This is a genomic window from Agathobaculum desmolans ATCC 43058, from assembly GCF_000701665.1.
Lineage (GTDB): Bacteria > Bacillota > Clostridia > Oscillospirales > Butyricicoccaceae > Agathobaculum > Agathobaculum desmolans.
Window position 1 is genome coordinate 1 of record NZ_JNJN01000024.1, and the last position, 44,409, is coordinate 44,409.

The 44,409-nt window shown below is 58.2% G+C and carries 34 protein-coding genes and 1 pseudogene; 31 read left to right on the forward strand and 4 right to left on the reverse strand.

Annotated features, from left to right (window positions below; genetic code table 11):
- Positions 1-186 (forward strand): annotated as a pseudogene (locus tag T363_RS16260) (hypothetical protein); the annotation flags it as partial.
- A 111-nt stretch (positions 187-297) separates the two neighbouring features.
- On the opposite strand, the gene T363_RS0107480 reads toward T363_RS16260, so the two are convergent.
- Together T363_RS0107480 and T363_RS0107485 are read right to left on the reverse strand one after the other, a co-directional pair.
- Positions 298-1,209, reverse strand: a complete 912-nt coding sequence (locus T363_RS0107480) for a bacteriohemerythrin (protein WP_031474730.1) — start codon at positions 1,207-1,209, stop codon at positions 298-300.
- A gap of 103 nt (positions 1,210-1,312) precedes the next feature.
- Entirely contained in the window at positions 1,313-2,491 is a 1,179-nt protein-coding gene (locus tag T363_RS0107485; RefSeq protein ID WP_031474732.1) for an iron-containing alcohol dehydrogenase, read from the reverse strand.
- Between the two features lie 182 nt (positions 2,492-2,673).
- Here T363_RS0107485 and T363_RS15115 point away from each other — a divergent pair, with 182 nt between their 5' ends.
- The 6 genes from T363_RS15115 (at position 2,674) to T363_RS16565 (ending at position 12,258) form a co-directional block, all read left to right on the forward strand.
- Positions 2,674-3,690: a putative ABC transporter permease gene (locus tag T363_RS15115; RefSeq protein WP_051643166.1), complete on the forward strand. Its 1,017-nt coding sequence runs from the start codon at positions 2,674-2,676 to the stop codon at positions 3,688-3,690.
- 183 nt (positions 3,691-3,873) lie between these two features.
- Positions 3,874-5,109: a cysteine desulfurase family protein gene (locus T363_RS0107495; RefSeq protein WP_034971972.1), complete on the forward strand. Its 1,236-nt coding sequence runs from the start codon at positions 3,874-3,876 to the stop codon at positions 5,107-5,109.
- A 55-nt stretch (positions 5,110-5,164) separates the two neighbouring features.
- Positions 5,165-5,614: a Fe-S cluster assembly scaffold protein NifU gene (gene nifU, locus T363_RS0107500; RefSeq protein ID WP_031474737.1), complete on the forward strand. Its 450-nt coding sequence runs from the start codon at positions 5,165-5,167 to the stop codon at positions 5,612-5,614.
- 140 nt (positions 5,615-5,754) lie between these two features.
- Positions 5,755-9,231 carry a transcription-repair coupling factor gene (mfd, locus tag T363_RS0107505; RefSeq protein WP_031474739.1) on the forward strand — a complete coding sequence of 1,159 codons (3,477 nt, stop codon included), beginning with the start codon at positions 5,755-5,757 and terminating at the stop codon, positions 9,229-9,231.
- A 292-nt stretch (positions 9,232-9,523) separates the two neighbouring features.
- Positions 9,524-10,939, forward strand: coding sequence for a cysteine--tRNA ligase (gene cysS, locus T363_RS0107510; RefSeq protein ID WP_031474741.1), 1,416 nt, complete (start codon positions 9,524-9,526; stop codon positions 10,937-10,939).
- A gap of 401 nt (positions 10,940-11,340) precedes the next feature.
- Positions 11,341-12,258: a LysO family transporter gene (locus tag T363_RS16565; RefSeq protein ID WP_242840248.1), complete on the forward strand. Its 918-nt coding sequence runs from the start codon at positions 11,341-11,343 to the stop codon at positions 12,256-12,258.
- 283 nt (positions 12,259-12,541) lie between these two features.
- On the opposite strand, the gene T363_RS0107520 is transcribed toward T363_RS16565, so the two are convergent.
- Positions 12,542-13,822, reverse strand: coding sequence for an adenylosuccinate synthase (locus T363_RS0107520; RefSeq protein WP_031474745.1), 1,281 nt, complete (start codon positions 13,820-13,822; stop codon positions 12,542-12,544).
- A 191-nt stretch (positions 13,823-14,013) separates the two neighbouring features.
- Here T363_RS0107520 and T363_RS0107525 point away from each other — a divergent pair, with 191 nt between their 5' ends.
- The 11 genes from T363_RS0107525 (at position 14,014) to T363_RS0107580 (ending at position 28,647) form a co-directional block, all read left to right on the forward strand.
- Complete coding sequence (locus T363_RS0107525; RefSeq protein WP_031474747.1) at positions 14,014-15,141, forward strand: cysteine desulfurase family protein; 1,128 nt, start codon at positions 14,014-14,016, stop codon at positions 15,139-15,141.
- 152 nt (positions 15,142-15,293) lie between these two features.
- Positions 15,294-16,463 (forward strand): tRNA uracil 4-sulfurtransferase ThiI, encoded by a 1,170-nt coding sequence (thiI, locus tag T363_RS0107530; RefSeq protein ID WP_031474749.1) that lies wholly within the window; start codon positions 15,294-15,296, stop codon positions 16,461-16,463.
- A gap of 307 nt (positions 16,464-16,770) precedes the next feature.
- Positions 16,771-18,000 carry a competence/damage-inducible protein A gene (locus T363_RS0107540; protein WP_031474751.1) on the forward strand — a complete coding sequence of 410 codons (1,230 nt, stop codon included), beginning with the start codon at positions 16,771-16,773 and terminating at the stop codon, positions 17,998-18,000.
- Between the two features lie 245 nt (positions 18,001-18,245).
- On the forward strand, positions 18,246-20,438 hold the full coding sequence (gene glgB, locus T363_RS0107545) for a 1,4-alpha-glucan branching protein GlgB (protein WP_078096962.1): 2,193 nt from the start codon (positions 18,246-18,248) through the stop codon (positions 20,436-20,438).
- A gap of 73 nt (positions 20,439-20,511) precedes the next feature.
- Complete coding sequence (locus T363_RS0107550) at positions 20,512-21,723, forward strand: glucose-1-phosphate adenylyltransferase (RefSeq protein WP_031474753.1); 1,212 nt, start codon at positions 20,512-20,514, stop codon at positions 21,721-21,723.
- 10 nt (positions 21,724-21,733) lie between these two features.
- Positions 21,734-22,864: a glucose-1-phosphate adenylyltransferase subunit GlgD gene (gene glgD / locus T363_RS0107555; RefSeq protein ID WP_031474755.1), complete on the forward strand. Its 1,131-nt coding sequence runs from the start codon at positions 21,734-21,736 to the stop codon at positions 22,862-22,864.
- A 170-nt stretch (positions 22,865-23,034) separates the two neighbouring features.
- Positions 23,035-24,471, forward strand: a complete 1,437-nt coding sequence (gene glgA / locus T363_RS0107560; protein ID WP_031474757.1) for a glycogen synthase GlgA — start codon at positions 23,035-23,037, stop codon at positions 24,469-24,471.
- Positions 24,472-24,512: 41 nt separating this feature from the next.
- A complete protein-coding gene (locus tag T363_RS0107565) occupies positions 24,513-26,960 on the forward strand; it encodes a glycogen/starch/alpha-glucan phosphorylase (RefSeq protein WP_031474759.1) in 2,448 nt (815 codons plus the stop codon).
- A 101-nt stretch (positions 26,961-27,061) separates the two neighbouring features.
- The gene (locus T363_RS0107570) at positions 27,062-27,487 is read left to right on the forward strand and encodes a hypothetical protein (protein WP_031474761.1); all 426 of its coding nucleotides are present in this window, start codon (positions 27,062-27,064) and stop codon (positions 27,485-27,487) included.
- Positions 27,488-27,489: 2 nt separating this feature from the next.
- A complete protein-coding gene (locus T363_RS0107575; protein ID WP_034971975.1) occupies positions 27,490-28,041 on the forward strand; it encodes a GNAT family N-acetyltransferase in 552 nt (183 codons plus the stop codon).
- A gap of 105 nt (positions 28,042-28,146) precedes the next feature.
- Complete coding sequence (locus tag T363_RS0107580) at positions 28,147-28,647, forward strand: CarD family transcriptional regulator (RefSeq protein ID WP_031474764.1); 501 nt, start codon at positions 28,147-28,149, stop codon at positions 28,645-28,647.
- A 110-nt stretch (positions 28,648-28,757) separates the two neighbouring features.
- Here T363_RS0107580 and T363_RS0107585 read toward each other — a convergent pair whose 3' ends face one another.
- Positions 28,758-30,089, reverse strand: a complete 1,332-nt coding sequence (locus T363_RS0107585) for an MATE family efflux transporter (RefSeq protein WP_031474766.1) — start codon at positions 30,087-30,089, stop codon at positions 28,758-28,760.
- Positions 30,090-30,302: 213 nt separating this feature from the next.
- Here T363_RS0107585 and T363_RS0107590 point away from each other — a divergent pair, with 213 nt between their 5' ends.
- The 13 genes from T363_RS0107590 to T363_RS0107655 all read left to right on the forward strand — a co-directional run.
- Positions 30,303-32,207, forward strand: a complete 1,905-nt coding sequence (locus T363_RS0107590; RefSeq protein ID WP_161645953.1) for an alpha-amylase family glycosyl hydrolase — start codon at positions 30,303-30,305, stop codon at positions 32,205-32,207.
- A 29-nt stretch (positions 32,208-32,236) separates the two neighbouring features.
- On the forward strand, positions 32,237-32,785 hold the full coding sequence (locus tag T363_RS0107595; protein ID WP_031474769.1) for an NUDIX domain-containing protein: 549 nt from the start codon (positions 32,237-32,239) through the stop codon (positions 32,783-32,785).
- A gap of 115 nt (positions 32,786-32,900) precedes the next feature.
- Positions 32,901-33,596 carry a response regulator gene (locus T363_RS0107600; protein ID WP_031474771.1) on the forward strand — a complete coding sequence of 232 codons (696 nt, stop codon included), beginning with the start codon at positions 32,901-32,903 and terminating at the stop codon, positions 33,594-33,596.
- 188 nt (positions 33,597-33,784) lie between these two features.
- Entirely contained in the window at positions 33,785-35,563 is a 1,779-nt protein-coding gene (locus tag T363_RS0107610) for a HAMP domain-containing histidine kinase (protein ID WP_031474773.1), read from the forward strand.
- Positions 35,560-36,879, forward strand: a complete 1,320-nt coding sequence (locus T363_RS0107615; protein WP_031474775.1) for a hypothetical protein — start codon at positions 35,560-35,562, stop codon at positions 36,877-36,879. The genes T363_RS0107610 and T363_RS0107615 overlap by 4 nt, the downstream gene beginning before the upstream one ends.
- Positions 36,880-36,918: 39 nt before the next feature.
- Positions 36,919-37,743 carry a two-component system regulatory protein YycI gene (locus T363_RS0107620; protein ID WP_031474776.1) on the forward strand — a complete coding sequence of 275 codons (825 nt, stop codon included), beginning with the start codon at positions 36,919-36,921 and terminating at the stop codon, positions 37,741-37,743.
- A gap of 151 nt (positions 37,744-37,894) precedes the next feature.
- Positions 37,895-39,190 (forward strand): UDP-N-acetylglucosamine 1-carboxyvinyltransferase, encoded by a 1,296-nt coding sequence (locus T363_RS0107625; RefSeq protein WP_034971978.1) that lies wholly within the window; start codon positions 37,895-37,897, stop codon positions 39,188-39,190.
- Between the two features lie 259 nt (positions 39,191-39,449).
- Positions 39,450-40,259 carry an MBL fold metallo-hydrolase gene (locus T363_RS0107630; protein ID WP_034971979.1) on the forward strand — a complete coding sequence of 270 codons (810 nt, stop codon included), beginning with the start codon at positions 39,450-39,452 and terminating at the stop codon, positions 40,257-40,259.
- Complete coding sequence (gene rlmH / locus T363_RS0107635) at positions 40,241-40,723, forward strand: 23S rRNA (pseudouridine(1915)-N(3))-methyltransferase RlmH (RefSeq protein WP_031474781.1); 483 nt, start codon at positions 40,241-40,243, stop codon at positions 40,721-40,723. The genes T363_RS0107630 and rlmH overlap by 19 nt, the downstream gene beginning before the upstream one ends.
- 7 nt (positions 40,724-40,730) lie before the next feature.
- A complete protein-coding gene (locus T363_RS16265; protein ID WP_031474783.1) occupies positions 40,731-41,516 on the forward strand; it encodes a lipase family alpha/beta hydrolase in 786 nt (261 codons plus the stop codon).
- A 106-nt stretch (positions 41,517-41,622) separates the two neighbouring features.
- Positions 41,623-42,564, forward strand: a complete 942-nt coding sequence (locus T363_RS0107645; RefSeq protein WP_031474785.1) for a 1-phosphofructokinase family hexose kinase — start codon at positions 41,623-41,625, stop codon at positions 42,562-42,564.
- A gap of 228 nt (positions 42,565-42,792) precedes the next feature.
- Positions 42,793-43,908 (forward strand): anaerobic sulfatase maturase, encoded by a 1,116-nt coding sequence (locus T363_RS0107650; protein WP_278247002.1) that lies wholly within the window; start codon positions 42,793-42,795, stop codon positions 43,906-43,908.
- Between the two features lie 255 nt (positions 43,909-44,163).
- The coding region (locus T363_RS0107655; RefSeq protein ID WP_031474787.1) for a helix-turn-helix domain-containing protein at positions 44,164-44,409 on the forward strand (246 nt) is incomplete at its 3' end.

Here is a 44,409-nt window from a genome sequence, read left to right on the forward strand (position 1 = left end):
CTCCTTGTTAAGGAAGTGATGGTATTCCCGAATGGTCATGCCTATTATGTCTGCCCCAGATGTGGCATAACGCTGGAACGCGAGTTCGTGGCCTACTGTGACCGCTGCGGCCAGCACTTAGGTTGGAGAGGTTACAAGAAAGCCAAAGTCGTTTATCCTGACAGCCGTAAAAAAGTACATACCTGAAACAGCACACAAGGGTGGAGGCAAAACTCCACCCTTGTGCTTTTCTGAATTTCTATTTGACGCTTACGTATGGTTGGATACAGAGCCATCCCTACGGAAAGATAAGCATAGTCAGTTGGCCGTCATGTTGAGAAAATACGGATTTGTGGTTGAAACTGAAAACTTACCCACGTCCGAGGGAAAAAGAATGGATATAGCAGGCTTCATTGTTTTGACTAAATCGGATACGTCATCTCCTGACAGAAGTTTGCTCTCCTTTACATGTATTCCAGCTTCGTCACCGGTCAGCATGCGATGCAGCGAAATCCAGAACTGTGCGCCAAATGCCTCTACGGTGTGCAAAACCACGGCTGAATCGTCCTTCATCCGTTCACCGAACAGCATGTTGGCAACGGCAGCAACAAAAGAACGCTCTATTCCTGCAATCAGTGTGTTTGTTGCGCCTTCCCTTTCGCAAACCATCATTTGATACAGGACATTTCCATATGGAGAACCGCAGTACGTTTGATCAACGACATGTGTGTTGGTTTTGACATTAAGAGTAGCCGCAAACAGGGAGTCCAAGGTTTGTTCCAGAACGGAGATGTTTACATCCGGCTTTACAGGTGCTGCATGAACCCCCTTGCCGACGATTAGCATATCCGCTGTTGCAATGTGTTCAAGCAGCCAACCAATCCCATTGCCCAAGAAATCCCAAATATCATCCATGCTGCATGATCCGCTGTTCAGCATCTTTTGGTACTTTCCCATCTGAACGGATTGGAAGTCATCATGCTGCATCTCATGCAGCTCGTAGCCCTTAAACCCAATTTTTTTCATGTATGCTTCTTCTCGGGCAGCATGATAGTCAAAGTAACCATTTAAATAGTGCAGGCCTTCGCGCAGCACAAATATCTGTATTTTTTCATCATGTCCGCGAGAGCGCACCTTGTCATAAATCTGTGCGGCCACTGCGAAAAGTTTCTTGTGCTCTTCGTCAATTTCAGTTATGCCCGTGATATAGTTATCACTCCATCGAATCATTTTTTTAGTTCTCCTCGAAATAATTTTGAAGTTTATAGTTATCGAAAATCATGGTTCGCTCATGCGCTTCCATGTGCACAAGGTGTTTTCGCGGGCCGCAGCCTCACTCTGCCAGACGGTAGATCTCGAGGATCGCTTCGCGGTCCAGCGGGGTGTAGCTTTTGACCGGGCCGTTGACCGTGCGCAGGGTATTGTCCGCCAGTGCCTCGTAATCCGACGGGTGCAGCCCGAGCTGCTCCATGTGCACCGGCATGCCGATCTCTTCAAAAAAGCGCTTCATGGTCAGGATGCCTTCGCGGGCTGTCCGTTCGGGATGGGCAAAGTCCATTTCCACACCGAATACACGGTTGGCCAGCTGTGCAAAGCGCGGAATATCCTGCCGGTATTCATACAGCGCCCAAGCAGGGAACAGCACGGACAGACCCGCACCGTGGGCGATCGCATCGCGGTAAGCGGACAGCTCATGCTCGAGTTTATGCACCGGGAACAGGCGGCCGCGTCCGCAGCCGGTGTAATCGTTATGCGATACACTGCCCGCCCACATGAGCGAGGCGCGCGCCTCATAGTCATTCGGGTCGGCAATGGCGCGGCGGCCTGCATCGCGCACGGCGATCAGCAGCCCCTCGGCCAGACGGTCGGTGATATCGGTTTCGCCGCCCTGCGGGGTCAGGTAGCGCTCAAGGGTGTGCATCATAATATCCACGATGCCGCAGCCGGTTTGGAATTTGGAGACCGAAAAGGTGTTTTCCGGATTGAGGAAGCTGATGCGCGGCCGGTTGAGCTGGCTGGTGATGCCGCGTTTTTCGTGGGTGTCCTCATTGGTCAGCACGCAGGAGTTGCTGGTTTCCGAGCCGGAGGCAGCCAGCGTCAGCACGGTGGCAATCGGCAGAACACAGTCCGGAACGGCAGCGCCGCTGGCGAAATCCCATGGATCGCGGCCGGTGGCAGCGCCAAGGGCGATCGCCTTGGCGGAATCGATAACCGAGCCGCCGCCCACGGCCAGAATGCAGTCGATGCCCTCGCGGCGGCACAGCTCGATGCCGCGGCGCGCCATGGCAACCTTGGGGTTTGGCTCTACGCCGCCCAGTTCAACAAAGGTAAGGCCGGCAGCCGACAGACTGCTTTCCACCCGGTCGAGCAGGCCGGATGCACGGGCACTGGCACCGCCGAAATGCACCAGTACGCGGTGCGCGCCCAGTTCTGTCAGTTTTGAACCGATTTGTTCTTCAATATTGCGGCCGAAAACAACTTCGGTCGAGGTATGGATGGAAAAGTTCAGCATAGTGGTGAACGCCTGCCCTTCTTCAGTAATCGTATGGTGGGATAGCTGTCTGTTACCGGCCAAAAACCGCCGGTTTGCATAATATAACTATATTATACCTGTGCCCTTGCCAAAAGTCAAAAACTTCGGTAAAATAGAAACCACAGGGATGCAATGATGTAGGACAGAGGGGTTTTACTGCAATGTATTATGCGTATTCCGTCTGGCAGTGGGTGTTGGTTTTTTACCTGTACTGCTTTTTGGGCTGGTGCTTTGAATCCACGGTGGTTTCGGTCAGCCAGCGCCGGTGGGTTAACCGCGGTTTTCTGCGCGGGCCGATGCTGCCGATCTACGGCTTTGGCGCAACGATTTTACTGCACATTGCCCTGCCGCTGCGAGCGCATCCGGTGGCATTGTTTTTGGCCAGTATGGCTGCGGCAACGGTGTTCGAGTATCTGGTCGGTGTGTTGATGGAGACCCTGTTCAAGGTGAAATACTGGGATTATTCCACCCATCGGTTTCAGTTTCAAGGGCGCATCTGCCTGCAATCCTCCTTGTGCTGGGGGGCAATGGGTCTGCTGCTGACGCATTTTCTGCATCCGCCGCTGGAAAAGCTGGTGGTTGGGCTGCCGTTCTGGCTGCTGCTGGCGTTGGATGTGCTGCTGTCTGCCGCCTTCCTCAGCGATGTGGCGGTATCCGTGCGCACCGCACTTGATCTGGCGCGCGTGCTGGAAGAGCTGGATAAGCTGCGGGAGCAGGGCGCTGCGCTGCGGCAGCAGCTTTCCGAAACGGCAATGGTGCAGCTGACCAATCTGTCCTATCGGGTGGATGAGGCGCGCGGCGAATGGTCTGAACGGGTGGACGAGGCGCGCGGGCAGCTTGCCGGCCGTATGGAGGAAGCCCGCGAAGAATTGGCTGACCGCTGGGACGATGCATCCGAGCGCACCAAGGTGCAGCTGACCAATCTGTCCTATCGGGTGGATGAGGCGCGCAGTGAATGGACTGAACGCATGGATCATGCCTACGATCAGGTCACGGCAACCAAGGAGCAGCTTCTCGACCGTTTGGATGAGCTGCAGCGCCGCTTTGACGAGCGCGCGGACAGCCTGAGCCGCAGCCGCAAAAGCATGCTGCGCGGCAATCCGAGCGCACGCTCCAAACAGTATGATGATGTGCTGCAACGCCTGAAAAAGCATATGGATGCGCATAAGCGCGGCTGAAACTGCGCAAAATGCACAAAATGATGCAAAATGCCCGCGATATCCGCGTGCGTTTCGTCGGTTTTTTGCTTGCTAAAATGCGCGGTTTAGGTGTATATTAGTATTGTTCCCCAAAGCCCATCGGATGACTGGAATTTGGGTGCAGGATACAAGCAACCTTTTGAAGAGAAAGGCAGATATAAAATGAAAAGATTTGTTTATGCGGACAATGCGGCAACCACTCCGCTTTCCGAAACGGCGTTTGAGGCGATGAAGCCGTGGATGACCGAATATTTCGGCAACCCGTCTTCGCTGTACCGCATCGGCCGGGAGGCTAAAATGGCGCTGAATGAGGCGCGCACCACGGTCGGCAAGTGCCTGCATGCGGCAATGCCGGTTAACGAGGCGAATGATTACGCGCCGGGTGAGATCATCTTTACCGGCGGCGGTTCGCAGGCGGATAACCTTGCGATCCGCGGCTTTATGCACGGCCCCACGGCGCGCGGCCGCAAGCACCTGATTACCTCGAAAATCGAGCACCATGCGGTGCTGTATACCTGCGAGGCGCTGGAGAAGGAAGGTTTCCGCGTTACCTATCTGGATGTGGACGAGTACGGCCGCGTCGATCTGGAGCAGCTTAAGCGTGAACTGAGCGAGGATACCGCGCTTGTTTCCATCATGGCAGCCAACAACGAGATCGGCACGATCCAGCCGCTGCGTGAGATCGCTGCGCTGGCGCACGCGGTGGGCGCAAAGTTCCACACGGATGCGGTGCAGGCGGTCGGCCATATGCACATTGACGTACAGGAAATGGGAATTGACATGCTGTCGCTTTCCGCACATAAGTTCCGCGGCCCGCGCGGCACCGGTGTGCTGTATTTGAAAAAGGGCATCGCGCTCGAGCCGCTGGTATACGGCGGCGGACAGGAGCGCGGCCTGTGCTCGGGTACGGAGAATACCGCGGGCTGCATTGGTCTGGCAGCGGCGATGAAGGATGCCGTAGAAGGGCTGGACGAAAAGATGGGCTACGTGAAAAAGCTGACCGACCGTCTGGTTGCCGGCATCATGGAGCGTATCCCCTATACGCATTACACCGGCGATCCGGTGAACCGCCTGCCGGGTACGGCCTCGTTTGTATTCGAAGCGATCGAAGGTGAGGGTTTGATCCTGATGCTGGATAACATGGGCGTGTGCGGCTCGACCGGCTCGGCCTGCTCGACCGGCTCGCTCGATCCCTCGCACGTGCTGATGGCAATCGGTCTGCCGCACGAGATCGCGCACGGTTCTCTGCGCCTGACGCTGGGCGAGCAGAATACCGAGGAGGATGTGGATTATCTGATCGAAACCGTGGCTGATGTGGTTGCCACGCTGCGTTCGATGAGCCCGGTGTGGGAGAACGGCAAGCCCAACCTGACGGCGGCCTCCAACCTGCACGCATAAAGCCGGATTTTCCGTTTTCTATTTTTGATCTATACAGAGTAAGGAGCTTTTTATTATGCAATACAGTGAAAAGGTGCTTGACCACTTCACCCATCCGCGCAATGTTGGCGAGATTGAAAATGCCAACGGCGTGGGCGAGGTCGGCAACGCTAAGTGCGGCGATATCATGAAGATCTACCTCAAGGTGTCGGATGACGGTGTGATCGAGGATGTCAAGTTCAAAACCTTCGGCTGCGGCGCGGCGATTGCGACCAGCTCGATGGCGACCGAAATGGTCAAGGGCAAAACGCTTGAAGAGGCGCTCAAGCTGACCAACAAGGCGGTTGCAGAAGCATTGGACGGCCTGCCGCCGGTTAAGATGCACTGCTCGGTGCTGGCGGAAGAGGCGCTCCGCTCGGCGATCGCAGATTACTACAAGCGTCTGGGCAAGGACCCCACCGCGATCCTCGGCTGCGACATGGACTGCGCCGCCTGCCATCACGAGCACGACGGGCACGCGCATTAAGCGCCGTGCCATATGCATATCATATAGGGCAGATGAAAATCTGCCCTATTGGTATCTGTGTATCAAAATAATTGGAGGGCAGATCCTGTTCTGCCCCTTTTGGCATTGTATCATCCGCTGGAGCGGTGGGAAGGTAAACCATGACCGAAATAACTAAAAGTATAACTTATCTAAAAGAATACAAACGGTTGAAACAAGCGCTCGAGCAGGGCAAAACGCCTGTGCTGGCGGTGGGTCTGTCGGCCATCCACAAGGCGCATCTGGCGGCGGCGCTTGGGCTGGATACCGGCCGCCCTGTGCTGGTGCTGACCGATGACGACGCGGCGGCGGTGCGCTTTTCAGCCGATCTGCACGCCTTTGCGGAAAAAGAGGTGCTGACACTGCCGGCGCGCGAACTGGTTATGGCGGATGTGACCGGAGTGTCACGCGGTTATGAGCAGCGGCGGCTGGCGGCGCTCGAAGCCCTGCCTCGTATGCGGTTTGCGGTGGCATCCGTGCAGGCGGCGGCGCAGCGTACGCTGCCGCCCGAGGCATTGGCTGCGTCGGTGGTCACCCTTTCTGCCGGAGACACGGCGCCGCTGGAAGAGCTGACGCAAAAGCTGGTGCGCGCCGGATACGAGCGCTGCATTCAGGTGGAGGGCACGGGGCAGTTTTCCGTGCGCGGCGGCATTCTGGATGTATTCCCGCCGCAGGCGGCGCACCCGTACCGTATCGAGTTCTGGGATGACGAGATCGACTCGATCGCGTCGTTCGACGTTGGCAGCCAGCGGCGGTTGGAAAATACCGAAACGCTGCGCTGCCTGCCGTGCATGGAAACCCTGCCCCATCTGGCGCCGGGCGGCGCAAAGGGGTTGGCGAAAACCGTGCGCGGCCTGCTGAGTACCCGAAAAAAGAAGCATGCCGACCTTGCCGCGCATATCGAACGCGACGCAGAACGGCTGGAAGAGACCGGCACACTGCCTGCGGCGGATAAATACCTGCCGCTGGTTTATCCGAAGGCGGCGACCGCACTCGACTATCTGCCGGCGGATGCACTGGTGCTGATCGAGGACACGCCCCGTCTGCGGGATGCGGCGCGCGATTTCCACAGCCGGATCGCGGACGATGTGACCGCATTGCTCGAGCGCGGCGAAATGCCGCCCGGGCTGGAGGGCTATGCGCTGGATTTTGCCGGTTTGTGCCGCCTTCCGCAGCCCATTGTGCGGCTGGACAGCTTTTTGAACAATGTTCCCGAGCTGGCGCCCGCGCATCTGGAAAACTTTGCGGCAAACCAGATGAACGCTTACGGCGGCAATCTGGATATGGCGGCGGTGGATATTCGCGGCTACACCCAGCAGGGACGGGCGGTGGCCGTGGTGTGCGGCAGTGCGCTGCGCTGCCGGAATATGCTGGACGCGCTGACCGATGCCGGTCTGCACGCGGAGATCAGCGATCTGCTGCCGCGCGGCGGGCAGGTTTCCGTGCTGGAAGGTACACTGTCCGCGGGGTTTGAGTATCCCGATCTCGGTCTGGTCGTCATCACGGAGGGACAGGTGCTGGCGCGCCGCAAAAAGGTGCAGCCGAAAAAATCCAGCCGTGACCGTGTCAAGTCCTATACCGATCTGACCCCCGGCGATCTGGTGGTGCATGAGCACCACGGCATCGGCCGGTTTATCGGCATGGAGCGCATGACGGTGGACGGCGCGGAGCGTGATTTTGTCAAAATCGCGTTTGCGGGAACGGATTTTCTGTATGTTCCTGCGACCTCGCTCGATCTGATCTCCAAATACATCGGCGGGGGAGAACCCGAAAAGGTGCGGCTGAACAAGCTCGGCGGCGCGGACTGGTCGCGCTCCAAGCAGCGGGCCAAGGCGGCCGCCAAGGAGCTGGCCGAGGGTCTCATCAAGCTGTATGCCGAGCGGGCCAAGGTAAAGGGGTACGCTTTCCCTGCGGATGATGCGTGGCAGCGTGAGTTTGAGGATGCCTTCCCCTATGAGGAGACCGACGACCAGCTGCGCTGCATCGCGGAGATCAAAATGGATATGGAGTCTGACCGGCCGATGGACCGCCTGCTGTGCGGCGATGTGGGCTTCGGCAAAACCGAGGTTGCGCTGCGCGCCGTGATGAAGTGTGTGCTGGCGGGCAAGCAGGCGGCGATTTTGGTGCCGACCACCGTGCTGGCGCGGCAGCATTACCTGACCGCTTTGCAGCGGTTTCAGGGGCATCCGCTCAATATCGAGCTGCTGACCCGCTATAAAACCGGCTCGGAGCAGACCAAGATCCTGCAAAAGCTGGAGGCCGGTTCGGTCGATCTGGTGATCGGCACCCATAAGCTGTTTAATAAAAAAATCAAGTTTAAGGATCTCGGCCTGCTGGTGGTGGATGAGGAGCAGCGCTTCGGCGTTTCGCATAAGGAGACACTCAAGGAGTTAAGCAAGACTGTGGATGTGCTGACGCTGTCGGCAACCCCCATCCCGCGCACGCTGAATATGGCGCTGTCCGGTATTCGGGATATGTCCTCGATCGAGGAGCCGCCGCTCGACCGCCATCCGGTGCAGACCTTCGTGCTCGAACAGAACGACGGCGTGCTGCTCGACGCGATCCGGCGCGAGCTGGCGCGCGGCGGGCAGGTGTATTATCTGCACAACCGGGTGGAGAGCATTGAGCGCTGCGCCGCTCTGTGGCAGCAGCGCCTGCCTGACGCCCGTCTCGGCATTGTACACGGCAAAATGACGCAGAAGGAGATCGCCGCCGCCATGAACGCCATGGCTGAGGGCGAAATTGATATCCTGTTCTGCACGACCATCATCGAAACCGGCATTGACATCCCGAACGCCAATACCCTCATCATCGAGAATGCGGACCACATGGGTCTGGCGCAGCTGCACCAGATCCGCGGACGCGTAGGGCGTTCGTCGCGCCATGCGTTTGCCTACCTGTGCTACCGGCGCGGCAAGGCGCTTTCCGAGATCGCGCAGAAGCGCCTGTCCGCCATCCGTGAATTTGCCGCATTTGGTTCGGGCTTTAAGATCGCCATGCGCGATCTGGAGATCCGCGGCGCGGGCAATGTGCTGGGGCCCGAGCAGTCCGGACATATGATGAGCGTGGGGTATGACCTGTATCTCAAGCTGCTCGAAGAGGCCGTGCAGGAGGAAAAGGGCGAAACACCCAAGCCGCGCGTGGACTGCGCGGCCGAGCTGCTGCTCTCTGCCAACCTGCCGTCCGCTTATGTGCCGGATGCAGGCCAGCGGGTCGATCTGTACCGCCGCATCGCGCTCATCCGCACGGAAGAACAGAAGAGCGATATGCTCGACGAGCTGATCGACCGCTTCGGCGAGCCGCCCGCAGAGGCGGTAGCGCTGCTCGACATTGCGCTGCTGCGCAGTCAGGCAAGCGAACAGGGCATTTCGGAAATCAAGGAGAAGGATGGCCGTCTGCTGCTGACCTTTGCGCAGACCGACTTTGCCCGCCTGTCCGCCCTGTGCGGGGACGAGGCTTTCCGCGGGCGGCTGCTGCTGAACGCAGGCTCAACACCTTACCTGTCGCTGCGGCTGAACCGGGACGAAACGCCGCTCAACATGGCGGAAACGCTGGTCGGCAAGTACGCGCAGACCGCAAAAACTGTGCCGGTCGCTTGACTTTCCTTCATACTGCTGATATACTGGCAATGTAATATGGAAAGTATGCGAGGAAGCGGAAAGAGTAACCGTATCCCGCGCGGACAAGAGAGGTGCCCCATCGGCTGCAAGGGCGCTGCGCGCGGCGCGGTGAAGGTGCGTCCGCCGAGCATCGGGGTCAAACGCCCCGCGGGACACGCCCGTTACCGCGTATCCGAGTGATAAACAGGAGTGGAACCGCGACATTACGCCGCCTCTTTGGATAAAAGAGGCGGCTTTTTCATAAAATCAATCCAGTAAAGGAGTTTATCGTATGAAACTGTATAATACCCTGACCCGTCAGAAGGATGAGTTCGTGCCCATCACCCCGGGTGAAGTGAAAATGTATTCCTGCGGGCCGACCGTGTACAATTATTTCCACATCGGCAACGCGCGCCCGTTCATCATGTTCGATCTGCTGCGCCGTTACTTTGAGTACCGCGGCTATAAGGTGACGTTTGTGCAGAACTTCACCGATATCGACGATAAGGTCATTAACAAGGCCAATGAAGAAGGCGTGGATTTCAACGAGATCGCCGAGCGCTATATCAAGGAATACTACGTGGATGCAGAGGGGCTTGGCGTCGGCCGTGCGACGGTACACCCCCGTGCGACCGAAACGATGGACGCGATCATCAGCATCGTGCAGAAGCTGCTGGACAACGGCCATGCATATCTGGCGGAAAATGGCGATGTGTATTTCCGCACTAAGTCTTTCCCGGAGTACGGCAAGCTGTGCCATATGCCGATGGAAGAGCTGCAGGCCGGCGCGCGCATCTCGGTGGGCGAGGTCAAGGAAGACCCGATGGATTTTGCCGTTTGGAAAGCGGCAAAGCCCGGCGAGCCGGCTTGGGATACGCCGTGGGGCTCGAAGGGCCGTCCGGGTTGGCATATCGAATGCTCGGCGATGGCGTGCAAGTACCTCGGGGAAACGATCGACATCCACTCCGGCGGTCTGGATCTGATCTTCCCGCATCACGAAAACGAGATCGCCCAGTCCGAATCGGCAAACGGCAAGCCCTTTGCGCATTACTGGGTGCATAACGGATTTTTGACCATCGACAACGAGAAAATGTCCAAATCCAAGGGCAATTTCTTTATGGTGCGCGAGGCGGCGAAGGAGTTCGGTTATGAAACCATCCGCATGTTTATGCTGTCGGCGCATTACCGTTCCCCGCTCAACTACTCGGCGGAGAGTTTGGAGATGAACAAGGCGTCGCTGGCCCGCCTGTATGAGAGCCGCAATAACATGGAGTTCCGCATCGAAAAGGCGCAGGGCGACGCGATGACCGCAGAGGAAGCCGAAAAGCTCGAGGCGCTGACCGCGTACAAGCAGAAGTTCATCGACGCGATGGACGATGATATGAACACGGCGGACGCACTTTCCGCTATTTTCGAGCTGACGCGCGAGATCAACGGCTGGATGACCGCGCACGACGATGCGACGAAGGCCTTCCTGACCGCAGCGCACGACTTGTTCATGGAGCTGACCGGCGTGCTCAATATTGTGCAGAAGCGCGAGGATGCCAAGGATCCGGACGCAGATAAGATCGAAGCCCTGATCGCGCAGCGCGCGGCAGCGAAGAAGGAAAAGAATTTTGCGGAGGCTGACCGCATCCGCGGTGTGCTGGCGGATATGGGCGTCACGATCAAGGACACCCGTCAGGGCACGCAGTGGAGCCGCGCCTGATCGCCTGACGGCGGCAGTGCACATGGGAATGTTTTTTTCGTTTGTGTTTGGCGCAGTTCCAACACAGAGCGTTGGAAAGAACATGTTTTTGACAGCAGAAAGGACCGGCCGCTGGGCCGGTCTTAGCTTGTCGAAAGAGTCTTCGCGCGAGCAGCGCATATCTAATAGAAAATTGCAGCAAGCTGCAATTTTCATAAAAACCCGCGACCGGTGCGTGGGTTTTTATACAAGACGACGGAGAATTGTGCCCAAAGGGCGCGATTCGCAGTCGCTAATTCGATCGAAAGCGTGGTTTCGATCGAGAGACTGTTCGAAAAACAAAGTTTTCCGACAGTCTCAGACCGGCCGCTGGGCCGGTCTTTGCTTGCGCGAAACGAAGTACAAAATATAGGAGTATCCGGATGGTAACACTTGGTATCATGCTGGCCGGAATCGCTGTGGGGCGTTTTTTTCCGGAGCGGCATAAGGCAAAAAATGAATGGGCGCAGCTTGCGTTCACCCTGCTGCTGATTTTTTCCATGGGTGTCGGGCTGGGGCAGCGCGAGGGCTTTTTTTCCGAACTGGCTGTGCTCGGCCTGCGGAGCTTTCTGCTGTTTTTGCTGCCCACACTGTGCTCGGTGGCGGTGGTGTATGTGCTGACCCGCTGCTGCATGGGGGAAGGGGCTGCTGTCCGTGAAACGGCAGGAGGCCGTCAGGAATCCGCACCGGTGCAGATGGGCAGCGACCCGATGGTGTTTTTTGCGCTGGGCGCACTGCTGCTGGGCGTGGTGTGCGGGGCGTTTCCCGCCTGCGCGGCGGTGCTGTCGCCGCTGACCGCGCATACACAATGGCTGCTGTATGCGCTGATGTTCTCGGTGGGCGTCAGCGTGGGTCTGCGCCGCGGCCTGCTGGAGAGTATCCGCAAATACCATATGCGCATTTTGGTCATCCCCTGCGGTATCATTGCCGGTTCGCTGCTCGGCGGGCTGCTGTGCGGGCTGTTGATGGCGTATCCGGTCAATCAGACGGTTTCGGTTGCGGCAGGTCTGGGCTGGTACAGCCTTGCCGGCGTATCCATCGGCAATCTGGCCGGTGCCGAGCTGGGCAGCATTGCGTTTTTGAGCAACCTGATGCGGGAGATCGGGGCGTTTTTCATGATCCCCTATCTGGCGCGGCGGCTGAATTATTTCACCTGTATCGCGCCTGCGGCGGCAACCAGCGAGGATACCACCCTGCCCATGCTCATCCGCCATACCAACGAGGAGACTGTGGTGTTTGCCGTGATCAACGGAATTTTGTGTTCGGCTGCGGTGCCCGTGCTGATCGCCCTGTGCTACTGACAGATTGCCGGAAAAACAAACCTTTCGACAGTCTCTCGATCAAAACCACGTTTTCGATCGAAAATGCCGCTGTCTGCGCGCGTTTTTCAGGCACACTTGCCAGCGGTTTGAATAAAAACCGAGATACATGCTCCCGGTTTTTATGGGCATCGCGGCTTGCCGCAATGCCCTATTTTATGCGCGCTGCCGCGCGTATTGTTCACACGCAATAACAAAATACGTTTTCGACAGACAACAAACGGCTGCCTGATATACAGGCAGCCGTTTGTTGCAGGTTTCATTTTTACCGGGAAATGACCTGATCGCGCGCCGGGCCGACACCCAGCATGGTGATCGGGCAGTCGATGATGCGCTCCAGCTCACGGATGTAGCTCTGCACCGTCTGCGGCAGTGCATCGAACGAGCGGCAATCCGTGATATCCTCGTCAAAGCCGTCGAACTCCTCATAGACCGGCTCGCAATCGACCAGATCCATAAAATTTGCCGGGAATTCCGTGACGGTTTCCCCGTTTTTCAGCTTGTAAGCTACGCAGACCTTGAGCTTGTCCAGCCCGCGCAGCGGATCGATTTTGTTGATGACCGCTTCGGTCAGGCCGTTCACACGCACCGCATAGCGGGCTACCACTGCGTCAAACCAGCCGGTGCGGCGCGGACGGCCGGTCACCGTGCCGAATTCGCCGCCGGCCTTGCGGATGTAATCGCCGGTTTCGTCGAACAGCTCGGTCGGGAACGGGCCTTCGCCCACACGGGTGGTGTAGGATTTGAAAATGCCCATGATGCTGCTGACCGCGGTCGGTCCCACGCCCGAGCCGATGCAGCAGCCGCCGGATACCGGATGGGACGAGGTGACGAACGGATAGGTGCCCATATCCAGATCGAGCAGCGTGCCCTGCGCACCCTCGAACAGCACTTCCTTGCCGGCCTTGACTGCTTCATAGGTCATCACCGAGGTATCGCGCACCATGGGGCGCAGGCGGTCGGCATAGGTGCGGTATTCCGCGATGACAGCTTCCGCGTCGATCGGCTGACCGCCGTATACGCCGGTGATCACGCGGTTTTTGCGGGCGCAGGTTTCGCGGATGACGGTTTCAAAGCGGTCGGCGTCCACAAAGTCGTGCATCCGGATGCCGCTGCGCTCGGATTTATCCATATAGGTAGGGCCGATGCCCTTTTTGGTCGTGCCGATAGCGGTGCCTTCTTTGGCTTTTTCCGCCTCGCTCAGCGCGTCCAGCTCCAGATGCCAGGGCATGATGCAGTGGCAGCGTGCATCGATAAAGAGTTTATCGGTCGAGATGCCCTTTTCGTGCAGGCCGTCGATCTCACCCAGCACGGCCTTGGGGTTGACCACCACGCCCGGCCCGATAATATTGACGCAGTCCGGATACAGGATGCCCGAGGGGATGAGCTGCAGCTTGTATTTTTCTCCGCCGGCCACAACCGTGTGACCCGCGTTGTTGCCGCCCTGGCTGCGCACGATCAGATCGGCCTTGCCCGCGAAAATATCAATAAACTTACCCTTGCCTTCGTCGCCCCACTGGGCGCCGAGGATTATCTTACCTGGCATAGGATTCCTTCCTTTCTACACTTGGGACATACAATATGCATGTCATACATAAGAAGTATAGCATAACCGGTGCGCGGATACAATCCCAAAATGCGGGGAACGGCGGGAAAACCGGCAAAATTCCGTCTTGTACGGCTATGCCGGGCGCGGTATAATAAAATCAGAATTCTATCCGTAAAAGGGGAAGCAACATGCACTATCTGGATAATGCGGCAACGACCCGCGTGCTGCCCGAGGCGGCGGAGGCTGCGGTACATGCCATGTGTACCTGCTTTGGCAACCCATCGAGCCTGCACCGTATGGGGATCGAAGCGTCGCATCTGCTGGAGGAGAGCCGCAAAACCGTAGCGGCGGCGCTCGGCTGTCTGCCGGAGGAAACCTATTTTACCTCCTGCGGCACGGAAAGCACGAACATCAGCCTGCGCGGGGCGGCGCATCTGCACCGGCATAAAAAGGGACGGATCATCACCACGGAGATCGAGCACGCGGCAACAGCCAATACGGCACGTCAGCTTGCCGCCGAGGGGTTCGAGGTGCTGTTCCTTGCGCCGGATGCCGGTGGGCATATTACGCCGGACGCGCTGGAAGCCGCACTGACAGGGGATACCGTGCTGCTGTCCTGCCAGCTGGTCAACAACGAGATCGGCACGGTGCAGCCCGTGGCGGAGCTGGGGGCGCGGCTCAAGGCCAAAGCGCCGGAGGCGCTGTTCCATATCGACGCGGTGCAGGGTCTTGCCCGCGTGCCGCTCACGCCGAAAAAGTGGAACTGCGACCTGATGAGCGTATCCGGTCATAAAATCGGCGCGCCCAAGGGCATTGGTGCGCTGTATGTGAAAAAAGGTCTGCGTCTGCCGCCGCTGATGCAGGGCGGCGGGCAGGAAAAGGGGCTGCGGCCGGGTACGGAAGCACTGCCAAACATTGCGGCGTTTGCCAAGGCGTGCGAGGTCCGCATGGCGCAGTTTGAGGCGGATTACGCCCATGTAGAGCAGCTTGCGGCCTACCTGCGGGAGAAAGTGCAGACGGAGCTGCCGGACACTGCGTTCAATGGTGCGGGCGATATCCCGCATGTGGTCAACCTGTCCCTGCCCGGATGCAAGAGCGAGGTCATGCTGCGCGTGCTCGAGGGGGATGAGGTGTATGTCTCGAGCGGGTCTGCCTGCTCCAAGGGCAAGCAGAGCGGGGTGCTCCGCGCCCTCGGCCTGCCCAAGACGCGCACGGACAGCGCTATCCGTGTGTCATTTGCCCCGTTCAACACAAAAGAGGATGTGGACGCGTTTATCGCAGCGGCACGGAAAGGCGTAAAGATGCTGCGGCGGTAATGCGTGCGTTACAGACAGGGCTTCACCGCCCATCTGCCCGAAGCAATCAGAAGGGCAGGCTGCATCCTGCAGGGGGGGCGGCGGATTGCACGCAGGAAGAAATGAACAACACCATGCAGGCGCATGCCGCCTGCTGAAATAAAGGAGACATTATGAAAGAAGTATTGCTGCTCAAGTGCGGTGAGATCGTGCTCAAGGGTCTCAACCGCAAAACCTTTGAGGACCGCCTGCTCAAAAACCTGTCGCGGCGTATGAAGCATGTGGCGGACTGCGAAATTTCCATGCGGCAGTCGGTCGTATATGTGAAGGTGCCTGAGGAGGCCGACGCCGACGCGGTGATGGACTGCGCGCGTCATGTGTTCGGCTTTGCCACCATCTCACGTGCGGCGGTCTGCCCGGAAAAGACGCTTGAGAGCGTGGTTGAAACCGCGCGCACCTATCTGGCGGCACGGTTCGCGCAGGCGCGCACTTTTAAGGTGGAAACCAAGCGCGGGGACAAAAAGTTCCCGCTCACCTCGACCGAGATCAGCCAGCGTGTCGGCGGCGAGCTGGCCGACCTGTTTCCGGCAGTCCGGCCGGATATGCATCACCCTGATCTGACCGTGCATGTGGAGATGCGAGAAAAATACGCCTTTGCCCACGCCGGTCCGGAGCCGGGCGCGGGCGGCATGCCGATCGGCTCAAACGGACGCGCGGCGCTGCTGCTTTCGGGCGGCATCGATTCGCCCGTGGCAGGCTGGATGATGGCCAAACGCGGGCTGGAGCTGGTGGGCGTCCATTTCTTCAGCTATCCGTACACTTCGGAGCGCGCCAAGGAAAAGGTACTCGAGCTGGGCCGCAAGCTGACTGCGTGGTGCGGCCGCATGAGTGTGATGGTTGTGCCGTTCACCAAAATTCAGGAGGAGATCCGCGAAAAATGCCATGAGGAGCTGTTCACGCTCATCATGCGGCGGTTTATGATGCGCATTGCCGAGCGGGTCGCGGTGGAATACGGCTGCGGTGCGCTCATCACGGGCGAGTCGCTCGGCCAGGTTGCCAGCCAGACCATGCCCGCCATGGCGGTAACCGGCGCGGTGTGCGGGCTGCCTGTGTTCCGTCCCTGCATCGGTATGGATAAGGAGGAGATCGTGCGCATCGCGCGGCAGATCGATACCTTTGAAACCTCCATCCTCCCTTATGAGGACTGCTGCACGGTGTTCACCCCCAAGCATCCCAACACCAAGCCCAAGATGCCCAAGATCCTCGAGGCGGAGAGCCATCTGGACGTTGACGCGCTGGTAGAGGAAGCTGTTGCGGGCGTGGAGATTATTCACTTGCCGTAAACGGCTATAGGGGGGACGCTGTCCCCCCTATATACGAAAAAAGTTCCGGAGAAACTTTTTTCGATACCCCCCTCGCCTTTGCAGCCAAAGGCGGTCGCGCTGTCGCAGCGCGGGTCGGGGTATCAAACCGCGGCAAAGCTGCGGTTTGATGGAGAATGGAAATGCGGCGCGCTGCGCGCGCAAAGGCATGTGACGGTTTTCACAGAGCCGCCCGGCTGCACATGCGGACAGAGAGGGCGGCTGCCGCCCCGAGGGGGATGGCTGCCAACGCAGCCAAGCAATTTAATCCACTGGGAGGAATACCATTATGAACGCAGAACTGATCGCCGTCGGCACGGAAATTTTGCTGGGTGACATTGTCAATACGGATGCGCAGCTCATCTCGCAGGGGCTGAGCGAGCTGGGCATCAATGTTTTTTATCAGACGGTTGTCGGCGATAATCCGGCGCGCCTGCGCCATGTGGTGGAGACCGCGCGCGACCGCGCGGATATCATCATCACCACGGGCGGTCTCGGGCCGACGCTGGACGATTTGACCAAGGAAACACTGGCATCGGTGTTCGGCAAGAAAATGGCGCTGCATCAGCCCTCGCTTGACCGCATCCGTGATTTTTTCCAGACCATCGGCAAGCCGATGACGCCGAACAACGAAAAGCAGGCATGGCTGCCCGAGGGCTGCACGGTGTTTGTCAACGAATGGGGCACTGCGCCCGGCTGTGCGTTTGAGGCGTACGGCAAGCATGTGCTCATGCTGCCCGGCCCCCCGCGTGAGTGCAATCCCATGTGGAAGGAATGCGCGATGCCTTACCTGTACAAGCTTGCAGGCGGCTGCATTGTGTCGCACAACATTCGGGTGTTTGGTCTGGGCGAAAGCAATATGGAGACCATTCTGCACGATATGATGGCGCGCAGCACCAACCCGACCATTGCGCCTTATGCCAAAACCTCCGAGTGCTTTGCCCGCGTGACCGCCAAGGCAGATACGCCGGAGCAGTGCGAGGCCATGCTCGCCCCCGTGGTGGACGAGATCGTTTCTCTGCTGGGCGAGGATGTGTACGGCGTGGATGTGGATTCGCTGGAGCAGGTGGTGGGCGACGGGCTGCGGCAGCGCGGCCTGACCCTTGCCGTGGCGGAAAGCTGCACAGGCGGATTGCTGTCCAAGCGCATCACCGATGTGCCCGGCTGTTCGGATTATTACCTTGGCGGCGTGTGCTCGTATGCCAACGAGGTGAAGATGGGCGTTTTGGGCGTGCAGAAGGAGACGCTCGATACAGCCGGCGCGGTATCGCCCGAGGTAGCCGGGCAGATGGCTGTGGGCGTGGCAAAGGCGCTTGGCGCGGATGTGGGCGTCGGTATCACGGGCGTGGCAGGCCCGGGCGGTGGCACGGAGGAAAAGCCGGTCGGTCTGGTCTACATCAGCGTGTGGCACGCGGGACGGCACGTGACCCGCAGGATGCAGTCCATGAACGGGCGCGACCGGGTGCGGATGCAGGCGGCTTCTACCGCATTGGATATGATTCGCCGGCATATTTTGTAAACAAAACCACGACATTTTGTATGTTATCTTTTCATTTCCAGTCAAAACCTGTGTAAAGCAGACAAAAAGATTATCAAAAAAGTCCAGCAATTGTGTGAAATTGCTGGACTTTTTCTTTCCTATGATGTATACTATACCCAACTAAAGTGAGAGGTGTCCGCCCGAAACGGGCAATCATGCACAGGAGGATGGAAAAATCTCGCAGTTCAGCCGTGTTTCGGCAGTGAAAAAGGGAGAGATGCGATATGAAGAAACGATCCGCAGCGCCGGCCTGCGAAAAGCGAAGCCAGCTTTTTTATTCCGGCAGGGACTGCCGCGCGTATGACTACATGGGCGCGCATCCCGCGGAGCAGGATGGCGAAGCCGGTTATCTGTTCCGTGTGTACGCGCCGGAAGCCGAAAAGGTATCGGTCATGGGCGAATTCAACGGCTGGAACCGCGATGTGCACTACATGGAGCGGGACGAGCAGGGCATCTGGGAAGTGTTTGTTCCCCATATCGCGGAGTATGCGGCATATAAATACAGCGTGTGGGCCAAATCCGGCGATGTATTTGACAAGTCCGACCCGTACGGCTTCCATTCCGAGACCCGGCCGGGCAACGCTTCCAAGGTATACGATCTGGAAGGGTATGAGTGGAACGACGCAGGCTGGCTGGAATGGCGCCGGGATCATCTGCCCTATGCCAACCCGGTGAATATTTACGAGTGCCATCTCGGCTCGTGGAAAATGCACGAGGACGGCAACTTCTACTCCTACCGCCAGTTGGCGGACGAGCTGGTGCCCTACGTAAAGGAGATGGGCTATACCCATATCGAGTTTATGCCGCTGACCGAATACCCGTTTGACGGCTCGTGGGGTTATCAGGTGATCGGCTACTTTGCCGCCACCAGCCGCTACGGCACGCCCAAGGATCTGATGTATCTGGTGGATAAGGCGCATCAGGCCGGCCTGGGCGTTATCATGGACTGGGTGCCCGCGCACTTCCCCAAGGACGGCTGCGGTCTGGTCGAGTTTGACGGCTCGCACCTGTATGAATATGCCGATCCGCTCAAGATGGAGCATAAGGAATGGGGCACGCGCGTGTTTGACTACGGCAAGGTATCCACCCGAAACCTGCTGTTCTCTTCCGCGATGTTTTGGATCGAAAAATTCCATATGGACGGCCTGCGCGTGGACGCGGTCGCTTCCATGCTGTATCTGGACTACAACCGCCAGCACGAGTGGCGGCCGAATATCCACGGCGGGCGGGAAAATCTTGAGGCGATCGACTTTTTGCGCCTGCTCAATGAGTATATCCTGACCGACCATCCGGACGTGATGATGATTGCAGAGGAGTCTACCGCATGGCCGATGGTCACTAAGCCGGGATACGACGGCGGCTTGGGCTTCAACTTCAAGTGGAACATGGGCTGGATGAACGATATGCTGTGCTACTGTTCGGCGGATCCGTTTTTCCGCAAGGATATGCACGACAAGATCACCTTCTCGTTCATGTATGCCTTCTCGGAAAATTACATCCTGCCGCTCTCGCATGACGAGGTCGTGCACGGCAAATGCTCGCTGATCGGCAAAATGCCGCCCCCGTATGAAAACCAGTTTGGCGGCCTGCGCGCGCTGTACGGCTATATGACCGCGCACCCCGGCAAAAAAATGCTGTTTATGGGCGGGGAGTTCGCACAGTTCTCCGAATGGGCATATCAGCGCGGGCTGGACTGGATGCTGCTGGATTATCCGGCACATAAGCAGATGCAGAACTATGTAAAGGCGCTTAACCACTTCTATCTGGAAACGCCGCAGCTCTGGGAGCAGGATACCGACTGGCGCGGCTTTGAGTGGATCAGCCATGAGGATAACCGGAACAATATTATCGCCTTCCGCCGCGTAGCCAAGGATGGCAGCGATGTGATCGTGGTGGTCAACTTCTCGCCCGAGGTGCAGGAGGAATACCGCATCGGCGTGCCGTTTGCCGGAACGTATGAGGAGATCTTCACATCGGATAAGGCGGAGTTCGGCGGCGGCGGTCTGTCCAACGGCAAAGTGCGGACCGACAGCAAAAAGCCCCTGCATGGGCAGGAGCAGTCCATCAGCATCAAGATCCCGCGGTTCGGCGTGCTGTTCTTCAAGGGCAAGCCGCGCGCCAAGCGCCGCACCAAGGAGGAAATCGCAGCCGCTAAAAAACTGGCAGAGGGAAAAACCGCAAAAAAATCATCCCGCGCTGCGGCAAAGTCCGGTTCCAAAGCAGTAGCGAAAACCGGAACCCGGGCGGTTGCGCAGCGGACAGCAAAGGATATTGTTAAAACCGGTGAAAAAGCGGTCGCAGCGACCGGTGAAAGAGCAGTAACCAATGTCGGTACAAAAGCTGTGGCAAAAACCGGCGAAAAGGCGGTGACACAGACCGGCACGAAGGCGGTGGTTAAAAAAGACAGCGCAGATTAACAACTGTAACCGAGGGGAAATGCCGGAAACGGCGTCTAATATCGTGTGAACCGTAAAAGGAGAGTAATAATCAATGTATCGGAAAAAAGAATGCGTGGCAATGCTGCTCGCAGGCGGTCAGGGCAGCCGCCTGTACGTGCTGACAAAAAATGTCGCCAAACCTGCCGTGCCGTTTGGCGGTAAGTACCGCATCATCGATTTCCCGCTGTCCAACTGCATCAACTCCGGCATCGATACGGTTGGTGTGCTGACCCAGTACGAGCCGCATGTGCTGAACGCCTATATCGGCTCAGGCCAGACGTGGGATCTGGACCGCCTGCGCGGCGGCGTATACGTGCTGCCGCCTTACCAGAAGGGCAAGGCGGCCGAGTGGTACAAGGGTACGGCCAACGCCATTTTCCAGAATATCGCGTTTATCGACGAGTACGATCCGGAATATGTGCTCATCCTGTCGGGCGACCATATCTACAAGATGGATTACAACAAGATGCTGCAGCAGCATAAGGAGACCGGCGCGGATGCTACCATCGCCGTGCTCGATGTGCCGCTGAGCGAGGCGTCCCGCTTCGGCATTATGAACTGCAAGCCGGACGGCACCATTTACGAGTTTGAGGAAAAGCCCAAGCAGCCCAAGTCCACCTTGGCTTCCATGGGTATTTACATCTTCTCCTGGAAGAAGCTGCGTGCATATCTGACCGAGGATGAGGCCAACCCCAAGTCCTCCAACGATTTCGGCAAGGATATCATTCCGGCGATGTTGAACAACGGCGAAAAGCTGGTTTCTTACCGGTTCGAGGGCTACTGGAAGGACGTTGGTACGATCGAAAGCCTGTGGGAAGCCAATATGGATCTGCTTTCCCCGAATTCCGGCCTGAAGCTGTCGGATGATTCGTGGAAGATCTACGGCCGCACCACCGGTTCCCCCCCGCATTTTACCGCGAAGGATGCGGTTGTCAAGCACACCCTGCTCTCCGAGGGCTGTGAGATCGCCGGTGATGTTTCCGAATCCGTGCTGTTCTCGGATGTCCGGATCGCCAAGGGCGCCAAGGTGGAATACTCCATCCTGATGCCGGGCGCCGTGGTGGAGGAAGGCGCGACCGTGCGCTACTCGATCGTGGCGGAAAAGGCTGTGATCGCCAAGGGCGCAACGGTAGGCGGCAGCCCGTCGGACGGCGATGTGGATAAGTGGGGCGTAGCAGTGGTGGCAGAAGGCGTTCGCATCGGCGAAGGCGCGGTGCTGCCCGCGAAGGCAATGGCAGACGAAGACCTGCCGGACGTAAAGTAAGGGGGCGCGCATGTTGAAGAGCGTATTGGGTATTATTATTGCTTTTGATAACGACAACGATCTCCGCGAGATCACCGAGCACCGCACGGTAGGCGCGGTGCAGTGGGGCGGAAGATACCGCATCATTGACTTTATGCTGTCCAACATGGTAAACAGCGGCATCTACCGCGTGGGCGTGCTGATGAAGGATAAGTACCAGTCCCTGATCGACCATATCGGCAATGCAAAGGATTGGGATCTGTCCCGAAAGAATTCAGGCGTGACCCTGCTGCCGCCGTATTCCTATTCCCAAAAGGCTTCCCCGCTGGTAACCGGCGAGTACCGCGGCAAGATCGATGCGCTGGCCGGCGCGGTCGACTTCCTGCAGAAGAACAAGGCGGATTACGTGGTTGTGGCGGACGGCGATATCGTTGCCAATATCCCGCTGGACGAAGTGGTTGAACGCCATGAGAAATCCGGCGCGGATCTGACCATGGTATGTGTGAAAAAACATAAGGATTCTCCCTTTGGTACATATGTGGAGCTCAACCGCAAAAAGGAAGCGGTGGATATCCGCGTGGGTGACTCCAACGAGGGCAAGTGCAAGCACGAGTCGCTCGGCGTTTACGTGATGAGCCGCCAGTATCTGATCCATATGCTGTCCGAGTGCGTTACGCATAACTGCATCCACTTTGAGCGCGAGTTCCTCTCCCGTGCGCTGATCGACGGTACCGTGGCCGGCTACCTGTTCAATGAATATGCGATGAAGGTCGAGGACACAGCGGACTATTTCCGTTCCAACATGGATATGCTGGATAAGGAGGTGCGCAACGAGGTGTTCAAGCGCACCCGTCCGATCCTGACCCGCATTAAAGATGAATCCCCTGCATATTACGGCGATAAGGCCGTGGTGGAGGACAGCCTGATCGCGGACGGCTGCACGATCGAAGGCCATGTGCAGAACTGCGTGCTGTTCCGCGACGTGGTTGTGGAAAAGGGCGCCGAGGTCAAGGACTGCATTATCATGGAGGGCGGCCGCATCCTGTCCGAGGCTTCGCTGCGCCATGTAATCACCGACCGCAATGTGGTGATCCGTAACGGACGCACCATGATGGGGCATGAAAATTACCCCATCACGATCGCCAAGAATGCGACTGTGTGATAAAAATACGTAAAATTCCTTGCAAATAGGCTAAAACGAACCTGCAAAGAGAAAAATGTTCGTGAAAAATCCCTATATTGCGGGAAGCGAGAATTTAGTATAATAAGAACGTAACGGTGCGGAGGCGGAAAACCCGCTTCCGCATCTGCCAGTCGGGAGGATCGGCTCTTATGAAAATCATGTACGTTACCAGCGAATGCGCCCCCTTCGTTAAAACCGGCGGTTTGGGCGATGTGGCCGGCTCGCTGCCAAAGGCGCTGGCCGCCAAGGGACACGATGTGCGCGTGTTCTGCCCGCTGTATTCGGCGATCAGTCAGGAGTGGCGCGAGAAGTTCTATTACCTTAAAAACGCCTATGTCCGTTTGGGCTGGCGCAATCAGTACTGCGGTGTGTTCCGCTATGAAGCGGACGGCGTGACCTATTATTTTATTGATAACGAGTATTACTTCTCCCGCAGCCAGGTCTATGGGGAATATGACGACGCAGAACGCTTCGCCTATTATTCCAAGGCTGTGCTGGAGGTGCTGCCCGATCTGGACTGGAAGCCGGATGTCATCAACTGCAACGATTGGCAGACCGCGCTCGTGCCGGTGTATTACAACCTGATGTTCTCTGCGCGGCCTTTCTATGAGAATATCAAAACTGTATTTACCATTCACAATATCCAGTATCAGGGGCGCTACGGCCGCGAGATCCTTGAGTATGTGCTCGGCATCGACGATGCACACTTCCGCTCGGGCTTTATGGCGATGGACGGCGACGTAAACCTGATGAAGGCGGCGGTCGTGGCGTCCACAGCGGTCACTACGGTATCGCCCACCTATGCGGGCGAGATCCAGACCGAGTTTTACGGCTACCGTTTGGACAGCGTGCTGCGCATGAACAGCTATAAGCTGCACGGCATCCTTAACGGTATCGATATGGATGCGTTTGATCCGCAGACCGATCCCAAGCTGTTCAAAAACTACGGCCCCAAGGATCCGGAGGGCAAAAAGGTCAACAAGCTGGAGCTGCTCAAGCTGTGCGGGCTGGAGGGCGACGAGAATACGCCGGTAATCGGTATGGTCACCCGCTTTGTGGATCAGAAGGGTCTGGATCTGATCGAAGCGGTGCTGCACGATATCCTGTCGGATGATGTGCGCCTGATCGTGCTCGGCAAGGGCGACTGGCGCTATGAGCAGATGTTTTTGGAGGCCAAGCGCCGCTATCCGAACAATATTTCCGCGTCCATCATGTTCTCGGGCGATTTGGCCAACCGCATTTATGCCGGCTCGGATATGTTCCTGATGCCGTCCAAGTTTGAACCGTGCGGTTTGGCGCAGATGATCGCGCTGCGCTACGGCACGATCCCGATTGTGCGTGAAACCGGCGGCTTGAAGGATACCGTGCACGCATTCGTCGATTATGCGGGCACCGGCAACGGCTTTACCTTTGCCAGCTACAATGCACACGATATGCTGCATGTTATCCGCGAAGCCTGCGGCGTGTTCCGCTACAACAAACCTGCATGGAACAAGCTGATGATGCAGGGAATGAACAGCGATTTCAGCTGGGGCAGCTCGGCTGATAAATATATTGAGGTTTATCATACCGCACTGGGTTGGTAAACCGGCGCAAAGCAATTTAACGTGAGGAGAAAAGAAATACCATGCCAAAGTATCAGTACACAAAAACCGCTTTGAAGGAAGCGATCGCAGGCAAGCTGCAGCGCCATTTCGGCCGCGAGGTTGCCGATGCTTCCAAGGAACAGGTTTACGAAGCCTGCGCCCTCGTCGTACGCGACGCCCTGACCGAGCATATGATCGAGACGCAGAACGAAGTTGAAAAGAACGGAGAGCGGCAGGTGCACTACCTGTGCATGGAATTTCTGGTCGGCCGCAGCCTGCGCAACAATGCCTATAACCTCGGCATTCTGCCGGCGATGACCGAAGCACTGAAGGAAATGGGCTACGAGATGGCCGATATCTTTGAGGAAGAGGCCGACCCCGGTCTCGGCAACGGCGGTCTGGGCCGTCTGGCGGCCTGCTATATGGACGGCATGGCCACCACCGGCGTGCGCGGCACGGGCTACTCCATCCGCTATGAGCACGGCATTTTCAAGCAGAAGATCGAGGACGGCAAGCAGGTCGAGCTGCCGGATTCCTGGCTGGCATCGGGCGATGTGTGGCACATCCCTGCGATGGATGACACCCGCGAGGTCAAAATCGGCGGCACGGTGGACAGCTACTTTGATGAAAGCGGCAAGCTGGTCGTCAAGTACCACGATTATACGCCGGTGCTCGCGGTGCCGTATGATATGCCGGTTTCCGGCTATGATACCGACAATGTCGCTACCCTGCGCCTGTGGGAGGCCAGAAGCCCGATCGCGCTGGATATGAAGCTGTTCTCTTCGGGCGAATACCTCAAGGCGCTGGAAAAGCACGCGATGGCGGAAACTATCTCGATGGTGCTCTACCCCGAGGATAATCACCGCGAGGGCCAGTCCCTGCGCCTCAAGCAGCAGTACTTCCTTGTTTCTGCTACCTTGCAGGACATCTGCGCCAAGCACAAGGCCAAGTACGGCACGCTGGAGAATTTTGCGCACAAGCATGTGCTGCACATCAACGATACCCACCCGACGCTGGTCATCCCCGAGCTGATGCGCATCCTGATGGACGAGAACGATATGAGCTGGGAGAATGCGTGGAATATCACCAGCCAGTCGGTTGCGTATACCAACCACACGGTTATGCCGGAGGCGTTGGAGTGCTGGCCGGTATCGCTGCTGCAGGAGCTGATGCCCCGCGTCATGCAGATCATCTACGAAATCAACGAGCGCTTCTGCAAGGAGCTGTGGAGCTACTTCCCGAATGATTTCCAGAAGATCTCCAAGCTCGCCATCGTGGCGGACGGTACGGTCCGCATGGCGCATCTGGCGATTGCCGGCTCGTTCTCGATCAACGGCGTATCCGCGCTGCATTCCGAGATCCTTAAGAACCGTGTATTCAATGATTTCTATAAGATTTACTCTTCCAAGTTCTGCAATGTGACCAACGGCATTGCGCACCGCCGCTGGCTGTGCGAGGCCAACCCCGCACTGGCAGAGCTGATCGAAAGCAAGATCGGCAAGGGCTACCGCAAGCACCCGTCCGAGCTGCAGGTGCTGGCCAACTACGGCAGCGATACCGCCCTGCTCGCGCGTCTGGGTGAGATCAAGCGCGACAATAAGCAGCGTTTGGCCGATTATATCAAGGAGCATAACGGCATCGAGGTCAATATGGACTCGATCTTTGACGTACAGGTGAAGCGCCTGCATGAGTACAAGCGCCAGATGCTCAACATCCTGCACATTATTTCGCTGTACCATAAGCTCAAGGAAAACCCGCACATGCCGTTTGTGCCGCGCACCTTTATTTTCGGTTCCAAGGCGGCGCCGGGCTATGCGGTGGCGAAAAAGACCATTCAGCTCATCAACTCCCTGTCCAACCTGATCAACAACGATCCGGATATCGGCGATAAGCTCAAGGTTGTGTTCATTGAGGATTATAAGGTTTCTCTGGCGGAGATGATCATGCCGGCGGCCGAGGTTTCCGAGCAGATCTCGATTGCGGGCAAGGAAGCTTCCGGTACGGGCAACATGAAGTTCATGATGAACGGCGCGCTCACCATCGGCACGATGGACGGCGCGAATGTGGAGATCTGCGAAGCAGTCGGCCGCGAGAATATCTTTATCTTCGGTATGGAAACACCCGAGGCGGAGGCGCTCGCAGCTTCCGGCAACTACGAGCCGATGGTCATTTACCAGAACGATCCGGTTATCCGCGGCGTGATGGATCACATGATCCATGGCTTCGGCGACGGGGTGGACTATACCGATCTGGCTAACCTGCTGCTGCACGGCGGCAACGGCGGACCGGCGGACCGCTATATGTCCCTGAAGGACTTTGCTTCCTATGCAGTCGCGCAGGAGCGTGTGGGCGAGATGTACCGCCGTCCGGAAAACTGGAACTATATGTCGCTGATGAACATTGCCAATTCCGGCCGCTTTGCATCCGACCGTTCGGTTGCGGAGTATGCGCAGAATATTTGGCGTGTGAAGACCAATTTCGCATTCTGACCGGTCTGCGCGGAAAACGCGTACCGGCTTCGGCGAAATACGATCCCCCGGCTGTGGCCGGGGGATTTTGCAAATACGGAAGCACCGGAGGAGGAAGCGCGATGGCACAGAAGGATACTGCGGTAGGAATGCTGATCCCGCTGGGCGTACATGCCCTTTGCTGCGCCGCCAATTTTGCCGCCTTTTGGAATGGGGATATCACGGCGCGCTATGTGATGATAAGCGTGCTGTATGTGCTGTTTGGCTTTTGGTATCCCTGGGCGGCGCGGCGGCTGCCGTGCGCATGGGCGACGACGGCTGCGATCGCCGGTCTGCTGGCGGTTACGGCGCTGCTGGCCAATGTGGTCAAATATGTTTGGATAGACGGCTTCGGCGTGCTCTTTGTGTTTTGGGCAGTGTTGGGCCCGCCGCCGTCCGGTGCGTTTTTATGGATGCCGCGGGTTGGTCTGTCAGCGCTGGCGGTGTATGCACTGCTTTGGCTGCTGTACCTGCTGGCGCTGCGGCGTAAGATACGAAAGGAAACGTGAACATGGAATTACGAACCGAACGGCTGCTGCTGCGGCCGTTCCGCGAGGAGGATGCGGCAGCACTGTATGCATGCTCCTGCGAGGAGGAGGTAGGCCGCAGCGCGGGCTGGAAGCCGCATGAGAGCGTCGAGGAATCGGCCGATATCCTGCATCTGGTATTTCTGGATCAGCCCACGGTGTGGGCGATCGAACGGCGGGCGGACAGCCGTCTGCTCGGCTCGGTCGGGCTGATTGCGGACGGGGCGCGGCAGTACGGCTCGGCCCGGGCGCTCGGCTACTCGCTGGGCAGGGATTACTGGGGGCAGGGCTATATGACCGAGGCGGTGCGCTGCGTGCTGCGGTTCGGCTTCGACCGGCTGCGGCTCGATCTGGTATCGGCAACCTGCTATCCGGAGAATCATAGGTCGCGCCGTGTGCTGGAAAAATGCGGCTTCTGTTATGAGGGAACGCTGCGCCGCGCCGAGCTTCTGTATAACGGCGAAATATGCGACCATATGCACTTCTGCCTGCTGCACGAAACCGCAGAACAACTGGATTTGTGCACGAAAAAATAATTTATTCCTTACATTTGATCGGAAAAGGTGCTATAATAGAAATAGAATAGCAAAGCGGCAGCGTGTAGGACGCTGCCGCGCAACCGTTTTGTGAGGAGGTTTATCATGTATCAGGCGGGGGAATTTATCGTTTACGGCACCAGCGGCGTTTGCAGGGTGGAAGGCGTCGGCACGCCGCCCTTTGCTGCGGAGGAAGAACGGCTGTATTATAAGCTTACCCCGGTCTCCGGTACGGAAACGATCTATATCCCCACCGACTCACCGGTGTTTACCCGTCCGGTCATCACACGTGCGCAGGCGGAGAACCTGATCGCTTCCATCCCTTCGATTGAGGAGGATTCGTTTACCTCGCACAGTGCGCGGCTGTCCAGTGAGCACTATCAGGCGGCGCTGCAAAGCCATGACTGCCGCGATCTGGTGCAGCTCATCAAAACGGTTTACGCCAGATCCAAGCGGGGCGGGAGGCGTGTCAGCCAGATCGACCAGCGTTACCGCAAGCGGGCGGAAGATCTGCTGCACGGTGAGCTGGCGGTTGCCCTTGGCATCCCGGTCAGCGAGGTGCCGCCTTACATCGCGCGTGTGATCGCGCAGAAGAAAACCTCATAACCGCATTGCGGCGATAGATTGCCGCGGGCGTCAGAAAAGTATAAACCGTCAGGCATTTGCCTGACGGTTTATACTTTTATCTTGTAACAGGCTGCGGCACTGCGATCTGCTCAGCCATAATGATAGGTTTTCCGTTTATACCACAGCAGGGCAAGCGAGATGACCGCACCAATCCCCTCCGCGGCGATGACTGCCGTCCAGATCCCGTCCAGACCGAACAGCAGCGGCATCAGCAGCACCATGCCGCCGCGCAGCAGCAGGGTGCGCAGGAAGGAGATCAGGGCGGACAGGCCGCCGTTGCACAGCGCGGTAAAAAACGCGGAAGCGTAAATGTTGATCCCGGAAAACAGGTAGCACAGCGCGAACAGGCGGAAGCCGTGCACGGTCAGCTCGAGCAGCTCAGGGTGGTAGCCGACGAATGCGGCGGACAGCGGGCGGCTGAGCACTTCGCTCAGCAGGACCATCGCGCAGGAGGTCACGCCGATCACGGCCATGCTTTTGCGGAATACGTTTTTCAGCTCGGCGTGGTTGTCCGCACCGTAATGGAAGCTGATAATGGGCGCACTGCCGAGTGAAAAACCGAGAAAGGCCGCAATAAACACAAAATCCACATACATCATAACCGAATAGGCGGCTACGCCCAGTTCTCCGATCAGGCGCATCAGCTGGATGTTGTACAGGATGCCGACAAAGGAAGAGGAGATGTTGCTCATCAGCTCGGAGGAACCGTTCACGCAGGCCTGCAGCAATTCGCGTCCATACAGACGGGTGCGGGTCAGGCGCAGACCATCGCGGCCCGGGCGCAGGAAATACAGCAGCGGCAGCACACCGCCGACCAGATATCCCAGCACGGTGGCGATTGCCGCGCCCGCCACGCCGAGGCCGCATACCGCGATCAGGATATAGTCGAACACCATGTTGGTCGCGCCCGCCGCAATCGACAGAAACAGACCCAGATGCGGCTTTTCCGCCACCACAAAAAAGCTTTGCAGGGTGGTTTGCAGCATAAACGGCACGCTGCCGCCCAGCAGGATGCCGCCGTAGACCAGGCAGTCGTGCAGCAGCAGGTCGCTTGCGCCGGCCAGCCGCGCCAGCGGCTCCAGAAACAGCAGGCAGCCCGCGGTCAGCACTGCGCCGAGCAGGATGACCGCGTAGATAATCATGGAAAAATAGCGGCTGGCGAGTGCGGGCTGCCCCTCGCCCAGCGTGCGCGCCACGATGGCGCTGCCGCCCGTGCCCAGCATAAAGCCGAATGCGCCCACGATCATTGCCAGCGGGAACATGATATTGACTGCGCTCAGCGCCAGATCGCCCACCAGATTGGAAACAAACAGGCCGTCCACCACGCTGTAAACCGAGGTGAATACCATCATGACCACCGAGGACAGCGTGAACCGCAGCAGTTTGCGATAGGTAAAATGATCGGATAATTTGATCTGCATGGGTAGGGAGCCTCCTGTGCGGGGAATCGGGGCGCTGCCCCTGTAATAATACGAATTCGGATTTTATTATAATACGAATTCGTATCTCTGTCAACGGGGTGAGCGGGTGGGGATGCGTGCCGGAGGGTGTTTTTTGTTTACCTGTTGGCTGGTTTGTGCTATACTGTATTGTGTATTATCGCAAATATTCTGATGATGTTTGGGGGAAATCACTTGAGTTATTATCCCGACTGTATGTTTCGTTCCCGTGATCCGGAGTGTAAGTCGCCCTACGGCGCAGTGCCGGCCGGGCAGCCGGTAGAATTTTCCGCTTATCCCCTGCGGGAGCAGGGCACGGAGCACATCACCCTGTGGATCGAGGAGGACGGCGGCACGCCGCAGGCATTTCCTATGCGCTGGTTCGGTTTGGCCGGCGCACGCGACCGCTATCATACGACCTTTACACCGCCGCAGCCGGGGCTTTACTGGTATTATTTCACCTTGGATACCGCGGAAGGCCCGCGCTACTGCGCGCGCGGCTATGGCGGCCGGTCGGAGATTTTGGATGCGCCGGGCGATAAGTACCAGCTGACGGTATATGATCCCGCCTATCAGCCGCCGCGCTGGTTTGGGGAAGGGATCACCTATAATATCTTTCCGGATCGCTTCTGTCGGGATCGTATGCCTGTTCAGCCCGAGGGCGAGGGCATGGCGCCCCGTGTGCTGCATGAAAACTGGGATGATATCCCGGTTTACCGCCCGGATGAAAACGGTGAGATCCTGAATAACGACTTTTTCGGCGGCACGCTGCGCGGCGTGATCAGCAAGCTGGATTATCTGGAAAGCCTGCATGTGCGGACGATCTACTTCAATCCGATCTTTCAGGCGTACTCCAACCACCGGTATGACACCGGTGATTACCTGCGGATCGACCCGCAGCTTGGCACGGAGGAGGATTTCCGCACCCTATGCCGCGAGGCTGCGTCCCGTGGGATGCGCGTGGTGCTGGACGGTGTGTTCAACCACACCGGATATGACAGCCGGTACTTCAATGCGCGCGGCCGGTATCACAGTGTGGGCGCGCACCAGTCGCAGGAATCCCCTTACTACCGGTGGTTTGATTTTCAGCAGTGGCCTGATCGGTACGGCTCGTGGTGGGGGATCTACACGCTGCCGCAGGTCAACGAGCAGGAGAAAAGCTATCAGGATTTTATCTTTGGAGATGCGGACAGCGTGGTGCGCCGCTGGCTGCGGCTGGGCGCGTCCGGCTGGCGGCTGGATGTGGCCGATGAGCTGCCGGACAGCTTTATCGCCGGGCTGAATGCGGCGGCCAAACGAGAAAAAGAGGATGCGCTCATCATTGGCGAGGTGTGGGAGGATGCCTCCAACAAGATCGCCTATTCCGAGCGCCGCCGTTATTTTCAGGGCGGCGAGCTGGATTCTGTGATGAATTACCCGCTGCGGGACGCGATCCTTGCGTTTTTGAACGGCGGCACCGCTGAGCATTTTGCCGAAAGCGTGGAGTGCATCCGGGAAAACTATCCGCGGGATGTGTTTTATAACCTGATGAATATCATCGGCACGCATGATACGCCGCGTGCGCTCACGCTGCTCGGTGTGTCCGAGGAGGAAGGGCACATGGACCGGGACGGCCGCGCCCACTATGCGCTGCCGCCGGAGCGGCTGAAGACCGCGCGCCGCAAGCTGGCGCTGGCAGCGGTGATCCAGTTCACCATGCCCGGTTCGCCTACCATCTATTACGGAGATGAAGCCGGACGGCAGGGGTTTGAGGACCCCTTTAACCGCCGCACATATCCGTGGGGGGCGGAGGATCGGGAGATCCTGGCCTTTTACCGCCGCTTGTGCGAGCTGCGCGCGGAGAGCGATACCCTGAACCGCGGTGGGCTGCGCTTCCGCGATTGTCAGGGTAACCTGCTGCAGTATGAGCGGTACAGCGACCGTTCGCGTATCATTGTGCTGGTCAACCGCGGCTTGCAGCCGCAGAAAGCGCAGATCGACGCGCTGTATGCAGTGGAGATGTTCAGCACATGCGAATATGACAGCCAGGATGATACCGGTATTCATCTGACGGTGCCGCCGGAAAGCGCATTTTTGCTGCGCTGCTTTGGTGCTCCGTGACGGAACGCTTGGAAAATGAGGTGTGAGCGATGGATATGAAGGAAAAACAGCTTTCCCATCAGTATTTTTTTGAGGGGAAGATCATGAAAGCGCGGCTCGATGAGGTGCTGCTGCCCAACGGGCATAAGGCGCCGCGCGAGGTGTGTGAGCATGTCGGCGGGGTGGGTGTGCTGCCCATCGACCGGGACGGCAATGTGATTCTGGTGCGGCAGTTTCGCTACCCGTATGGGGAGGAACTGCTGGAGATCCCGGCCGGTAAGCTGGATCACGGCGAGGGCGAGTCTATCGCGGACTGCGGCGCACGTGAGCTGCGCGAGGAGACCGGCTGCACCGCCGGACGGATCGTGCCGCTTGGGGCGCAGTATCCGTCGCCGGGCTTTTTGACCGAGGTGGTGCATCTGTTTGCCGCGCTTGATTTGACCGAGGGCGAGATGCAGCCGGATGAGGATGAATTCGTCGAGGTGGTGCGCCTGCCGGCCGCGGAGGTCGAGGCGATGATCGCCCGGGATGAGATCCGCGACGCCAAAACCATCGTGGCGATGTATCGGGCGAAGCTGAAAGGGCTTTTGCCCCATTAAGGGGCTTCAAAGTCCCCTATATACGGAAAGCGGTTCGGAAAGAAGCCGCTTTTCGACGCCCCGAATGGCAAAGTGATTCGCTGTTTGAAATATGACCTTCGGATGAGGAGGAAATATGGACAAGAAAAAGATTCTGGTCGTTGAGGATGAAAAGGCCATTGCAGATATTCTGGTGTTCAACCTACAGCGCGAGGGCTATGATACGCTGGTTGCGTATGACGGTACGGAAGGGCTGCGCCGGGCGTTGGAAGATACGCCCGACCTGATCCTGCTGGACGTGATGCTGCCCGGGATGGACGGCTTTGAGGTCTGCCGCCGCGTGCGGGAGCAGAACGAAACCCCGATCATTATGCTGACCGCCCGCGAGGAGGAAACCGATAAGGTGCTCGGGCTGGAGCTGGGCGCAGATGATTATATCACCAAGCCGTTTTCCATGCGGGAGCTGATGGCGCGCGTTAAGGCGAATATGCGCCGCTCGCTTTCGGGCGAGGAGCGGGAAAAACCCGCAATGCCTGCGAGCGGTCTGCGCATCTCGCGCGATAATGGGATGGTATACAAAAACGGGCGGGCGCTTGAACTGTCCGCACGGGAATTTGATATATTGTGCTTCCTGTCGGCTGCACCCGGGCGCGTTTTCTCCCGCGAGGAGCTGATGGAGCAGGTGTGGGGCTATGAATATTACGGCGATCTGCGCGCGGTCGATGTTGCCATCCGCCGTTTGCGCGAAAAGGTAGAGGATCAGCCTGCCAGCCCGCAGTATATCATGACCAAGCGCGGCATGGGCTATTATTACGCCGGCGAAGAGGCATAAGGGAAAGCATGTCTTCCGGCAAACCGTGTGCTGCGGCGCAGCCGGAAGGGCTGCCGTGCGGTTTTATACAGAGAAGCGGCGGCATGTGCCGTGCTGCGTGTACGGATGCAGCACGGCTTTGGCCGCCTGCTGCGCGATAAGGCCGCTCGTTTGCGGATGCGGTTCCAAACGATTTTCGGAGGTGTCAAATGTTTCGGTCCTTGCATATGAAGCTGGTGCTCATCTTGGTGCTGATGATCATTTCGGTGATGGCGGTGGTCGGTACCTTTTTGATCAACAGTGTCAGCACCTTTTATCTGGACAGCTTTTATGAGCAGATGCAGGGGGTGTTTAATCAGGCCGACCTGATGGATTCCCTGCGCGAGGCTGCGGCTGAACCGGGCACCGAGGGACTGCATACGATTTTAGAATCCCACGCAAGTGCGCTGGGTATTGATGATTACCGCAACTATTACATTCTGGACGGACAGGGCCGGTATCTGGACGGCTCTAACCCCAACCTGACGGTGACGCGCACCAGCAATATCATTGCTGCGATGGCGGGCGGCACGGGAACGCGGTCGGGCGTTTCCGACAGCATTATGGATATCGCCGTGCCGATCGACAAGGATGACGACGGCGCCGTGGATTACATCATCTATGTGGCGGATGACAAGCAGACGATTTCCGATCTGTCGTGGCGGTTTTTCCAAATCGTGATGCAGGCGATGATGTTCGGTCTGCTGGCGGCGATCCTGCTGTCCTTTCTGCTGAGCAAAACCATCACAACGCCGATCGAGCGCATCACCGAAGGGGCGCGGTCGGTTGCAGAGGGCAATTTTGACCAGAAGCTGGGGGTGCAGTCGTCGGATGAGATCGGCGAGCTGACCCGTTCCTTCAACTACATGGCAGGCCAGCTGAAAAATACGGTTGGGGAACTGTTGGGCGAGCGGGACAAGCTTTCCACCATGTTTTTGCATATGACCGACGGGGTAGCCGCGTTCAACACAGAAGGGCGGCTGATCCACATGAATCCGGCGGCAGAAACGCTGCTCGGCGTGCGGATGGAGGACGGACTGACCTTTGATGAGCTGTTTGCCGATTTGGAAATGCCAAATTCGGATGAAACGGCCATGCGCACCTTTCTCACCAGTGAGATCACGCACCGCGGACGCGTGCTCTCGATTACGCTGGCGCCCTACGGCGCACTGGACGGCGAGGGCGGTGTGATCGCGGTGATCCACGATATCACCGAGCAGCGCCGGCTGGACGATGCACGGCGGGAATTTGTGGCCAATGTGTCGCATGAGCTGCGCACGCCGCTGACCAATATCCGTTCCTATACCGAAACGCTGCTGGATACGGCGGGCGATATCCCGCTGGATACCGAAAAGCAGTTTTTAGGCGTGATTTCGGGCGAAAGCGAACGCATGGCGCGTATCGTAACCGATCTGCTCACGCTTTCCAAGCTGGATTACGGCCGGATGGAGCTGCGGATGACGCGCTTTCATCTGCATGATATGCTGCGCAATGTGGCCAAGGCCATGCAGCTTACCGCGCAGGAGGGCGGCCTGACCCTGACCGTGGATGCACCGGACGATCTGCCGCCGCTGGTGGGGGACCGCGAACGGATCGAGCAGGTTGTGGTGAATATTTTGTCCAATGCGGTCAAGTATACGCCGTCGGGCGGGCATGTCAGCCTGAGCGCCCGCGCCCTGCCGCATGACCGGGTGCGTATCCGGGTGGAGGATGACGGCGTTGGGATCCCGGCGGCGGATGTGCCGCGCCTGTTTGAACGCTTTTACCGTGTGGACAAGGCGCGCAGCCGTGCGGCAGGCGGCACCGGACTGGGGCTGGCGATCGCCAAGGAGATCGTTGAGCAGCACGAGGGTAAGATCGCGCTGGCCAGCGAATACGGCAGCGGTACGACCGTAACGATCACCCTACCGACCGACCTGATGCCCAACGGGGAGGAGGGGCCGGTATGAACGGTGCGGATCGCTCGGTCAAAAACACGGTGAAGAATGTATCGCTGCTGCTGTTGGTGCTGCTGCTGGGTCTGCTTTGCGCGGCGAACTGGCTGTCCGGCGTGAATATGGGGCAGATGCCGGCCGACAGTCCGGCGCACCGCCTGTATGATTCCCTGTATGGCGGCGCGTTTGGATACGAGGTGCGCTCTTCCGGACTGGCGGCGGCGCAGCCGGCGCAGCTGGCCCTGACCGTGGACGGCACGCTGTACGGTGTGCAGTATAATCTGAATGATGTGGATGAAGGCATGGCGGCGGTGCGTCCGCTGTGGGCGCAGGTGCTGGCTGATGGCGCGCTGGAGGCTGTCAGCGAAAGTGCGCTGCTGGCTGCCATACAGGCCGGGGACTGCGCGGTGCTGCGCTACCACGGCGGCATTCCGCTCAGCGCGGTTGCCGGCTGGATGGGCGGCACGTGGAAACAGGGGGCGAATCTTGCTGCGGAAACGCTGGTATACACGGCGGGCAGCGGGACGCTGTTTGTCCGCACGGCGGACGGCGCACTGTATGCCGCCCCTGCACGGGCAGAGGAGGCGGCTCTACGGGAGGCGCAGCAGGCGTTCCGCGGACAGCCGTGCAGCTTTGCCGGGGAGACGTATGCCGTTTATCCCGAAAGCCTGCTGTTCGAGCGGGAAATGCTTTCCCTGCCGCTGCTGACGGTGGAACCCCTTGACCTGTTCGCGCCGGCATCCGGCGGGCTGGAAGGCATGCTTTCAGCCTTTGAATTTACCGCGTATACTGATTTTTATTCCGAACAGAACGATCAGGTGCGCGTATTTGTCGATAATGTGAGCACACTGCGCGTGAATGGCACAGGGCTGCTGCAGTTTGCCGCCGCAGGTGAGGACAGTGCGGTGCGCGCCTATAACGAGGGGGAGGTCAGCGGTTCGGCTGTGCTGGACGCCCAACTGGACTGCGCACGACAGCTGTTGGATAATGTGCTGCTGGCGTGCGATACCGGCACGCATGCTTCCCTGTATGCCGCGGCACAGGCGCAGGATAAGACCACGCTGGTGTTCATGCAGATGTACGGTGGGGTGCCGCTGCTCGGCGCACAGGACTTTGCCGTATTCACCTTTGAACGCGGCGCGCTGATATCCGCAACCATCCGCCTGCAGCGCTTCCGGGCGTCACAGACGCGGCGCACCGTGCTGCCGGCACGGCAGGCGGCTGCCGGTACGTCGGAAGAAATGTGCGGCATGATCGTTGCTTACCGGATGCAGGACAAGACCTGTATTCCGCAGCGCTTTTATTGGAACCATACCGCGCCGGCGGCCTGAAACCGGCGGCGCGGCTGATCCCGCAGGGAGGTGGACAGCTTGCAGTGGGGAAAAGTAAAGAATATCCTGATCGCGATCCTGCTGGCGGTCAATTTGTTCCTGCTGGGGAATTTTGGTATGAAAATGTGGCAGAACCGGCAGGATGCGCAGCGGCTGGCGGCTGATGTGGAGCAGCTGCTTTCCGGCTATGGGCTGACGCTGGATGACGCTTTCCGGCTGCCGCGGGACAGTGAGCTGCCGACCCTTTCGCTCGACCGCAGCCGTGCGGATGAGGAAAATACGGCATCGGCGATGCTGGGCGCGGTGACCGAGCGCATCGAGCAGGAGGACGGCACCGTGCGTTTTGCAGGCGCGGACGGCACGGTCGAGTGGCAGGTGGACGGCACCGTGCAGGCGGACTGCGATACCGGCGCCGAAACGCCCGATGGGGATGCGGCAGCGCTGCGTCTGGCACGCCGGCTGTTTGCTGCATGGGGCCTGCAGGCGGAGGATGCGGTGCTTACAGCGGCGGACGGCACGGTAACGATGACCGGAACGGTTGCCGGGCTGCCGGTGCATAACCGGGCGCTGTCCCTGCGGTTTTACGGCACGGGCCGTGCGGCGCTCACCGGCCGGTGGAGCTTCGGCACCCCGTATACCACCGTGCGCGCAAGCGGCACGCCCTGCATTGCGGCGGACGCGCTGCTGGATTTTGCCGCGCGCAGCGAGCAGAAGGGCTGTGTGCTGAATATGACAGTGGGTTACCGGATGCAGACGGACAGCAGCCGACGCACACAACTTACACCTACTTGGAAGATTACGACCGATCAGGGCGAATATTTGGTGGATTGTGCTAAAAAAACGCTGATTGAGCAGGAAGAGTGAAAAAAATCTTTCCTTTCTCAAAAAATGTGGTAAAATAAAATGATGAGTTGATGCACGCACGCACCCGCAGGCGCCTGCGTACATAGAATACGGTATATGACAGATGGACGCGGCGCTTCCATGTGTAACAATAGTGAGGAGTAGGTAGATTTTGACCAAGTATGTAATCAACGGCGGTAAAACGCTCAATGGCGAGGTAACGATCTCGGGCGCAAAGAATGCAGCGGTTGCGATTGTGCCGGCAGCTCTGCTGGCGGATGGCCCGGTTCGCATTGAAAACGTGCCCAAGATCATTGATGTGACCCTGCAGCTTGAGATCATGCGCGAACTGGGGGCGCAGGTCCGCCTGATCAATGCAACAACGGTGGAGATCCAGAACTCCCAGAATCCGAGCCTCAAGCCGCATGAGCTGGAGCGCAAGCTGCGCGCCTCCTATTATCTGCTGGGCGTGCTGCTCGGCAAGTATGGCTATGCTGAGGTTGCAATGCCCGGCGGCTGCAACTTCGGCGGTGTGCGGCCGATCGATCAGCATATCAAGGGCTTTGAGGCGCTGGGCGCTAAGGTCACGCTGCCCAAGGGCGGCTACATCCGTGCGGAAGCACCGGAGGAAGGCCTGCACGGCGCACATATCTATTTTGATGTAGTGTCGGTTGGCGCAACGATGAACATTATGCTGGCGGCGGTGCTGGCCAAGGGACAGACCGTGCTGGAGAACTGCGCGAAGGAACCGCATATCGTCGATTTGGCGAATTTCCTCAATGCAATGGGTGCAAACGTCAAGGGCGCGGGCACGGATGTGATCAAGATCCGCGGCGTGGAGCGCCTGCACGGCATCACCTATTCGATCATTCCGGATCAGATCGAGGCGGGCACGTTTATGGCGGCGGTCGCCGCGTGCGGCGGCTCGGTGCTGGTCAAAAACGTCATCCCCAAGCATCTGGAATGCATCACGGCCAAGCTCAAGGAGATGAGCGTCGAGGTGACCGAGTTTGACGATGCGGTGCTGGTTCGCCGCGAGGGCCGGCTGACCAAGACCAACCTGAAAACCATGCCGTATCCCGGCTTCCCGACCGATATGCAGCCCCAGATGACCACAGCGCTCTGTCTGGCGGAGGGCACAAGCATCGTGACCGAGGGCGTGTGGGACAGCCGCTACCGCTATACCGAAGAACTGGCCCGCATGGGTGCGAACATCCACGTGGACGGCAAAATTGCCGTGATCGAGGGCGTGCCTGAGTTTACCGGCGCGCCGGTGCGTGCGCACGATCTGCGTGCGGGTGCGGCGATGGTGATCGCCGGCCTGGCTGCCAAGGGCGTGACCGAGGTTGAGCAGGTGCAGAACATCGAGCGCGGCTACGAAACATTGGTAGAAAAGTTTGTGGCGCTTGGCGCGGATATGTACCGTTCCGAGATCCCCGAGTCGATGGGCGCGGCGGAACGCGCATAAACGGCACAGGGGGGCACAAGCTCCCTTGGCTGTGCGGACAGGTTCCGGCAGACGGGATCTGCCCGCGGTATGCCGTATAGAGCGGCAGCGGGACACAGCTTGCGGGCGATCCTTCGGAGGAGGGTACTTTTCCCGCGGAGAAAGCGTTTCCCGCTTGTATGGAAGGAAGCCCAAACACAGTTGGTCGAAAAAACACAAGCCTTTCGACAGACGCAGCCGCGAACCGGGTTCGCGGCTTTTTTATGATGGAGGTTGACCAGTGGCGGAACGGTACTATTACAGCATAGCAAGCGGTTCGACCGGAAACTGCGGCTTATACAGAACGGAGGATGCGGCGATCCTGATCGATCTGGGCATCTCCTTCCGTCGGATCACAACAGCGCTGGCCGGGGTGGGGCTGCGGCCGGAGGAGCTTTCCGCTGTGCTGCTCACGCATGAACACATCGATCATGTGAAAGGCCTGCCGATGTTTCTGAAAAAGACCCGTGTGCCGGTGTTTGCCTCGCGCGGGACGGCGCAGGTGCTGGCGGAAAAACAGCCGGAATGTGCTGACCGCCTGCAGGAATTCGACAGCGGCGACGGGTTTTGGGTGCGCGGCGTGGATGTGACGACGTTTGCCACCCCGCATGACGCGGCGGACAGCGTCGGCTATATCCTGTCGGACGGGACGAGCCGGTTCGGCTTTGCCACCGATCTGGGCTTTGTCCCGCGGGAGGCCGCAGGTTTGCTGCGCGGCTGCGGCACCGTCGTGCTGGAAAGCAATCACGATCCGCATATGCTGCAGGCGGGACCGTATCCCTATTCGCTCAAGCTGCGGGTATCCGGACCCGCCGGGCATTTGTCCAACCCGGACTGTGCGGTATTTGCTGCCGATTTGGTCAAAAACGGGGCGCGCAGCATCGTGCTGGCGCATTTGAGTGAGAAAAATAACATACCGGAGCTGGCGCTCCAGCAGACGATGGCCGCTTTGCGCGGTCTGCCGGCGTGCGCGGTGCAGGTGGCGCCGGCCGGCTGCATGGGAGAACCGGTCCCGCTGGAGGAGGATATGTCATGCTCTCTGTCCGGTTGATCTGCGTTGGCAAGCTGGGGGAAAAATTCTGGGCGGAGGCGGTGCGCGAATATGCCAAGCGGCTGGGGGCGTACTGCAAGCTGGAAATCCTTGAGCTGCCTGAGCAGCGGCTGCCGCAGGAGCCGAGCGAGGGGGAGATCCGGCAGGCGCTCGACCGCGAGGCGGCGCTGATCGAGAGCAAGCTGCCGCAGGGGGCGGCGCTGATCGCGCTGTGTGTGGAGGGGCGGCCGATGTCCTCCGAGCAGCTGGCAGACTGGATCAGCCGGCAGACGGTGTGCGGCATAAGCCGGCTCTGTCTGGTGATCGGCGGCTCGTGCGGACTGGCCGAACAGATCAAGCAGCGGGCGGCGCTGCGCCTTTCCATGTCACCGATGACATTTCCGCACCATTTGGCGCGGGTGATGGTGCTCGAACAGCTGTACCGTGCGTGCAATATTGCCGCGGGCGGCAAGTATCATAAGTGAGAAGCCGATGAAACAGGACTGTAAGACCAAATACCCCATTTTGCTGGCACACGGTCTGGCCGCGCCGGACAGCGGCGTGCGCCATCCGCCGTGGGGACGGGTGCCTCAACTGCTGCGCGATCGGGGCGCGGTGGTTTATATGGGCGGACAGGACGCATGGGGCAGCATCGAAAACGGCGCGGCGCGGCTGGAACAGGTGCTTTACCGTATGCTGCAGGAGCAGGATTGCAGCCGCGTCAATATCATTGCGCACTCCAAAGGCGGGCTGGAGGCACGCTACTTGATCTCCACCTTGGGGCACGGGCGGCACGTGGCATCGCTGACCATGCTTTCCACGCCCAACCGCGGCTCGCGCGTGGCGGAGATGCTGCTGTATGCCCGGCCGGCGGTGGCGCTGTGGGCGCGGGGCAACGATGCGTTCTGGGCGCGGTATGGGGATGCCTGTCCGGATTCGCTGCGCGCGGGGGAACAGCTGACGCCGGCGTATCTTGCGCGGTTCAACCGGGAAAACCCGGATGCTGCCTGCGTGTATTATCAAAGCTGGGGGGCGCGGCTCGGACGCGCGCATACGGATGGTGCGATGCTGCTCACGCGCGGCCTGTTTTATCCGGCGCATGGGGACAGTGACGGGCTGGTTACGCCTGCTTCTGCCCGGTGGGGGCGCTGGCGCGGCACGCTGGAGGGGGTATCCCACCGGCAGATTGTGGATGTGCCCCGGCGGGATACTGCTGCTTTTTCACCGCCGCGTTTTTTTGTACAGCTTGTACGTGAACTGGCGGAAATGGGCTTTTGAGGAAAAACCTCTTCCGGGTTTTTTTGTAATTTTTCAAAAAGCATTTACATTGCCGCTCCGATTCGTTAAAATAGAATGGCAAAGAAAAATACTTAGGAGGCGCTCTATGATTATCACGATAACGCTCAACGCTGCGCTGGACCGCACCCTGCGGATCGAACATCCGCTGACGGTCGGTAAGCTCAACCGTGCGGTGTCCAGCTATTTGGAACCGGGCGGAAAGGGGATCAATGTATCCCGCGCGGTCAAGGCGCTGGGCGGCGACAGTGTTGCGCTGGGCTTTACGGCGGGCACAAACGGCCGCGTGATAAAGGATATGCTGACCAGTGCGGATATTCACCATGATTTTGTGGATATTGCGGGTCAGATGCGTGTGAACACGCAGATCATCGATGCACAGGGCGGCCATACCGAGATAAACGAGCCGGGCAGCAAGCTGGACGACGCGGATTTTCTGCGCCTGCTTGACCGGATGGAGAGCTACCTGCACGAGGGCAATATTTTCGTGCTGGCCGGTTCCACACCGCCGGGCTTTCCGCTGAAGAATTACCGCAAGCTGTGCAAGACCATCAAAAAGCGCGGCTGCAAGCTGATTATTGACGCGCAGGGTGATTTGCTGCTTGAGGCGCTGGGCTGCGGGCCGGATTTCGTCAAGCCGAATATCTTCGAGCTGGCCGAGGCCGTGGGCGAAAAAGCTTCGGCGGATCCCGATGTTGTACTGGTATCGGCCCGTAAGATGCTGGATATGGGTGCGCGCGCGGTGTGCGTTTCCATGAGCCAGGAGGGCGCGGTGCTGGTTTCCAAGGATGAATCCGAAGCGCTGTATATCAACACCAATCCCAAGATCTATGACGAGGGCGCGGTCGGCACGGGCGATGCGATGGTCGGCGCGATCGCCAACTCAATGAGCAAGGGGCTGAAGTTTGACGAGATGGGCCGTTTTGCCGTGGCAACGGCGCGCGCCTGCAGCCGTCTGCCGGGTACGGAGATGGCTTCTCTCAAGCGGGTGTACGAGGTGTACGAGACAACGCAGGTTTACATATTGTAAGGGATATATGCAAAGGTTCGTTTGCACAATCCTGCTTAACAGACTGAGGGAGGCCGGTGGCCTCCCTTTTGTTGTGTGAAGTGAATGGCATAGGGGGACGACAGATTTTGCTTTATTGACCCATTTTTTCAGGCTATCGGGTTCTTGTTGAAGAACAATTGCGACAGAAAGGTTGACGTGTTATAATGCGGATAACAAACTCGAGAGGTGTGTGGAAAAGTGCCGCCGGTGAATATTTTGATCAAGCCTGCGTCTTCAGCCTGTAATATGGCGTGCCGGTACTGCTTTTATAAAGATGTGGCATCCCACAGGGAGCATGCGTTTGAAGGGATGCTTTCACTGGACAGAATGCAACAGGTCATTCAGGCAGGAATGGCGTATGCCGAGCATTTATGTTCATTTGCCTTTCAGGGTGGTGAGCCAACATTAGCAGGATTGGATTTTTATCGTCGGGTGGTGAATATGCAGCGGCAAATGGCGCGGCCGGATGTGCAAATTCGAAATGCGATACAGACCAATGGGTATCTGCTGGATGATGAATGGGCAGCTTTTTTTGCCGAGCATCATTTTTTGGTCGGGTTGTCCTTGGACGGTCCAGCTGAACTGCACAATGGCAACCGACTCGATGCGGGGGGACACGGTACATTCAACCGAGTGATGCGCGCTGCACGGCTGTTGGAGAAATATCATGTGGACTTCAATATTTTGTGTGTAGTAACGGGACGAAATGCCAAATCAGTGGAGAAGATTTATCGGTTTTATAAAAAGCAGGGCTTCCGCTGGCTGCAATTCATTCCATGTTTGGAACCGTTGGAGCAGGAGCGCGGTGTAGAGCAGTACCATTTATCGGCACAGGAATATGGTAAATTCTTGGTTCGTCTATTTGATTTGTGGTATGAGGATCTGCGCGCAGGACAATATATCAGTATTCGCCACTTGGATAACTGGCTGGGAATTTTGTTGGGGGAACAGCCAGAGGCCTGCAATATGATGGGGCGTTGTTCGGTGCAGTTTGTGATAGAAGGAGACGGCGGAGTGTATCCCTGCGATTTTTACGTAACGGATGCGTGGCGGATGGGTACAGTGGGAGATGTAAGCTTTGCGGAAATGCAGCAGGGAGCAGTGGCGGAACGGTTTGTCAAGGCATCATTGGACATACCAGAGGAATGCCGGCAATGCCGTTGGCTGCCGCTGTGCCGGAACGGATGTCGCCGGGACCGTGCGGTGTTATCAGACAGCACTGTCGGATTAAATTGTTATTGCGAAGCATACCGGTATTTTTTTGCACGGAGGGAACGGCAGTTGGCGGATGCGGTGCGGTTAATCTGCCATATGCGTTTATAATGGGATCGGAGGAGCTTGCATCGCAGACCGATAGAATGTGTTGGAATTTCACTGAACATGGGTAGGAAAATGGGAAAAGAGAAGCGGAGCGGATAGCCGAAAAAGTATTTTTGTTGAGGGGCGTTCGCAATACGCGCGGCAGCACGCATAAAACAAGCATTTGCGGCGCAAAAGTATAAAGAGTCAGGATATATGATATGATCCTCCTAAAGTAGACCATGGAAAAAACCAAAATCTACTTTAGGAGGATTTTTTATGGGCAAAATAAAATTCACTCCAGAGAAGAAAATAGAAATCATAGAAGCGTATAAGTCGGGTAAGGTTGCCTATTCTCAATTACAAGATGTTTATGGAATGAATCGTGACGAGATATATAGATGGATATCCAAGTACGAAGCGAACGGTATTGAAGCCTTTGTAAGTGGAAACAGAAGGTATTCCAAGGAATTTAAGATTCATTGCATTGAAGAGTATCTTAGCGGAATTGGCAGTGTGGATGAT

What these genes read in the sequence shown, in the direction of transcription:
- T363_RS0107615 (WP_031474775.1), top strand. Translation starts at nt 35,560, where the DNA reads ATGAACGGTGCGGATCGCTCGGTCAAAAACACGGTGAAGAATGTATCG.
- T363_RS0107550 (WP_031474753.1), top strand. Translation starts at nt 20,512, where the DNA reads ATGTATCGGAAAAAAGAATGCGTGGCAATGCTGCTCGCAGGCGGTCAG.
- glgD (WP_031474755.1), top strand. Translation starts at nt 21,734, where the DNA reads ATGTTGAAGAGCGTATTGGGTATTATTATTGCTTTTGATAACGACAAC.
- T363_RS0107520 (WP_031474745.1), bottom strand. Translation starts at nt 13,822, where the DNA reads ATGCCAGGTAAGATAATCCTCGGCGCCCAGTGGGGCGACGAAGGCAAG.
- T363_RS16265 (WP_031474783.1), top strand. Translation starts at nt 40,731, where the DNA reads ATGAAACAGGACTGTAAGACCAAATACCCCATTTTGCTGGCACACGGT.
- T363_RS16565 (WP_242840248.1), top strand. Translation starts at nt 11,341, where the DNA reads ATGGTAACACTTGGTATCATGCTGGCCGGAATCGCTGTGGGGCGTTTT.
- cysS (WP_031474741.1), top strand. Translation starts at nt 9,524, where the DNA reads ATGAAACTGTATAATACCCTGACCCGTCAGAAGGATGAGTTCGTGCCC.
- T363_RS0107610 (WP_031474773.1), top strand. Translation starts at nt 33,785, where the DNA reads ATGTTTCGGTCCTTGCATATGAAGCTGGTGCTCATCTTGGTGCTGATG.
- T363_RS15115 (WP_051643166.1), top strand. Translation starts at nt 2,674, where the DNA reads ATGTATTATGCGTATTCCGTCTGGCAGTGGGTGTTGGTTTTTTACCTG.
- T363_RS0107570 (WP_031474761.1), top strand. Translation starts at nt 27,062, where the DNA reads ATGGCACAGAAGGATACTGCGGTAGGAATGCTGATCCCGCTGGGCGTA.
- T363_RS0107580 (WP_031474764.1), top strand. Translation starts at nt 28,147, where the DNA reads ATGTATCAGGCGGGGGAATTTATCGTTTACGGCACCAGCGGCGTTTGC.
- nifU (WP_031474737.1), top strand. Translation starts at nt 5,165, where the DNA reads ATGCAATACAGTGAAAAGGTGCTTGACCACTTCACCCATCCGCGCAAT.
- T363_RS0107595 (WP_031474769.1), top strand. Translation starts at nt 32,237, where the DNA reads ATGGATATGAAGGAAAAACAGCTTTCCCATCAGTATTTTTTTGAGGGG.
- T363_RS0107575 (WP_034971975.1), top strand. Translation starts at nt 27,490, where the DNA reads ATGGAATTACGAACCGAACGGCTGCTGCTGCGGCCGTTCCGCGAGGAG.
- T363_RS0107565 (WP_031474759.1), top strand. Translation starts at nt 24,513, where the DNA reads ATGCCAAAGTATCAGTACACAAAAACCGCTTTGAAGGAAGCGATCGCA.
- glgA (WP_031474757.1), top strand. Translation starts at nt 23,035, where the DNA reads ATGAAAATCATGTACGTTACCAGCGAATGCGCCCCCTTCGTTAAAACC.
- T363_RS0107480 (WP_031474730.1), bottom strand. Translation starts at nt 1,209, where the DNA reads ATGATTCGATGGAGTGATAACTATATCACGGGCATAACTGAAATTGAC.
- T363_RS0107645 (WP_031474785.1), top strand. Translation starts at nt 41,623, where the DNA reads ATGATTATCACGATAACGCTCAACGCTGCGCTGGACCGCACCCTGCGG.
- mfd (WP_031474739.1), top strand. Translation starts at nt 5,755, where the DNA reads ATGACCGAAATAACTAAAAGTATAACTTATCTAAAAGAATACAAACGG.
- rlmH (WP_031474781.1), top strand. Translation starts at nt 40,241, where the DNA reads ATGCTCTCTGTCCGGTTGATCTGCGTTGGCAAGCTGGGGGAAAAATTC.
- thiI (WP_031474749.1), top strand. Translation starts at nt 15,294, where the DNA reads ATGAAAGAAGTATTGCTGCTCAAGTGCGGTGAGATCGTGCTCAAGGGT.
- T363_RS0107540 (WP_031474751.1), top strand. Translation starts at nt 16,771, where the DNA reads ATGAACGCAGAACTGATCGCCGTCGGCACGGAAATTTTGCTGGGTGAC.
- T363_RS0107585 (WP_031474766.1), bottom strand. Translation starts at nt 30,089, where the DNA reads ATGCAGATCAAATTATCCGATCATTTTACCTATCGCAAACTGCTGCGG.
- T363_RS0107525 (WP_031474747.1), top strand. Translation starts at nt 14,014, where the DNA reads ATGCACTATCTGGATAATGCGGCAACGACCCGCGTGCTGCCCGAGGCG.
- T363_RS0107485 (WP_031474732.1), bottom strand. Translation starts at nt 2,491, where the DNA reads ATGCTGAACTTTTCCATCCATACCTCGACCGAAGTTGTTTTCGGCCGC.
- T363_RS0107495 (WP_034971972.1), top strand. Translation starts at nt 3,874, where the DNA reads ATGAAAAGATTTGTTTATGCGGACAATGCGGCAACCACTCCGCTTTCC.
- T363_RS0107600 (WP_031474771.1), top strand. Translation starts at nt 32,901, where the DNA reads ATGGACAAGAAAAAGATTCTGGTCGTTGAGGATGAAAAGGCCATTGCA.
- glgB (WP_078096962.1), top strand. Translation starts at nt 18,246, where the DNA reads ATGAAGAAACGATCCGCAGCGCCGGCCTGCGAAAAGCGAAGCCAGCTT.